39 protein-coding genes and 1 pseudogene are annotated in these 46,443 nt (G+C 70.9%); 25 read left to right on the top strand and 15 right to left on the bottom strand.

Going from position 1 to position 46,443, the window contains the following annotated elements:
• The 4 genes and pseudogenes from ABZ707_RS31855 to ABZ707_RS31840 all read left to right on the top strand — a co-directional run.
• A pseudogene (locus ABZ707_RS31855) lies at positions 1-171 on the top strand (4-hydroxy-3-methylbut-2-en-1-yl diphosphate synthase); the annotation flags it as partial.
• A gap of 164 nt (positions 172-335) precedes the next feature.
• Positions 336-1,196, top strand: coding sequence for a GNAT family N-acetyltransferase (locus tag ABZ707_RS31850; RefSeq protein WP_360181855.1), 861 nt, complete (start codon positions 336-338; stop codon positions 1,194-1,196).
• Between the two features lie 16 nt (positions 1,197-1,212).
• Positions 1,213-1,782: a GNAT family N-acetyltransferase gene (locus tag ABZ707_RS31845; protein ID WP_360181852.1), complete on the top strand. Its 570-nt coding sequence runs from the start codon at positions 1,213-1,215 to the stop codon at positions 1,780-1,782.
• A gap of 78 nt (positions 1,783-1,860) precedes the next feature.
• Positions 1,861-3,552, top strand: coding sequence for a proline--tRNA ligase (locus ABZ707_RS31840; RefSeq protein WP_360181849.1), 1,692 nt, complete (start codon positions 1,861-1,863; stop codon positions 3,550-3,552).
• Positions 3,553-3,621: 69 nt separating this feature from the next.
• Here ABZ707_RS31840 and ABZ707_RS31835 read toward each other — a convergent pair whose 3' ends face one another.
• The 3 genes from ABZ707_RS31835 to ABZ707_RS31825 are packed head-to-tail and all read right to left on the bottom strand — an operon-like array spanning position 3,622 to position 5,506.
• Positions 3,622-4,515 (bottom strand): aminoglycoside phosphotransferase family protein, encoded by an 894-nt coding sequence (locus tag ABZ707_RS31835; protein WP_360181846.1) that lies wholly within the window; start codon positions 4,513-4,515, stop codon positions 3,622-3,624.
• A gap of 32 nt (positions 4,516-4,547) precedes the next feature.
• Positions 4,548-4,973: a DUF4439 domain-containing protein gene (locus ABZ707_RS31830; RefSeq protein WP_360181843.1), complete on the bottom strand. Its 426-nt coding sequence runs from the start codon at positions 4,971-4,973 to the stop codon at positions 4,548-4,550.
• On the bottom strand, positions 4,970-5,506 hold the full coding sequence (locus ABZ707_RS31825) for a hypothetical protein (RefSeq protein WP_360181840.1): 537 nt from the start codon (positions 5,504-5,506) through the stop codon (positions 4,970-4,972). Before ABZ707_RS31825 ends, ABZ707_RS31830 begins: the two co-directional genes overlap by 4 nt.
• A gap of 151 nt (positions 5,507-5,657) precedes the next feature.
• Here ABZ707_RS31825 and rimP point away from each other — a divergent pair, with 151 nt between their 5' ends.
• From rimP to ABZ707_RS31785, 8 genes are all read left to right on the top strand, one after another.
• Entirely contained in the window at positions 5,658-6,155 is a 498-nt protein-coding gene (gene rimP / locus ABZ707_RS31820) for a ribosome maturation factor RimP (protein WP_360181837.1), read from the top strand.
• Between the two features lie 2 nt (positions 6,156-6,157).
• Positions 6,158-7,228 carry a transcription termination factor NusA gene (gene nusA / locus ABZ707_RS31815; protein WP_360181834.1) on the top strand — a complete coding sequence of 357 codons (1,071 nt, stop codon included), beginning with the start codon at positions 6,158-6,160 and terminating at the stop codon, positions 7,226-7,228.
• 143 nt (positions 7,229-7,371) lie between these two features.
• Entirely contained in the window at positions 7,372-7,662 is a 291-nt protein-coding gene (locus ABZ707_RS31810) for a YlxR family protein (protein WP_360181858.1), read from the top strand.
• A gap of 149 nt (positions 7,663-7,811) precedes the next feature.
• Positions 7,812-10,937: a translation initiation factor IF-2 gene (gene infB, locus ABZ707_RS31805; RefSeq protein WP_360181831.1), complete on the top strand. Its 3,126-nt coding sequence runs from the start codon at positions 7,812-7,814 to the stop codon at positions 10,935-10,937.
• 138 nt (positions 10,938-11,075) lie between these two features.
• Complete coding sequence (locus tag ABZ707_RS31800) at positions 11,076-11,369, top strand: DUF503 domain-containing protein (protein ID WP_360181829.1); 294 nt, start codon at positions 11,076-11,078, stop codon at positions 11,367-11,369.
• A gap of 40 nt (positions 11,370-11,409) precedes the next feature.
• Entirely contained in the window at positions 11,410-11,868 is a 459-nt protein-coding gene (gene rbfA, locus ABZ707_RS31795; RefSeq protein ID WP_360181827.1) for a 30S ribosome-binding factor RbfA, read from the top strand.
• Entirely contained in the window at positions 11,865-12,764 is a 900-nt protein-coding gene (gene truB / locus ABZ707_RS31790) for a tRNA pseudouridine(55) synthase TruB (RefSeq protein ID WP_360181824.1), read from the top strand. The genes rbfA and truB overlap by 4 nt, the downstream gene beginning before the upstream one ends.
• Positions 12,765-13,046: 282 nt before the next feature.
• Positions 13,047-14,000 (top strand): bifunctional riboflavin kinase/FAD synthetase, encoded by a 954-nt coding sequence (locus ABZ707_RS31785; RefSeq protein WP_360181821.1) that lies wholly within the window; start codon positions 13,047-13,049, stop codon positions 13,998-14,000.
• Positions 14,001-14,132: 132 nt separating this feature from the next.
• Here the strand turns inward: ABZ707_RS31785 and ABZ707_RS31780 are convergent, their stop codons facing one another.
• From ABZ707_RS31780 to eccE, 8 genes are all read right to left on the bottom strand, one after another.
• Positions 14,133-15,149 carry an ABC transporter ATP-binding protein gene (locus ABZ707_RS31780; RefSeq protein ID WP_360181819.1) on the bottom strand — a complete coding sequence of 339 codons (1,017 nt, stop codon included), beginning with the start codon at positions 15,147-15,149 and terminating at the stop codon, positions 14,133-14,135.
• 50 nt (positions 15,150-15,199) lie between these two features.
• Positions 15,200-16,213 (bottom strand): ABC transporter ATP-binding protein, encoded by a 1,014-nt coding sequence (locus ABZ707_RS31775; RefSeq protein WP_360181816.1) that lies wholly within the window; start codon positions 16,211-16,213, stop codon positions 15,200-15,202.
• Positions 16,210-17,145, bottom strand: a complete 936-nt coding sequence (locus ABZ707_RS31770; protein ID WP_360181813.1) for an ABC transporter permease — start codon at positions 17,143-17,145, stop codon at positions 16,210-16,212. The genes ABZ707_RS31775 and ABZ707_RS31770 overlap by 4 nt, the downstream gene beginning before the upstream one ends.
• A complete protein-coding gene (locus tag ABZ707_RS31765; RefSeq protein WP_360181810.1) occupies positions 17,142-18,206 on the bottom strand; it encodes an ABC transporter permease in 1,065 nt (354 codons plus the stop codon). Before ABZ707_RS31765 ends, ABZ707_RS31770 begins: the two co-directional genes overlap by 4 nt.
• Before the next feature lie 3 nt (positions 18,207-18,209).
• The gene (locus ABZ707_RS31760) at positions 18,210-20,081 is read right to left on the bottom strand and encodes an ABC transporter substrate-binding protein (RefSeq protein WP_360181807.1); all 1,872 of its coding nucleotides are present in this window, start codon (positions 20,079-20,081) and stop codon (positions 18,210-18,212) included.
• Between the two features lie 193 nt (positions 20,082-20,274).
• A complete protein-coding gene (locus ABZ707_RS31755) occupies positions 20,275-23,121 on the bottom strand; it encodes an SCO5717 family growth-regulating ATPase (protein ID WP_360181804.1) in 2,847 nt (948 codons plus the stop codon).
• 329 nt (positions 23,122-23,450) lie between these two features.
• Positions 23,451-24,287, bottom strand: a complete 837-nt coding sequence (locus tag ABZ707_RS31750) for a hypothetical protein (protein WP_360181801.1) — start codon at positions 24,285-24,287, stop codon at positions 23,451-23,453.
• The gene (gene eccE / locus ABZ707_RS31745; RefSeq protein WP_360181798.1) at positions 24,287-25,570 is read right to left on the bottom strand and encodes a type VII secretion protein EccE; all 1,284 of its coding nucleotides are present in this window, start codon (positions 25,568-25,570) and stop codon (positions 24,287-24,289) included. Before eccE ends, ABZ707_RS31750 begins: the two co-directional genes overlap by 1 nt.
• Positions 25,571-25,773: 203 nt before the next feature.
• Here eccE and eccB point away from each other — a divergent pair, with 203 nt between their 5' ends.
• The 4 genes from eccB (at position 25,774) to ABZ707_RS31725 (ending at position 29,422) form a co-directional block, all read left to right on the top strand.
• Positions 25,774-27,318 carry a type VII secretion protein EccB gene (eccB, locus tag ABZ707_RS31740; protein ID WP_360181795.1) on the top strand — a complete coding sequence of 515 codons (1,545 nt, stop codon included), beginning with the start codon at positions 25,774-25,776 and terminating at the stop codon, positions 27,316-27,318.
• A gap of 9 nt (positions 27,319-27,327) precedes the next feature.
• A complete protein-coding gene (gene mycP, locus ABZ707_RS31735; RefSeq protein WP_360181792.1) occupies positions 27,328-28,593 on the top strand; it encodes a type VII secretion-associated serine protease mycosin in 1,266 nt (421 codons plus the stop codon).
• A gap of 146 nt (positions 28,594-28,739) precedes the next feature.
• A complete protein-coding gene (locus ABZ707_RS31730) occupies positions 28,740-29,078 on the top strand; it encodes a WXG100 family type VII secretion target (RefSeq protein ID WP_319685161.1) in 339 nt (112 codons plus the stop codon).
• Positions 29,079-29,125: 47 nt separating this feature from the next.
• The gene (locus ABZ707_RS31725) at positions 29,126-29,422 is read left to right on the top strand and encodes a WXG100 family type VII secretion target (RefSeq protein WP_360181789.1); all 297 of its coding nucleotides are present in this window, start codon (positions 29,126-29,128) and stop codon (positions 29,420-29,422) included.
• Between the two features lie 105 nt (positions 29,423-29,527).
• Here the strand turns inward: ABZ707_RS31725 and ABZ707_RS31720 are convergent, their stop codons facing one another.
• Both ABZ707_RS31720 and eccCa read right to left on the bottom strand, forming a co-directional pair.
• Positions 29,528-29,773 carry a DUF397 domain-containing protein gene (locus tag ABZ707_RS31720; protein ID WP_360181786.1) on the bottom strand — a complete coding sequence of 82 codons (246 nt, stop codon included), beginning with the start codon at positions 29,771-29,773 and terminating at the stop codon, positions 29,528-29,530.
• A gap of 193 nt (positions 29,774-29,966) precedes the next feature.
• Positions 29,967-33,920: a type VII secretion protein EccCa gene (gene eccCa, locus ABZ707_RS31715; protein ID WP_360181783.1), complete on the bottom strand. Its 3,954-nt coding sequence runs from the start codon at positions 33,918-33,920 to the stop codon at positions 29,967-29,969.
• Positions 33,921-34,081: 161 nt separating this feature from the next.
• Between eccCa and eccD the strand changes: the two genes are divergently transcribed.
• The 6 genes from eccD (at position 34,082) to ABZ707_RS31685 (ending at position 41,263) form a co-directional block, all read left to right on the top strand.
• Positions 34,082-35,566 carry a type VII secretion integral membrane protein EccD gene (eccD, locus tag ABZ707_RS31710; protein ID WP_360181780.1) on the top strand — a complete coding sequence of 495 codons (1,485 nt, stop codon included), beginning with the start codon at positions 34,082-34,084 and terminating at the stop codon, positions 35,564-35,566.
• Positions 35,567-35,801: 235 nt separating this feature from the next.
• Positions 35,802-36,092: a 30S ribosomal protein S15 gene (gene rpsO, locus ABZ707_RS31705; RefSeq protein ID WP_319685150.1), complete on the top strand. Its 291-nt coding sequence runs from the start codon at positions 35,802-35,804 to the stop codon at positions 36,090-36,092.
• 333 nt (positions 36,093-36,425) lie between these two features.
• Positions 36,426-38,642, top strand: a complete 2,217-nt coding sequence (locus ABZ707_RS31700) for a polyribonucleotide nucleotidyltransferase (RefSeq protein WP_360181776.1) — start codon at positions 36,426-36,428, stop codon at positions 38,640-38,642.
• A complete protein-coding gene (locus ABZ707_RS31695; protein WP_360181773.1) occupies positions 38,639-40,018 on the top strand; it encodes a pitrilysin family protein in 1,380 nt (459 codons plus the stop codon). The genes ABZ707_RS31700 and ABZ707_RS31695 overlap by 4 nt, the downstream gene beginning before the upstream one ends.
• 35 nt (positions 40,019-40,053) lie before the next feature.
• Entirely contained in the window at positions 40,054-40,806 is a 753-nt protein-coding gene (gene dapB, locus ABZ707_RS31690; protein ID WP_360181770.1) for a 4-hydroxy-tetrahydrodipicolinate reductase, read from the top strand.
• Positions 40,807-40,810: 4 nt separating this feature from the next.
• Complete coding sequence (locus ABZ707_RS31685; RefSeq protein ID WP_360181767.1) at positions 40,811-41,263, top strand: hypothetical protein; 453 nt, start codon at positions 40,811-40,813, stop codon at positions 41,261-41,263.
• An 84-nt stretch (positions 41,264-41,347) separates the two neighbouring features.
• Here ABZ707_RS31685 and ABZ707_RS31680 read toward each other — a convergent pair whose 3' ends face one another.
• The gene (locus tag ABZ707_RS31680) at positions 41,348-41,896 is read right to left on the bottom strand and encodes a hypothetical protein (RefSeq protein WP_360181764.1); all 549 of its coding nucleotides are present in this window, start codon (positions 41,894-41,896) and stop codon (positions 41,348-41,350) included.
• A 94-nt stretch (positions 41,897-41,990) separates the two neighbouring features.
• Positions 41,991-42,230 carry a hypothetical protein gene (locus tag ABZ707_RS31675; RefSeq protein ID WP_360181761.1) on the bottom strand — a complete coding sequence of 80 codons (240 nt, stop codon included), beginning with the start codon at positions 42,228-42,230 and terminating at the stop codon, positions 41,991-41,993.
• 201 nt (positions 42,231-42,431) lie between these two features.
• Between ABZ707_RS31675 and thyX the strand changes: the two genes are divergently transcribed.
• The 3 genes from thyX (at position 42,432) to ABZ707_RS31660 (ending at position 46,078) form a co-directional block, all read left to right on the top strand.
• The gene (gene thyX / locus ABZ707_RS31670; RefSeq protein ID WP_360181758.1) at positions 42,432-43,169 is read left to right on the top strand and encodes an FAD-dependent thymidylate synthase; all 738 of its coding nucleotides are present in this window, start codon (positions 42,432-42,434) and stop codon (positions 43,167-43,169) included.
• Positions 43,170-43,357: 188 nt separating this feature from the next.
• A complete protein-coding gene (gene dapA, locus ABZ707_RS31665; protein WP_360181755.1) occupies positions 43,358-44,257 on the top strand; it encodes a 4-hydroxy-tetrahydrodipicolinate synthase in 900 nt (299 codons plus the stop codon).
• 135 nt (positions 44,258-44,392) lie between these two features.
• Positions 44,393-46,078 (top strand): ribonuclease J, encoded by a 1,686-nt coding sequence (locus tag ABZ707_RS31660; protein ID WP_360181752.1) that lies wholly within the window; start codon positions 44,393-44,395, stop codon positions 46,076-46,078.
• Positions 46,079-46,443: the final 365 nt, after the last annotated feature.

Here is a 46,443-nt window from a genome sequence, read left to right as displayed (position 1 = left end):
GGGGTCGCGTCGGGCAATGGCAAGGGTCAGATCTTTGTGAAGGGTGAGGTCATCAAGACCGTGCCGGAGTCGAAGATCGTGGAGACCCTGATCGAAGAGGCGTTGAAGATCGCCGAGCAGATGGAGAAGGACGGTGTCTCCTCCGGTGAGCCCGAGGTCTCGGTGAGCTGACCTGCCCCGGACCGGCCCGCGCGGCCGGCACCGGGGTGACGGGTCCCGCGGCCACCGCCCCCAGGGCACCGGCCCGGGACCCGCTGCCTGCGGGCGCCGGGGAGGCCCCTGGGCTCCACAGGGCGCCAAACCGGCAGGTACAGTGCGGAGAATCAACAGACCGCATGATGAGGCCCCTCGTGTTGACGCAGACCACCACCCGGGTCCTCGACCCCGGCGAACTCGGCGCGGCGCTCGCCATTCTGGAGAGCGAGCCGGTCGCCAATGCCTTTGTGACCTCGCGCGTTCAGGCCGCCGGACTCGATCCCTGGCGGCTGGGCGGCGAGATGTGGGGCTGGTACGCGGACGGGCGGCTGCGTTCGCTCTGTTACTCCGGCGCCAATCTCGTCCCCATCTGCGCCACCCCCGAAGCCGTGCGCGCGTTCGCCGACCGCGGCCGCAGGACCGGCCGCCGCTGCTCCTCGATCGTCGGTCCCGCCGAGGCCACCGCCGAGCTGTGGCGGCTGCTGGAGCCCAGTTGGGGCCCGGCCCGCGAGGTCCGCGCCAACCAGCCGCTGATGGTCACCGAGCGGGTCCCCGCCACCGTCGCGCCCGACCCGCTGGTACGCCGGATCCGCAAGGACGAGCTGGAACTGATCATGCCGGCCTGCGTGGCGATGTTCACCGAGGAGGTCGGCATCTCGCCCCTCGCGGGCGACGGCGGACTGCTCTACCAGGCCCGTGTGGCCGAACTGGTCGGCGCGGGCCGCTCGTTCGCCCGGATCGAGGACGGCAGGGTCGTCTTCAAGGCCGAGATCGGCGCGGCCACCGCGCACGCCTGCCAGATCCAGGGCGTCTGGGTCGACCCCGAGTACCGCGGCCGGGGCCTCTCCGAGGCGGGCATGGCGGCCGTCGTCCGGTACGCGCTGGCGGATGTCGCCCCCGTGGTGAGCCTCTACGTCAACGACTACAACACCCCCGCCCGCGCCGCGTACCGCCGTGTCGGCTTCCGCGAGGTGGGCGCCTTTATGAGCGTGCTCTTCTGAAAGTAGGGTTCGGCTCATGCTGAGCATTCCCGGGGACGACCCCCGGACCCCCGGTGTACAGGTAGGGCCGGTCGATCTCGCCGCACGCGTCGACGAGGCGCTCGCGGTGCAGGCCCTCGCCTTCGGGCTCAGCGACGACGAGATCGGGGTGCGCCGCCACATCGTGCTCCGGCACCTCACCTACCCCGGCTGCCGCGCCCTCGGCGCGACCACCGGGGACGGCCGGCTCGTGGGGTTCGTGTACGGCCAGCCGAACGAGCGCGCCCACTGGTGGTCCACGGTCGTCGAACCCCATCTGCGCGCCACCGGCTCCGAGGGCTGGCTCGACGACTCCTTCGTGATCACCGAGCTGCATGTCCATCCCGGATTCCAGGCGCGGGGCATCGGCCGCGCGCTGATCACCTCCATCACGGACACCGCCGCGCAGCCGCGGTCGATCCTGTCCGCGATCGACACGGAGAGCCCGGCCCGGCGGCTGTACCGCGCCCTCGGGTACGAGGACCTGGCCCGCCAGGTCCACTTCCCCAGCGCACCCAAGCCGTACGCCGTGATGGGCGCCCCGCTCCCGCTGCGCCGGCCCCGCTGACACTTACTGATTTCCGCCCGCCGGTGCGGCCCGGCTAACCTCCAGAGCATCAGCCGAGAGAACGCAGGAGTACTCCCCATGTCCCAGGTCCAGCGCATGTCCCGTTTGATGGTCAAGACATTGCGCGACGACCCGGCGGACGCCGAGACCCTCAGCCACAAGCTGCTGGTCCGCGCCGGCTATGTCCGCCGCACGTCGGCCGGTATCTGGAGCTGGCTGCCGCTGGGCAAGAAGGTCCTCGACAACGTCTCGCGGGTCGTCCGCGAGGAGATGGACGCGATCGGCGCGCAGGAGGTGCTGCTGCCTGCGCTGCTGCCCCGGGAGCCGTACGAGGCGAGCGGACGCTGGGAGGAGTACGGCGACCTGCTGTTCCGCCTCAAGGACCGCAAGGGCGCGGACTACCTGCTGGGCCCGACGCACGAGGAGATCTTCACCCAGGTCGTCAAGGACCAGTGCACGTCCTACAAGGACCTGCCGGTGATGCTCTACCAGATCCAGACGAAGTACCGCGACGAGGCCCGGCCGCGCTCCGGCGTGCTGCGCGGGCGCGAGTTCCAGATGAAGGACTCGTACTCCTTCGACACCACGGACGAGGGCCTCGCCGAGTCCTACGCGCTGCACCGGGCGGCGTACCAGAAGATCTTCGCCAGGCTCGGCCTCGACTTCCGGATCGTCTCGGCGGTCTCCGGCGCGATGGGTGGTTCGGCCTCCGAGGAGTTCCTGGCACCGGCCGCGGCGGGCGAGGACACGTTCGTGGACTGCCCGGCGTGCGACTACGCGGCCAACACGGAGGCCGTGACCTTTGTCGCGCCGCCGGTCGAAAAGACCGGGCACGGGCCGGCCGAGGAGCTGGACACCCCCGACACCCCGACCATCGAGACGCTGGCCGCGTACCTCGGCGTGCCCGCCTCGGCCACCCTGAAGAACCTGCTCGTCAAGGTCGACGGCGAGATCACCGCGGTGGGCGTCCCCGGTGACCGGGAGGTCGACCTCGGCAAGCTCGGCGAGCATCTCGCGCCCGCCTTGGTGGAGCTGGTGACGGCCGAGGACTTCGAGGACCGGCCGGATCTCGTACGGGGCTATGTCGGCCCGCAGGGCCTCAAGATCCGCTACATCGCGGACCCCCGGGTGGCGCCCGGCACCGCCTGGATCACCGGGGCCAACAAGCCCGGTACCCACGCGCGCGACGTCGTGGCGGGACGGGACTTCGAGGTCGACGACTACCTGGACGTGGTCGTGGTCGAGGAGGGCGACCCGTGCCCCTCCTGCGGCACGGGCCTCAAGCTCGACCGTGCGATCGAGATCGGCCACATCTTCCAGCTCGGCCGCAAGTACGCCGACACCTTCCAGCTCGACGTGCTGGGCCAGCAGGGCAAGCCGGTGCGGGTGACCATGGGCTCGTACGGCATCGGCGTCTCCCGCGCGGTGGCGGCCCTGGCCGAGCAGACGGCCGACGAGCAGGGCCTGAGCTGGCCCCGTGAGATCGCCCCCGCGGACGTCCATGTGGTGGCCGCAGGCAAGGCGCTCCAGACGGAGCTGGCGCTGGACGTCTCCGAGCAGCTCGCGGCGGCCGGCCTGCGCGTACTGGTGGACGAGCGCCCCGGTGTCTCGCCCGGCGTGAAGTTCACCGACGCCGAACTGATCGGCGTCCCCCACATCCTGGTGGCGGGCCGCCGCTCCGCCGACGGTGTGGTGGAGCTGAAGGACCGCCGTACGGGCGAGCGCGAGGAGCTGACGGTCGCGGAGGCGATCGCCCGCCTCACCGCCTGACGGCTCCGGAGACCCCACGAGGCCCGCGCCACCGGCGCCGGGCCTCGTGGCGCGTCCCCAGACGTGTTCCTACAGCCAGCCGGCGAACTCCAGCAGCAGCTCCGCGGTCTGGCGGCGGCCCGCGGTCAGGGTGCGGACGCCCGCCTCCACCGCGCGGAAGAGGGTCCAGCCGCGCAGCCGCTCGCGGTCGAGGTCCAGGGAGTCGGCGAGTCGGTTGACGCGGCGGCGCGCCGACGAGGCGCCGGAGGACGCGGCCACCAGATCCTCCACCCGGTCGCGGGCCAGCCGGGCCAGATCGTAGGCGCGCTCGCCGACCAGCGGCTCAGGGCCCACGGCCAGCCACGGGGCGCGGTCGCCCGCGAGGACCTTGCCCTGGCGGAAGGCGCCGTGCAGCAGCAGCACCTCGTCGGCGGGTCCGGCGCAGAGTTCCTCGCGCGCCGCGAGAGCCGCGGAGACGAGCGGCGCCAGCGCCTCGTCGGACGTCGTCCGCAGCGCCGACGCCTGACGCGCCGACCTCTCGGCGACCGACTCGAAGCCGTGGTCCACGGGCGGGTCGACCCACAGCCGGCGCACCGTGCCCGCCGCTTCGAGGAGCGCCTTCGCCTCGGGGAGGGAACGCAGCGACACCTCGGGGTGCAGACGTTCCAGCAGCAGCTCGTCCCCGGCGGCATCGAGCAGTTCCACCGCTCCCCAGCCCTTCCAGTGCGCCAGGGCCGCGCGCTCCAGCGAAGGAGCGGCGAACGGCGGGGCGATCTTGAGCGCGGCGGGGGAGCCGTCGGGCCGGCGGCCGAGCACCACCAGACCGCTCCGGCCGCCCGGGGCCACCACCCGCTCGACGTCCAGCTCCCGCCGGCCGACCGCCTCCGCGGCGATCCCGGGCAGCTTTCCGAGCCAGTCGGCGGCGGCGTCCCCGTACGTCTCGCGGAGCGTGCGCACCAGACGCTGCGGCGGTTCGAAAGCCATACCCGCGTTGTTCCCTTTCAGAGCCCAAGGGCTCACGCGCGCTCGGCGAGCCCAGGAAAGGCTACGCCGCTGCTTCCGCGCCAGCGCACGGCGCGTACGGCCGCCTCCCGCAGCGCGCCCGCGGCCTCCCGGCGCAGCGGCCCCTCGGCCGCGCGGACGAGATCGGAGTAGACGTCCGCGATCCGGTCCTCCAGACCCGCGGCGAGCCGCACCGCGGCGGCGGCGTCCGGCACCGGGAACGGCAGGGCGTACGCGGCGGCGGACGCCGCCGGCCTGCCGCCCAGATCCCGCACGGTGCGCGCCAGCGCGTCACGGCGGGCCCGGTGCCCGGCGTGCGCGTCAGCGGCCTCGCGCCGCCGGGCCGCGCCGACGCGCCCGCCGACGACCCCGTATCCGTACACGGCGGCATGCTCCGCGGCGAGTGCGGCCTGCGCGGCGGCCAGCGCACCGGTGCTCACGAGCGGGATCCTTCCGTCAGCAGATAGGCGTGGGCGGCGCTCGCCGCGGCGAGCGAGGCCAGCAGCCGGGCCAGTTCGGGCGGCGCCTCCATCAGCGCGGCGGTGTGCGCGTCGGCGGTACGGCGCTCGGTGGCGGCCAGCGCGCGGAGCGCCTCGGCCGGATCGTCCGCGACAACCGGCGAGCCCTGGGCGGCGGTTCGGGGCGTAACGGGGGAGACGGCGGGTGACGGCCTCCCGGTGCTGGGCTTCGGGGACAGCGCGGACACATGCCGCGCCACGGCCGCGCGCAGCGGTGCGAGCTGCCCGCTCCGGTCCGGATGCCGCTTCAGCACCGCGTCGTACCGGACCAATAACTCCCGGCTGGTCGCGGCGGAACGCAGTCGCAGCGCGACCTCCGCACGGGCGGCGGCGCCCGCCGCGCCCCCGGACGCGCGCCCGTCCGCCGGGTCCGTCGAGCAGGCGGTCAGCAGACCGGCCGTCGCGGCGCTCGCGGCGATGAGCGCGTGTCTTCGTGTCTTCCCCGTGCGCCCCACGCGTCTCTCCTCGGGACTCTTGATGATCTTCGCAGGCGAGCGTACCCGCGGGTCACTCGCGGGTGGACGGCAACACCCCTTGGGACCGGATACCCTTTGATCTGACACACGACGATCCCACAACAGCACACGCGGCCGAGGAGTCACCCGGATGAGCACCACCCAGAGCGAAAGGCTCCGCGGACTGCTGGAACCGCTCGTCGCCGCGAAGGACCTGGATCTGGAAGAGATCGAGGTGTCCCGGGCGGGCAGGCGCCGTGTGCTGAGAGTCGTGGTGGATTCCGACGAGGGTGTGGACCTCGACGAGTGCGCCGAACTGAGCCGCGCCATCTCCGACAAGCTCGACGAGACGGACGCGATGGGCGAGGACGAGTACCAGCTCGAAGTCACCTCCCCGGGAGCCGAGCGCCCGCTGACCGAGCGCCGCCACTATCTGCGCGCCGTCGGCCGGCTGGCGAGGCTCCAACCGCACGAGGGCGGCGAGCTGGTGGCCCGCATCCTCGGTGTGGACGACGAGGGACTCGACCTCGAAGTGCCGGGCGTGAAGGGGCGCAAGCCCACCGCCCGCCGGATCGCCTTCACGGAGATCGCCAGGGCGCGCGTCGAGATCGAGTTCAACCGCAAGGACAAGAAGGAAGAGGAGGCGTAGCCGTGGACATCGATGTGAAGCTCCTGAAGGGCTTGGCACAAGAGAAGGAGATCCCCTTCGATCTGCTGGTCGAGGCGATCGAATCGGCCCTCCTCATCGCCTACCACCGCACGGACGGCAGCCGTCGGCACGCCCGGGTCGTGCTCAGCCGGGACAACGGTCATGTCACGGTGTGGGCCAAGGAGGACCCGGCCGATCTGGACGAGGGGCAGGAGCCCAAGGAGTTCGACGACACCCCGTCCGACTTCGGCCGGATCGCCGCGACCACGGCGCGCCAGGTCATCCAGCAGCGGCTGCGGGACGCGGAGAACGACGTCACCTTCGGTGAGTACGCCCGTCGCGAGGGCGATGTGGTCGCCGGGCTGGTCCAGCAGGGCAAGGACCCCAGGAACGTCCTCGTCCGGCTGGACGACAAGCTGGAGGCCATCCTGCCGGTGCAGGAACAGGTGCCGGGCGAGGAGTACACGCACGGTCTGCGGCTGCGCACCTATGTGGTCCGGGTCGCCAAGGGGGTGCGCGGTCCTTCGGTGACCCTGTCCCGTACCCACCCCAATCTGGTGAAGAAGCTCTTCGCGCTGGAGGTCCCGGAGATCGCGGACGGCTCCGTCGAGATCGCCGCGATCGCCCGTGAGGCCGGCCACCGCACCAAGATCGCCGTACGGTCCACCCGGTCCGGCCTCAACGCCAAGGGCGCCTGCATCGGCCCGATGGGCGGGCGGGTACGCAATGTCATGGCCGAGCTGCTCGGCGAGAAGATCGACATCGTCGACTGGTCGGACGACCCGGCCGAGATGGTGGCCAACGCGCTGTCGCCGGCCAGGGTCAGCAAGGTCGAGGTCGTCGACCTCGGTGCCCGCTCCGCGCGGGTGACCGTGCCGGACTACCAGCTCTCGCTGGCGATCGGCAAGGAAGGGCAGAACGCCCGCCTCGCCGCGCGGCTCACCGGCTGGCGCATCGACATCCGCCCGGACACGGAGCAGGCGGACGACGAGGGCGACCGCGACCGGAGCGGCGACCGCGCGGGTGACCGCGACCGCGGCGCGGCGCGCGGCAGCGACGTCCGTCGCGGCTGACACCGGCCGGAAATGACCGGCAGCGGCCTCCCCGGCACCCCCCGCGGGGGCCTCGCCGGATCCCGGAGCCGATCTTTTTGGCCAGCGAGTGTTCGAATCTTGCCCCGAACGGGTGAGGTCGGCGCGGGGAGGTAGACTTGAGCATGTCTGGCCGGACGAGCGACCGCGCCTGCCCTGAGCGAACCTGCGTGGGCTGCCGGGAGCAAGCGGCCAAGAGCGAACTGCTGCGCATCGTGGTGGTCGATGGACAATGTGTTCCCGATCAACGCGGTACGCTGCCCGGCCGGGGTGCGTATGTGCACCCCGCCTTGGTCTGTTTCGATCTGGCGGTCCGCCGCCGGGCGTTCCCCCGGGCCTTCCGGGTCCAGGGACCGCTCGACAGCGCGGAAGTGCGCCGGGTCGTTCAGGCAATCACAGAGCAGGCCGCACCGTAAGAAGAAGTACGGCACGGGACCCCGTGCGGTTCAGGTACCTCGCGAGTTGGAAGTAGGTCGAGATTGCGATGAGCACTCGATGAGTACGCGATGAGTACGCCCATGAAGTAGCGACGGTCCGGCGGTAACCCGGACCTAAAAGGAGCGAAGTGGCTAAGGTCCGGGTATACGAACTCGCCAAGGAGTTCGGCGTGGAGAGCAAGGTCGTCATGGCCAAGCTCCAAGAACTCGGTGAATTCGTCCGTTCGGCGTCCTCGACGATCGAGGCGCCGGTTGTACGCAAACTGACTGATGCTCTGCAGGGCCCCGGAGGCAATGGCGGCAAGTCCGCCGCCAAGCCCGGCGCCCCCCGCAAGGCGACCCCCGCCAGGCCCGCCGCGCCCTCTCCGGCGCAGGCGGCACGTCCCGCTGCCCCCAAGCCCGGTGTCCCGGCTCCCAAGCCGGCCGCCGCCGAGGCCCCCAAGAGCAGCACCCCCTCCACCGCGCCGAGCCCCGGGCCCCGTCCGGCCCCGGCGGCGCCGAAGCCCCCGGCCGCGCCGAAGCCCGCGCCCGCCGCGCCGTCCGTCCCGGAATTCACCGCGCCTCCGTCGGCCCCGGCCGCCGGTCCCCGGCCCGGTGCGACCCCCGGCCCGCGTCCGTCCAACCGTCCCACGGGCGGCCAGGGCGACCAGCGTCCCGGCGACCAGCGCCAGGGCGAGCAGCGTCAGGGTGACCAGCGCCAGGGCGGCCGCTCCGGCGGCGCGCGTCCCGGCCAGGCCCCGCGTCCCGGTGGCAGGCCCGCGGGCCCGCGTCCGGGCAACAACCCCTTCACCTCGGGTGGTTCCACCGGTATGGCGCGCCCGCAGGCGCCTCGTCCCGGCGGCGCCCCGCGTCCCGGTGGCCCCGGTGCCCCGGGCGGTGCGCGTCCGCAGGGCGCCGGCCAGGGCGGTCCCCGCCCCGGCGCCGGTGCCGGTGGTCCGGGTGGACGTCCCACTCCCGGCGGCATGCCGCGTCCGCAGGCTCCCCGCTCCGCGGGCGGCCCCGGCGGCGGCCCCGGTGGCAACCGTCCGAACCCGGGCATGATGCCGCAGCGTCCCGCGGCCGGTCCGCGTCCCGGTGGCGGCCCCGGCGGTGGCCGCGGTCCCGCGGGCGCCGGTCGTCCCGGTGGCGGCGGTGGCGGTCGTCCGGGTGGCGGCGGCGGCTTCGCTGGTCGTCCCGGTGGCGGTGGCGGCGGTGGCTTCGCCGGTCGTCCCGGTGGCGGCGGTGGCGGTGGCGCCCCCGGCCGTCCCGGTGGTGGCGGCGGCTTCGGTGGCGGCGGTGGCCGTCCCGGCTTCGGCGGACGTCCGGGTGGTCCCGGTGGCCGCGGTGGCACACAGGGCGCGTTCGGCCGTCCCGGCGGGCCCGCCCGTCGTGGCCGCAAGTCGAAGCGGCAGAGGCGCCAGGAGTACGAGGCCATGCAGGCCCCGTCGGTCGGCGGCGTGATGCTGCCTCGCGGCAACGGACAGACCGTCCGCCTGTCGCGCGGTGCGTCCCTCACCGACTTCGCGGAGAAGATCAACGCCAACCCGGCGTCGCTCGTCGCCGTGATGATGAACCTCGGCGAGATGGTCACTGCCACGCAGTCCGTCTCCGACGAGACCCTCCACCTGCTCGCCGGCGAGATGAACTACGTCGTCGAGATCGTCAGCCCGGAGGAGGAGGACCGCGAGCTTCTCGAGTCCTTCGACATCGAGTTCGGCGAGGACGAGGGCGGCGAGGAGTTCCTCGTGTCCCGTCCGCCGGTCGTCACCGTCATGGGTCACGTCGACCACGGTAAGACCAGGCTGCTGGACGCGATCCGCAAGACGAACGTCGTCGCGGGCGAGGCCGGCGGTATCACGCAGCACATCGGTGCGTACCAGGTCGCCACGGACGTCAACGGTGAAGAGCGCAGGATCACCTTCATCGACACCCCGGGTCACGAGGCGTTCACCGCCATGCGTGCCCGTGGTGCCAAGTCCACCGACATCGCGATCCTGGTGGTCGCGGCCAATGACGGTGTGATGCCGCAGACGATCGAGGCGCTCAACCACGCCAAGGCCGCGGACGTCCCGATCGTCGTCGCCGTCAACAAGATCGACGTCGAGGGCGCGGACCCGACCAAGGTGCGCGGTCAGCTCACCGAGTTCGGTCTCGTGGCCGAGGAGTACGGCGGCGACACCATGTTCGTCGACATCTCCGCCAAGCAGGGTCTGAACATCGACAGCCTGCTGGAGGCCGTGGTCCTCACCGCCGACGCCTCGCTCGACCTCCGGGCCAACCCGGAACAGGACGCGCAGGGTATCGCCATCGAGGCACACCTCGACCGCGGTCGCGGCGCCGTCGCCACCGTGCTCGTCCAGCGCGGCACGCTGCGCGTCGGTGACACGATGGTCGCCGGCGACGCGTACGGCCGAGTCCGGGCGATGCTCGACGACAACGGCAACAACGTCGATGTCGCCACCCCGTCGACGCCCGTCCTGGTCCTGGGTCTCACCAACGTCCCCGGTGCCGGCGACAACTTCCTGGTCGTCGACGAGGACCGCACCGCACGGCAGATCGCCGAGAAGCGTGCCGCCCGTGAGCGGAACGCGGCGTTCGCCCGCAGGGGCGTCCGGTTCTCCCTGGAGAATCTGGACGAGGCCCTCAAGGCCGGCCTGGTGCAGGAACTCAACCTCATCATCAAGGGCGACGCGTCCGGTTCGGTGGAGGCTCTCGAGTCCTCGCTGCTCCAGCTCGACGTCGGCGAAGAGGTCGACATCCGGGTCCTGCACCGCGGCGTGGGTGCCGTGACCGAGTCGGACATCGACCTGGCCATGGGCTCCGACGCCATCGTGATCGGCTTCAACGTGCGCGCCGCGGGGCGTGCCGCGCAGATGGCCGAGCGCGAAGGTGTGGACGTCCGGTACTACTCGGTCATCTACCAGGCGATCGAAGAGATCGAGTCGGCCCTCAAGGGCATGCTCAAGCCGGAGTACGAAGAGGTCGAGCTGGGTACGGCGGAGATCCGCGAGGTCTTCCGCTCGTCCAAGCTGGGCAACATCGCGGGTGTTCTCATCCGCTCCGGCGAGGTCAAGCGGAACACCAAGGCCCGGCTCATCCGCGATGGCAAGGTCATCGCGGAGGACCTCAACATCCAGGGTCTGCGCCGCTTCAAGGACGACGTCACCGAGATCCGCGAAGGCTTCGAGGGCGGTATCAACCTCGGAAACTTCAACGACATCAAGATCGACGACGTCATCGCGACCTACGAGATGCGCGAGAAGCCGCGCGGCTGACACGCGTGAACCGGTCCGGGGCCGGTCGACGGGAGATATTTCCGTCGATCGGCCCCGGCCGCTGCGTGTACGGTTCTTGTGTTCCTGCCAAGCGCTGGCAGGCGTCTGAACCCGTACCGGCGGGACATCCGGACACGCATGTATGTGGGGACGCTGTCCTTCGATCTGCTCCTCGGCGACGTACGGTCGTTGAAGGAGAAACGCTCCGTCGTCCGGCCGATCGTCGCCGAGCTCCAGCGTAAATACGCGGTGAGCGTGGCGGAGACCGGCGACCAGGACCTCCATCGCAGGACCGAGATCGGCCTGGCGGTGGTCTCCGGGGACTGGACGCATCTCACGGACGTACTCGACCGCTGCGAGCGCATGGTCGCCGGTCATCCCGAGGTGGAGCTGCTGTCCGTACGCCGACGGCTGTACGGCGACGAAGACTGACCTGCCAGACAAGAAACCCAGAAGGAAGAGTGACGGACCGGTGACCGACAACGCGCGGGCCCGCAAGTTGGCCGATCGCATCCAGGTCGTGGTCGCGGAGACCCTGGACCGCCGTATCAAAGACCCGCGACTGGGCTTTGTGACCATCACGGACGCCCGTGTCACCGGCGACCTGCGGGAGGCCACGGTCTTCTACACGGTCTACGGCGACGAAGAGGAGCGCGCGGCCTCCGCCGCGGCCCTGGAGAGCGCCAAGGGTGTCCTCCGCTCCGAGGTGGGCCGCCAGACCGGCGTCCGCTTCACGCCCTCCCTGGCGTTCGTCCCGGACGCCCTGCCCGACAACGCGCGCACCATAGAGGATCTCCTCGACAGGGCGCGCGCCAAGGACGCGGAGGTACGGGAGGTGTCGACCGGCAAGACGTACGCGGCCGGTGCCGACCCGTACCGCAAGGCCGAGGACGAAGCCGCCGACGACACGGACGGCGCCGCCGCGGAATGACTCAGCAGATCAGGACGCCCGACGGGCTTGTCATCGTGGACAAGCCGTCGGGCTTCACTTCGCACGACGTCGTCGCCAAGATGCGCGGGATCGCCAGGACCCGGCGCGTTGGCCACGCGGGCACACTCGACCCCATGGCGACGGGCGTTCTCGTCCTCGGCGTGGAGCGGGCCACCAAACTCCTCGGGCATCTCGCACTGACCGAGAAGGAGTACCTCGGCACCATCAGGCTCGGCCAGGACACCGTCACCGACGACGCGGAGGGGGAGATCACCTCCTCCACCGACGCGTCTGCGGTGAAGCGGGAGGCCATCGACGCCGGGATCGCCGCGCTGAGCGGCCCCATCATGCAGGTGCCGTCGAAGGTCAGCGCCATCAAGATCGACGGCAAGCGGTCGTACGCGCGGGTACGCGGCGGCGAGGAGTTCGAGATCCCGGCCCGGCCGGTGACCATCTCGTCCTTCCGGCTCTACGACGTCCGCGAGGCCGTCGCGGACGACGGCACCCCGGTCCTCGACCTGGTCGTCTCCGTCGTCTGCTCCTCCGGTACGTACATTCGCGCCCTCGCCCGTGACCTCGGCGCCGGGCTCGGCGTGGGCGGCCATCTCACCGCGCTGCGCAGGACCAGGGTCGGCCCGTACGCGCTGGACGCGGCGCGGACGCTCGACCAGCTCCAGGAGGAGCTGACCGTCATGCCCGTCGCGGACGCGGCGGCCGCGGCGTTCGCACGCTGGGACGTGGACGAGAAGCGGGCCAAGCTGCTGCTCAACGGCGTACGGCTCGACATGCCGTCGTACGACTCGGGGCCGGTCGCCGCGTTCGACCCCGAGGGCCGCTTCCTGGCCCTCGTCGAGGAACAGCACGGGAAGGCCAAGAGCCTCGCCGTCTTCGGCTGAGGCCGGCTCTACCGTGGAGCGGCCGGCCCGGCCCGCCGGACCGGCCGCTCCACGGCCCCCTCCCCCCGGAAAGGTCTGTCCGCCCCGGCCCCGTCATGCACCCCTCCGGGTACGCGCTCAGGGTGCACAGAGGGTGCGATGGGGGGCGCATTCGCCGCTGAGCCCGTTACCGGCCGGTTCGGCGAGCCCGGTGCCGATGCGGGACGAGGACGCCGGGCATGGCAGTCTTAGAGCTGCGTAACCGGCAATGACGTACACAGTTTCGGGCGAGGAGCGGTCACAGTGCAGCGCTGGCGTGGTTTGGAGGACATCCCCCAGGACTGGGGGCGCAGCGTCGTCACCATCGGCTCCTACGACGGGGTGCACCGCGGGCACCAGCTCATCATCGGACGCGCCGTGGAGCGGGCACGGGAGCTGGGCGTCGCGTCGGTCGTCGTGACCTTCGACCCGCACCCCAGCGAGGTCGTACGGCCCGGCAGCCACCCGCCGCTGCTCGCGCCGCACCACCGGCGCGCCGAGCTGATGGCGGACCTGGGTGTGGACGCGCTGCTGATCCTGCCGTTCACCGTCGAGTTCTCGAAGCTGTCACCGGCCGACTTCATTGTGAAGGTGCTGGTCGACAAGTTGCACGCCCGCGCGGTGATCGAGGGCCCGAACTTCCGCTTCGGCCACAGGGCGGCGGGCAATGTCGCGGTCCTGGCCGAGCTGGGCGCGACCTACGACTACGACGTCGAGGTCGTCGACCTCTATGTGACCGGCGAGGCGGGCGGCGGCGAGCCGTTCTCCTCGACACTGACCCGGAGGCTGGTCGCCGAGGGTGATGTCGCGGGCGCCGCCGAGATCCTCGGACGGCCGCACCGCGTCGAGGGCGTGGTGGTGCGCGGCGCCCAGCGCGGACGTGAACTCGGCTACCCGACGGCCAATGTGGAGTGCCTGCCGCACACGGCGATCCCGGCGGACGGCGTGTACGCGGGCTGGCTCACGGCCGGCGGCGAACGCATGCCGGCGGCGATCTCGGTCGGCACGAACCCGCAGTTCGAGGGCACGGAACGGACGGTGGAGGCGTACGCGATCGACCGGGTCGGACTGGACCTGTACGGGCTCCATGTGAGCGTGGACTTCCTGTCGTACGTCCGCGGGCAGCAGAAGTTCGAGTCCATCGAGGCGCTGCTGGAAGCGATCGCTGACGACGTCAAGTGCTCACGGGCACTGACGGAGGAGTACGACGCCCGCTGACGCCTTCGGCGGGGGTCCGCGGGCCCGCGCGGGCGGTCCGGCAATCCAGGGGTGACGCCTGTCGGGCGCCACAAGACACGCTCGACATCCTGAACGCCCCTCACCCCCGGGACCCCCGCCGGACGGCGCCCCTCACCCCCGTCCACCCAATGGCACGCCACCTGCGTCCACCCAATGGCACGCCACTTGCGTCGCGTCGCCTCCCGTCAGCACCGGCAGCGGGGCCGTGCGGCACCGCTCCGCGACCCCCGCTCGCTCCGCCTCGCCCGAGGCCAGGACCTGGCACCGCGCGTGGAAGCGGCAGCCGTCCGGGATGCGGGAGGGGTCCGGGGGCTCGCCCGTGAGGACGACGGGCTCGCCGTGCGACTCCGGGAGGACCGACAACAGCGCCTGGGTGTAGGGGTGCCGGGGGTTCGTCAGCACCTCCTCGACCGGTCCCGTCTCCACCACGCGGCCCAGGTACATCACCGCCACCCGGTCCGCGATGTTCCAGGCGAGACCCAGGTCGTGCGTCACCACCAGCGCGGACAGGCCGAGTTCGTCGCGCAGCGACAGCAGCAGCGCCAGGATCTCGCCCCGTACCGACGCGTCGAGGGACGCCACCGGTTCGTCGGCGACGATCAGTTCGGGCCGCAGGACGAGCGCGCCCGCGATGACGACTCGCTGGCGCTGGCCGCCGGACAGCTCATGCGGGTAGCGCAGGAAGAACCGCTCAGGGGGGCGCAGCCCGGCCCGGGACAGCGCCTCGGCGACGGCCTCGCGTTCGTCGCCCGGGTAGCCGTGGATCCGGAGGCCCTCGGCCACCGCGTCGTACACCGTGTGGCGAGGATTGAGCGAGCCGCTCGGATCCTGGAGCACAAGCTGGACGCGCTTGCGGTACGCCTTGAGGGAGCGCGAGCCGTATCCCAGTGGCCGCCCGGCGAAGGTGACGCCGCCCGCCGTGGGCGGCACCAGGCCGAGCAGGGTGCGCGCCAGCGTGGTCTTGCCGCAGCCGGACTCGCCGACCAGCGCGACGATCTCCCCGGCGCCGATGTCGAGGTCGACGCCGTCGACCGCCCGGGCCGGCGGTGCGCCGCGGCGCCCGGGGAAGGTGACGTTCAGCCCGGTGGCCGAGAGCAGCGGGGCCGAGGGCGAAGGTGTGGTGGTCATGGGTGGCTCCTGGGAGGCGGCCGGAGTACGGGGCGGGACGGCGTCGGCTGTCATGACCGCTCGGCCGCCGACTGCGCCGGGAGCGTGGCGCCCACCCGTACACAGGCCGCCCGCCGGCCGGGCCCCGCGTTCCGCAGCGGCTGGTCCTCGTGCGAGCAGACGTCGAGCGCGACCGGGCAGCGCGGATGGAACGTACAGCCGGACGGCAGTGCCGACGGGTCCGGCGGATCGCCGGGCAGTCCGCGCGGGGCGCGGCGCGACGCGGCGTCCCCGATGCGCGGGAAGGCGGCGGAGAGCGCGCGGCCGTAGGGGTGTTGCGCCGCCTGGTACACCTCGCGCGCCGGGCCCTCCTCGACGATCCGGCCCGCGTACATCACCGCGAGCCGGTCGCAGGTGTCGGAGAGCACCGCGAGGTCGTGGCTGATCATCAGCAGACTGATGTCCTGCTCCGCCACCAACCCCTCGATCAGCCGCAGGATCTGCGCCTGGATCATCACATCCAGCGCGGTGGTCGGCTCGTCGGCGACGATCAGTCGGGGATCACAGGCGAGCGCCATCGCGATCATCACGCGCTGGCGCTGGCCGCCGGAGAGCTCATGCGGATAGGCGTCGGCGCGACCGGCCGGCAGCCCGACCTGTTCCAGCAGTTCGACGGCGCGCCTGCGGGCGGCCGCCGGGGTGGTCCGGCGGTGCAGCAGGACCGGCTCGGCGATCTGGTCGCCGATCCGGTGCACGGCGTTGAGCGAGTGCATCGCGCCCTGGAAGACGATCGACGCCCCGGCCCACCGGACGGCCCTGAGCCGGCCCCACTTCATGGTGAGGACGTCCTCACCGTCGAGCAGGATCTCGCCGGACAGCTTGGCCGTGGGCGGCAGCAGCCGGAGCAGCGCCAGTGCCAGCGTGGACTTGCCGCAGCCCGATTCGCCGGCGACCCCGAGCTTCTGGCCCGATTCGACGGCCAGGCTCACTCCCCGCACGGCGGGGACGGCCGACGCGCCGGAGCCATAGGTCACCTGGAGGTCCTTGATCTCCAGCAGGCTGGATCGTGCTGTCGACGTGGTCAACGGGAGCCCCCCAGCTTCGGGTTGAGCACGGCCTCGATCGCGCGCCCGCAGAGCGTGAAGGCGAGGGCGACCAGCGCGATCGCGATACCGGGCGGTGCCAGGTACCACCAGTGTCCTGAGGAGACCGCGCCGGCCTCACGCGCGTCCTGGAGCATGCCGCCCCAGGAGATGACGGTCGGGTCGCCGAGGCCGAGGAAGGCGAGCGTCGCCTCCGTCAGAATCGCGTTGGAGATGCCGAGTGTTGTCTGCGCGAGCACCAGCGGCATCACATTGGGCAGCACATGGCGGGTCATGATGTGGCCGTGCCCGCCGCCGAGGGCCCGGGCGCGCTCGATGTACGGCCGGGACTCGACGGCGATCGTCTGCGCGCGTACCAGCCGCGCCGTCGTCGGCCAGCTCGTGACGCCGATCGCGAGGATCACGGTCCAGACGGAGCGGGACATGACCGTCGCCAGCACGATGGCGAGCACGAGCGTCGGCATCACCAGGAACCAGTCGGTGATCCGCATGATCACCGTGGCGAACCAGCCTCCGTAGTGGCCGGCGATCACGCCCACCAGGGTGCCGATGGCGACCGACAGCGCGGCGGCCAGCAGCCCCACGGTCAGCGAGATCCGGGAGCCCCAGACCAGCAGGCCCAGCAGCGACCGGCCGAACTGGTCGGTGCCGAGCGGGAAGGCGCCGCTGGGCGAGTCCAGGGCCGTGCCCGGCGCGTTGGTCACGCTCTGCGCGTCGCTGCCGGCGAGCAGCGGGGCGGCGAGGGCGATCAGCCCGATCAGGGTGAGCCCGACGAGGCCGAGGAGGCCGGAACGGTGGGTGCGGTACTGCTTCCAGAAGCGGACCACCGAGCCGCGCCGGCGGGCCCGGGCCAGCGAGGAGGCGGAGGGCGGCGGCCCGGCCGGTGAGGCGGGCGGGGTCTTCGCGAGTGTCATCGGCCCACCCGGGGATCGAGCAGCGGATAGAGCAGGTCGGCGAGGAGGTTCATCAGGATCATCGCGCCGGCGAAGACGACGAACAGCCCCTGGACGAGCGGCAGATCGGGCACGCTCAGCGCCTGGTAGAAGAGTCCGCCGAGCCCGGGCCAGGAGAAGACCGTCTCGACGAGGATCGAACCGGCCGCCACATGGCCCAGATTGATGAAGACCATGGTGACCGTGGGCAGCAGCGCGTTGGGCACGGCGTGGCGGCGGCGTACGAGATCGTCCCGCAGCCCCTTGGCCCGGGCCGTCGTCAGATAGTCGCTGCCCATCTCGTCCAGCAGCGAGGACCGCATGACGAGGAGCGTCTGGGCGTATCCGACCGCGACCAGTGTCACCACCGGCAGCACCATGTGGTGCGCCACGTCGAGGACATACCCGAAGCCGGCCGAGTCGCCCGATTCCATGCCGCCGGTGGGAAACATGCCCGGGACCGGGCCGATGCCCACGGAGAAGACGATGATCAGCAGCAGGCCGAGCCAGAAGGACGGGACGGACCACAGCGTCAGCGCCACGCCGGTGTTGAGCCGGTCGCCGAGGCCGCCGTTGTGCCAGGCGGAACGGGTGCCGAGCCAGAGGCCGAGGGCCGAGTAGATCACCACGGCGACGCCCGTGAGCAGCAGTGTCGCGGGCAGCTTCTCGGCGATCAGCTCGCCGACCGGCGTGCGGAACTGGTACGAGGTGCCGAGGTCGCCGGTCAGCGCGCCGGCGCAGTAGTCGGTGAACTGCTGCCACAGCGGCAGATCCAGGCCGAACTGCTTGCGCAGCGTGGCCAGTTGCTCCGCCGACGTCGGCACTCCGTGGGTCATGGCCTTGACCGGGTCACCGGGGATGATCCGGAAGAGGAAGAAGCTGGTGACGAGGACGGCGAGCAGGGACACGACCGCGCCGCCGAGCTTGCCCGCCACATAGAGCGGATACGCGGTCCTGGTACCGGCCGGGGAGCCGGACGGCCCGGTCCGCACCGGGCCGTCGGCGGCGTCCCGCGTCACACCGGGGGTGCTGGCGGTGCTCATGGTCTATTCACGGTCTTCCGCGGTGGAACGGCGACGCATCATGAGGAAGAGTCCGACGGCGGCGGCGAGCACCACGACGGCCCCGATTCCGATGACCACGCCGGTCGAGGACGAGCTGTCGGAGCCGCCTCCGTCATCCGCCGGAACCGCGGACCACCAGCTCCAGTAGCCGTCCTGGCCCCAGAGGTTGCCGGCGGCCTCCGGCATCGTCGTGATGGACTTGATCTGGTCGGTACGGTACGCCTCGACCGCGTTCGGGTACGCCATGACATTCATGTACCCGGTGTCGTACAGCCGTGATTCCATCTGCTTGACCAGCTCCGCGCGTTTGGCGGGGTCGTACTCCGCCAACTGCTTCGCGTAGAGGTCGTCGTACTGCTTGTCGCAGATGAAGTTGTCCGTGGCGCCGGTGTCCTTCGGGGTGGCGGGCAGCGAACCGCACGTGTGGATGGAGAGGACATAGTCGGGGTCCGGATTGACGGACCAGCCGTCGAAGGCCAGGTCGTAGTCGCCGGCGAGCCAGGGGTCGGAGACATTGTCGAGGCAGTCGACCTTCAGCCCGATGCCGAGCGCGCCCCACCACTCCTGGAGATACTTGCCGATGGCCTTGTCGTTCGGATCCGTGGCATGACAGAGGATGCGGAAGTCGAGCGGCTTGCCGTCCTTCCCGACGCGCTTGCCGCTGCCGTTCTTCCGGTATCCGGCCCGGTCGAGGGTCCGGGCCGCCGCGGCGGGGTCGTACGCGATCCTCTGGCTGTCCGAGGGCTGCCAGAAGTAACTGCCGAAGCGGGGCGGGATATAGCCCTGGCCCTCCACGGCGTGGCCCTGGAAGACCTTGTCGATGACGGTCTTGCGATCGACGGCCTGGAAGAGGGCCTTGCGGACCGCCGGGTCGAGCAGCGCCTGATGGCCGTTGCCGAACTTCTCGCCGTCCTTCGACCGGGCGCCGGGGTTGGTGGCGAGAGCGTAGAAGCGGCGCCCCGGCGCGTCGTTGACCTTTATCCCGTCGGTGCTCTTCAGCGCGGCGGCCTGCGCCGGGGTGAGGTTGGGCACGAAGGACACCTCGCCCTTCCGCAGCGCGGCCACCGCGGCGTCCCCGTCCTTGTAGTACTTGAAGACCAGCTCGTCGAACTTGGGCGCGCCGCGCCAGAAGCCCTTGTTCGGCTTGAGCTTGATGTACTGGTCGACCTTGAAGTCGGTGATGACGAACGGGCCGTTGCCGACGATCGGGAACTGCTTGTCGTTGGTGAATTTGGAGAAGTCGTCCACCTTCTCCCAGATGTGCTTGGGCACGATCGGCACATCGAGCGCCACCATCGTCGCCTGCGGCTTCTTCAGCTCGACGACCAGCGTCCTCGGGTCGGGAGCCGTGACCTTCTTGAAGTTCGACGTGAAACTGCCGTTGGCGGTGGCGGCGTTCTCGTCCGTCATCATCTTGTTGAAGGTCCAGGCCGCGTCCTCCGCGGTGGCCTTCCGGCCGTCGGACCAGGTGGAGTCGTCCCGGATGGTGAAGGTCCAGGTCAGCTTGGACGGGGAGGGCTTCCAGGCGGTGGCGAAGCCCGGGACCGTATGGGCGTCCTTGGGGTCGTAGTTGGTGAGGTACTCGTACGACAGCCGCAGGATGCTGGTACTGACCAATGACTGTGCCAGGAACGGGCTGAGGGAGTCGACGCTCTGACTGACGGCGACGGTGAGGACCTTCTTGCCGTCGTCGGCGGCCTGGGCCTGCTGGGGTGCGGGGAGCAGCGGGCTGAACGGGATCACGGTCCCTGTGACCAGCGCGGCGGAGGCGGCGCCGGAGGCCAGGAGCAGCCGGAGACGGGGGAGTCGCCGGGCGGAGCGGCGTGGTGTGGGTGGGGGAGCGCTTTCGACCATGGGGCGGTGACCTCGTGTCATCAGTGGGACGGAGAAGCCGGGCTGATTCTGGCCAACTGGTGAAGCGAAGGTTTATCAGCGGTGGTCCGGCCCCGTCAACGGCCCCTCAAACCCCGTGTGGTCTGCGGGAATGCGCTGAGGGCCCGCCCCGTGAACACGGTGCGGACCCTCATTGGTCTCAACCTCTGACGCCTTACTGCTGAGGCGCTGGCGGAGGCCCTTGCGGCGGCCATCCGCCCGGTGGGACCGGACCTCTCAGATCGGGCTGGTCCTGCCGCGGATGGGCCGGCGGCTGTCCATGGGGTCCCCGCTGGTCGGCGTGGCCCGGCTGGGCCGGATAGCCCGGCTGACCGGGCGGGAGGGCCGCCGGGGGCTGCGGCGGGGAGGACGGCTGCTGCCAGCCCTGCTGCCCGCCGGCGCCCGGCTGTTGCTGCGGCGGATAGGGATACTGCGGGGGCCCCTGCTGCGGGTACTGCGGATACGGGTACTGCTGGGGCGGGTACGGCTGCCCCTGCGCCGGGTACCCCTGCGGCGGATACCCCTGCGCCTGCTGGCCCTGGCCGCCGGGCATCGGCGGCATGAGATGCGGCGGTGGATTGCCGTCCGCGGTCCACAGCCCCTGCGCCTGCTGGGCCCGCGAGAAGTCCTCGGCGACCAGCGCGGAGAGATGGAAGTACGCCTCACGCGTCTTGGGCCGCATCATGTCGAGGTCGACCTCGGCGCCGGCCGCGAGGTGTTCGTCGAACGGCACCACGACCACTCCGCGGCAGCGTGTCTCGAAGTGCTGCACGATGTCGTCCACCTTGATCATCTTTCCGGTCTCGCGGACCCCGGAGATGACCGTGAGGGACCGCTGCACCAGATCGGCGTACCCGTGTGCGGACAGCCAGTCCAGCGTCGTCGAGGCGCTGCTCGCACCGTCCACGGACGGCGTCGAGATGATGATCAACTGGTCGGCGAGGTCCAGTACTCCGCGCATCGCGCTGTAGAGCAGACCGGTGCCCGAGTCCGTGAGGATGATCGGATACTGCTTGCCCAGGACGTCGATCGCCCGCCGGTAGTCCTCGTCGTTGAACGACGTGGAGACCGCCGGGTCCACATCATTGGCGATGATCTCCAGCCCGGACGGCGCCTGCGAGGTGAACCGGCGGATGTCCATATAGCTGTTGAGATACGGGATCGCCTGGACCAGGTCCCGGATGGTCGCCCCGGTCTCCCGCCGCACCCGGCGCCCGAGCGTGCCCGCGTCCGGGTTGGCGTCGATCGCCAGGATCTTGTCCTGCCGTTCGGTGGCCAGGGTGGAGCCCAGCGCGGTGGTCGTCGTGGTCTTGCCGACACCGCCCTTGAGACTGATGACCGCGATCCGGTAGCAGGAGAGCACCGGCGTGCGGATCAGATCGAGCTTGCGCCGGCGCTCGGCCTCGGCGGCCTTCCCGCCGATCTTGAAGCGCGAGTTGCCGGACGGATTGCGGCTGCTCCTCGGCTTCTGCTTGTTGTTGCGCAGCAGGCGGTCGGAGGACAGTTCCACGGCGGCCGTGTAGCCGAGCGGCGCGCCCGGTACGGAGCGCTCGCGGTGGTCGTGCGCGACGGGCGAGGGCCAGGCGGCGCCGGTACGCGGGTCCACCGGCGGCGCGGCGGCCTCGGGCTGTGGCTGCGCCTGCTGGGCGGGGAGGTTGGGCGTGCCGGGCAAGGGCGGATACGGCACCTGCGGAGGCAGCGCCGCGGGCACGTCGGCGCCCGGCCGGCCGTACTGCCCCTGCTGCGGGAAGCCGTAACCGCCGCCCGGCGCGGGATGACCGGGCTGGACGGCCGGGGGCTGCGGCGCGGGCGGGTACGGGTGTCCCCCCTGCTGGGGAAAGCCGTAACCCGGCGGCGGGGGAGGGGTGTTCGGCCCCGGGACGGCGGGCGGGAGCGGCGCGCCGGGACCGGGCTGCCCCGGGTGTCCCGGCTGCTCCGGCCGGCCTCCCTGCTGCGGGAAGCCGTAGCCGCTTCCGGGCGGTTGCGCCGGGCGGACGTCCGGCAGCGGCGGAGGGCTCCCCGGCCCCGGCTGCTGCGGGGCGGGGGCCTCGGCGGCCCGCGACGGTACGGGCCACTGGGGCGCGGCCGGCTGGAAGGCGGGCGGCAGCGGCGGCAGCGCGGAGTCCTGCGGCGCGGGGGCTCCCGGAGACCAGGGCGCGGGGGCCGGGGGAGCGTCCCCCGGTGCGTCGGCGGGCGCGGCGTCCGTGAGCGCGCCCACGGCTCCGGAGCCCGCCGGATTGCCGGGGCCGGGCTCCGCGCTCTCCCGTCCGTCCTCGGGGGCCGGGTCGGGGCCGGAGGCGGCCTCGGGGGCGTCGTGGTCGGTCTCGTGGTCCGTGTCGGTCTCGGGGTCGGTGTCCTCGGCGGTGTCGGCCCGCTCGGGGACAGCGGCCTCCGGTGCGTCCGGCGCCCCTGCGGCGTCCGTACGGTCGCCGGACCCGGCGCCGCCGGCGTCCTCGGCGGGCCGGGGCAAAGCGGAAGCGCTCGCGTCGGCCGCTCCCTCGGGGCCGGCGGGCCGCACGGTCTCCGGGTCCTTCGCCGCCTCGCGCTCCGCGATCTCCCGCTTGAGCGCCGCCGGGGAGAAGCGCATCGTCGCGCCGCTCTCCAGATCGCCGCCGCCGAACGGCTCACCGGACCTGGGGCCGGCGGCGCCGACAACCGGCGGAGCCGCGTCCGGAGTCGGCGCGGGCGCGGGATCGTCGTCAGCGGCGGGACGGGGCGCGGGCGCAGCGGCCTCCGTCCGCGGTGACGGCTGCCCCGGCGCCCAGTGGGGCTCGAAACCGCTGCCCGCGGCCAGCCCCGGTACGGCGACGGGCGCGCCGTCGGGCGGCGGCGGGGAGTTCGTGAAGGGGGGTGCGGCCGACGCACCTCCACCGGACGCGTCCCCCGGCGCGTTCTGCGTGTACCAGGCGGGCGGGGTGTAGTCGATGGTGAACTCACCCGTCAGCTCGGGTTCCGCGTCGGACTGATCGTCCACGGGCGGCCGGCTCCAGCCCCCGCGGATCTCGTCCCGATCGCCGTTCACTTTGCCTCCTGGTGTGGTCGAGCACCCTTGTGCCGTGGTGGGTGGGGGCGACCGGAGCTCTGCGCCCGGTCCGCCCGGCTCTCCCCTTACGACGCGGCCGGCCTGCCGGCAGGTTCTGCCCCCGCGCCCGCACCCACCCTAAACGCCAACAGCGCCTGTACGGCAGGGCGGACGGCTCGTCAATGGCCGTCCCCACCGCCGCGTTCCGCTCCCCAGTGAACCGGCCCGGCCGGGGTGTGCGCGCGCCGAGCGGTCAAATCGGCATATCTCCATACGAGATCCTGGCACAATCCACACAGGCCGGGCGTGGCGGACGGCCCGCGCCGCTCTCAGTCCATCCGGCGCGCGCTGCCCAACAATCCGGTCTCGGCGTCCGTCCCCTGTGTCATCACGAACTGCCGGTCCCGGGCCGTGCACCACAGGGTGACCCCGTCCGCCAGCGTGGACAGCGCCTCGGTCTCGGCCTGGGGCAGGCTCATGATCCGGCCGATCTGGGTGGCCTCGTCCGGCGACACCCGCTGGATGCCGACCAGCCCCGACTTCTCCATCAGCCGGGGGGCCACCGGGCTCAGATACGGCAGCAGTGTCATCACCGACTGCCAGGGTGCCGAGACCACACGGCCGCGCGGCGGACGCATCCCGCAGTCCCGCACCACGACCACGGGACTGCCGGCCGAGGCGCCCTGCGGCGGCACCCGGCCCACATCGTGCAGGGTGACGCACGGCTGTCCGCCGCCCGCCGCCTGCGCGAGCGCGGTCCAGGCCGGCGCCCGGCCCGTCTCGACCGCGATCCGCGCTCCGGTCGCGGCCGCGCGCAGGACCAGCACCTGCGCCGTCCACAGGCCGCCGATCAGCGTGATGTCGTACGGCGTCGGGCGGTTGACGCCGAGGACGGCGGGTCTGTTGCCCGCGTCGACACCGATCACCACGCCGTCGTCGCCGACCGGCAGCGCGAGCGCCTCCAGTTGGTCCACCGACAGCGAGTGACGTTCACGGCGCGGCCCGAGCAGCCCGAAACCGGTCCGCGGCCTGGCGCCGCCGCGGCCCCGCGCGGGCGCCGGGGCGGAAGAACCGGAAGAACCGGAAGAAGCCGAAGAAGCCGAAGAAGCCGAAGAACCGAAAGAAGCCGAAGAAGCCGAAGAAGCGGAAGAAGTCGGCACGGACATCAGCGAGTACCCCCGAGTGGCAGCGTGGCGAGCATCCCGGGCAACTGTTCGCGGTCCAGTCGCACCAGCGCGGTCTTCACCCCACGGGCCGCGCGCTCCAGTTCATGGCGTGAGGCCACGAGCTCCTCGTCGCTGCGGCCGGTGATCCGCACATGCCCGCTGACCGTCACGCCGCCCCGCTCACCGCGCCCCAGGGTGAGACTGAACGTCGAGGCCAGCGCCGGGATCGAGGTCAGCAGCGCGACCAGTTGCGGCATGGCCGCCCCGCCGCCGCCCAACTGCGGCCAGCGGGCGACCCAGTACGTCGTGTGCCTGCGGTCGTCGCAGCGCCAGGTCCGCGAGGTCTCCTGGGTGCGCCGGCCCGGCGTCTCCGTCCGGCCCGCCTGGGCGATGGCCAGCGGATTGGCGCAGGACGATGTCGCGACGGCGGCTATCAGCTCCTGCTCGGTCAGCACGGTCGTACGGAATCCGGCGCCCGTGAGCCTGCTCGCGAGCTGGTCCGCCGCACGCACCAGACACTTCTGGGCGCCCGTCAGGCCGCCGCCGCGGGCCGCCACCGCCTCACGGCACAGCTCGGGATCGAGCTTGAGCGCGACCCAGGTGATCCGGAGCGCGGGCGCGCCGGTCTGGGCCTGGAGCGGCGCGTAGTTGCGCGCGGCCACCGACTGCTCCGGCAGATGCGGGGCCGGCGCGGGCTGGGTGTGCTGCACGATCTGCGCCGACTCCAGCCGGATGCCGTCGACATCGAGCACGTCCCGTACGAGCGAGACCGGCAGCGGCCGGGCGGAACGGTCGGGCCGCAGCGCGGTGGCGTCCGACTCGATCTGCACCACCGCCGTCAGGAACGTACCGTCACCGATCATGCCGACCGGGCGCCGGTCACGGTCGCTGTACGAGTAGGTGCGCAGCGCCGGATCGCACTCGACCGCGGGCGCGAGACCCGGCTCCGTGCCGGCCGGAAGCACCAGCGAGGCGGCCCTGCGCCGGCGCGCCCGCAGCGCGAGGACGGTCGAGAGCCACTCGGGCAGCGAGCGCCGGTGCCTGCGCACCACCGCCAGCGGCACCAGCAGCGCGGCGACCGCGCCGGCCGGGAACAGCATCAGCGGATCGATCACCCACGCCACCAGCAGCAGGGCCGCGGCGATCTCGATCAGCACGAGTTGTTGCATCCGGAACGGTCCGAAGTGTCCCGGGCGTGCCCTCAGCCCGGGGGCCGCCGGATTCCGGGAGGCAGCGGAGGACGGCGCGGCCGCGGCGGGCCGCGTCCGCATCGCGGAAGCCATGATGGAGAAACCCCCCAATTCGTGCCGATCACCTTGGCCGGCACGGGTGTTGGCAGCGCGATCACCCTACCCGCCACACAGGCGCACCCGGCCTGAGGGCATAGTAGGGGGCCGGTCCGACAGTCAGGCAGGGCCCGGGGGCGGCCACACTGACTTGCCCTGCCCCTGGGGGAAGACCGCGCCTTTTTCACCGATGGGGACTCATGGCATCACGGCGGGACGAGCTCAACGCGTACACCTTCGCGAAGAAGCGCACGGTGGCCGCATTTCTCCAACCATCGCCCACGGGTACGGAGGAGGGCGCGCCCAGGCCGCTGCGCGCCGTTGTGCCGAGTCTGATCGTCGGCGCGCTCGTCCTGGCCGGCTTCGGCGCCTGGGGCATGTTCAAGCCCAACGCCCCCAAGGACTGGGCCGCCCCGGGCACCAAGGTGATCGTCGGCAAGGAGTCCACCACCCGCTATGTCGTGCTGACCACCGGCAAGGGCAAGGACAAGGAGACCCTTCTCCACCCCGTGCTGAACCTCGCCTCCGCCCGGCTGCTGCTGACCCCGCAGCAGTTCGCGGTCATCCAGGTCAGCGACAGCATCCTGGATTCCGGCAAGCCTCCGCGCGGACCGATCCTCGGCATTCCGTACGCCCCGGACCGGCTGCCCACCGACCAGGAGGCCGCCAAGGCGAAGCGCTGGGCCGTCTGCGAGCAGCCCGGCGGCGGCAAGGGCAGCAGCGTCCAGAAGGCCGCCTTCGTCCTCGCCGACCGCGACTTCGCCAGGACGGAGGGAAGGCAGCGGCTGACCGGGGGCCAGGTGCTGTACGTCAAGGGGCAGAACGGCACCCGCCATCTCGTCGACGCGGGCGGCACCACGTACGAACTGAGCGGCGCGCCGGGCGACAACCTCACCCGGGCGCTGATCGGGCTCAACAGGGAGCCGCAGGCCGTCACCGACGACTGGCTCGCCACCCTGCACACGGGCAGCCCCGTCGACTTCCCCGAGATCCCCGGCGAGGTGGGCGCCCGCGCGAACGCCGGCGGCGGCCTCACCGAGGCCCAGGACCGGGTCGGCATGGTGCTGCTCGCCCAGACGGGCTCCGGGCCGCAGCACTACGTCGTCCTGCCCGGCAAGGTCCAGCCGGTCTCGGACTTCACCGCCTGGCTGCTGATCAACTCTCCGCAGACCGACATGCTGAACATGGCGGGCCGGGCGGCCACCGTGGACGCGGCGTCGTTCGCACCGGAGTCCGGCTTCTTCGGCGCCGAATTCCGCTGGCCCGCGCGGAAGGCAGTCCAGGTCAACACGGCCGGGGGCGCCGCCGCCCGCGACACCGTGTGCAGCGTGCTGCGCAAGGTCGACGACAAGGGCGGCACGACGCTGTCCACCTGGGCGGGCCCGGCCTATCCGGCGGAGATCACCGCCGGTGGCACCAGCACCTATGTCACCCCGGGCAGTGGTCTTCTCTACACCCAGGTCCAGGGCGAGCAGACCCGCCCCGACGGATCGCTCTTCCTGGTGACCGACACCGGACTGCGGTACGCGGTCCAGTCCAACGGCGACAGCGACGCGGCCCGTTCGGACATCGGCACCGGCGACCAGCAGAAGCAGCAGGACGGCCGCCCCGAGCCCAGCCAGGCGCAGATCCGGCTCGGCTACGAGAAGGTCACCCCCGCCCTGGTCCCGATCGCCTGGTCGGAGTTTCTGTCCAAGGGCCCGAGGCTCGACACCAACAGCGCCCGTCAGCCGCAGGGTTCGTAGGGGAGCGCGATGATGCCGAACCGAGAGAGCGCCCGGCACCTGAAGGCGGCACTGTTGGTGTGCGCCACGGCCCTGGCCGGTCCGAGCGCCCTGGCGCCGGTCGCGTACGCCGTCCCCGCGCCGCCCGCGGCCCCCCGGATCGACGGCAGCGGCGAATGCGTCTTCCCGATGAAGAAGCAGATCGAGGGCACGCCGTGGGCGCTCCAGCGCGTGCTGCTGGACGAGTTGTGGCAGGACACCAAGGGCAAGGGCGTACGGGTCGCCGTCATCGACACCGGTGTCGACAACACCAACCCACAGCTCAGGCCGGCGGTCGACGCGTCCGCCGGCACCGATCTCCTCGCCGGCGGCAAGAGCGACGGAACGGTCGACGAGGTCGGCCATGGCACCAAGGTCGCCGGGATCATCGCCGCGCGCCCTCGGGCGGGCACCGGATTCGTCGGCCTCGCCCCCGAGGCCACGATCATCCCGATCCGCCAGAACGACGAGAAGAGCAGCGGCAAGGACACCACGATGGCCAGGGCGATAGACCATGCCATCGCCGAGCGCGCCCAGGTCATCAACATCTCCCAGGACACCACCAAGCCCCTGACGGCCGACTCCGCCCTGGGGCAGGCCGTACGGCGCGCGCTCGACAAGGAGATCGTCGTCGTCGCCTCCGCGGGCAACGACGGTATCGACGGCAAGCTGAAGAACACCTATCCGGCCGCCTTCGACGGGGTGCTCGCCGTCGCCTCCTCCGACCGCAACAACGAACGGGCCGCCTTCTCCCAGTCCGGTGAGTTCGTGGGGGTCGCCGCGCCGGGCGTGGACATCGTCTCGACGGTCCCCGGCAACGGCCAGTGCGTGGACAACGGCACCAGCTTCTCCGCCCCGTACGTCGCCGGGGTCGCCGCGCTGCTGCGCGCCAAGCATCCCGGCTGGAAGGCGCACCAGATCGTCGCGCAGATCGAGCAGACCGCGGAACGCAGCGTCAACGGCCGGGACAGCTTTGTCGGCTGGGGCGTGATCGACCCGGTCCGCGCCCTGACCGAGGACGACCGCGCGCCGGAGTCCCCGCGTCCCGACCCGGGCCCGCCCCGGCCGCCCGCTCCCGAGCCGGCCCGGCTCGCCCTGTCCGAGACGCCGCAGGAGCGCACGGAACGCCTCGCGACCTACGCCCTCGGTATCGCCGGTGTGCTCGTCGCGGTGGTCGCGGGCACGGCCACCGTCGTCCGGGACAGCCGCAGGAAAGCGGCCCGCCGGACCGCTGACGAATCAACTGCCCATAACTGACTTTGCAGTTGGTACTGCCGTACCGAGTGGTTAAAGTGACAACGGGGCCATGCCAGTGGCGCCACACGGGGGCGGCATCGAGATGCTTCCCGTCCAAGCGCACCTCTCCGGAGTGCGTCCGCAGAAAGACAGGGAGAAGGGGCAAGATGTCGAAGGATCTGAATGTAACCAGCGAGGAACAGATCTCCCTCGCCAATAAGATCCAGGGTTTCCACGACGAGCTGCAGAGCCGTATCACCTCCCTCAACGGCGTTGTGGACCGTATCCAGGCGGGCTGGCAGGGCGCTGCCAGCAAGGAGTACGACCGGGTCCAGAACGACCTGAACCTCCGCCTGAAGAACATGCGCGTCGAGCTGGTCAAGCTCGAAGAGATCATGCGTATGAGCGCCGACGGCTTCACCCAGCAGGAAGAGGACCGCATCGCGTCCTTCCGCAGGATGGACGACAGCACCCAGGGCCAGAGCGCCATCCTCGGCATGGCCTGAGCCGCTGTCCGCCACCTCCCGCTGAATTCCGTCTTGAGGAGCATCACATGACCACTGCCGTCAATTACGACACCGTGACCCAGGCGGCCGGTGACGTCCGGCTGACCGCCACCCAGCTCAACCAGGGGCTCGAAGACCTGATGGCCAAGGTCAAGGCCGTCGCCGAGAACTGGGAAGGTGAAGCCAAGATCGCCTACCGCGAGAGCCAGGACCGGCTCACCAGGGACATGGCCGGAATGAACCAGGACCTGGCCCGGATCGCGACGCTGCTGGACCAGTCGGTCGTCGGCTACCAGGACACCGACCGGGGCAACGCGGCCCGCTTCCGCATGCAGATGGGCTGAACACGGGCCGGGTGACCGGCCAGGTGCGTAGAGAGTGCGTACGGAAGGGGGTGCCCGCGGTCGCGGGCACCCCCTTCCTCGTCGTCATGTCCGCGCGTTCGCGGGCTACTTCAGGTCGAACTCGCCGTCCCGCGCGCCCAGTACGAACGCGTCCCACTCCGCCTTCGTGTAGCGCAGCACCGTCTCCGTGTCCATGGACGACCGCATCGCGACGCCGCCGCCCGGCAGATAGGCGATCTCGACCCGCTCCTCGTCCCCGGTGGTCCCCGGCGCGCCGAGCCATTCGACCCCGGAGATGTCGAGGGCGTACAGCTCTTCCTTCTGGCGTTCCTTGTCCGTCGCGTCGGCCATCGGCGCTGTCCCTCCCGGGGAGTCTCGCGAACCAGCTACATGGCTCAGACTACTGGCGCGGCGGTGCGGAGGCGGGGCGGTTCAGCGGTAACGGATCATTCGGAGGCCGTGTGGCGCCACCTCGTGGAGTTCCGTGACCGGATCGGCCCCGCCGTCGATCACAACTGATCCCTGTTGTCCATGTGGTCCATTCCTACCGGTCCGCCAGCCAGCCGAGCTGCACCAGCGGCGCACCGCGCTTGCGCGAGACGAACGTGCCCCGGCCCGGCGGCATCGGACGGGCCCGGACGCCGCCGAGGATGTCCCCCTCGCCCGGGTCGCCGGAGAGGATGACACCCTGCGCGCCGAGCTCCTTCATCCGCTGCATGAACGGCTCGTACATCGCGCGCGACGCGCCCGCCGCGTTGCGCGCCACGATGAAGCGGATGCCGACGTCGCGGGCGAACGGCAGGTTCTCCACCAGCGCGGCCAGCGGGTTGGCCGAGTTGGTGGCGACCAGCTCGTAGTCGTCGATGATCACGAAGAGCTGGGGCCCGTTCCACCAGCTGCGGTCGCGCAACTGCTGCGGAGTGATGTCCGGCTTGGGCGCCCGCTTGTTCATGACCGTACCGATGGCGTCCATGTGCATCTGCATGGCCGACGCCATCGGCGCGTACTCCAGCAGATGCGAGGACGCGACGGCCTCCAGCATCGTGCGCCGGTAGTCACCGACCACGATCCGCGCCTGCTCCGGGGTGTAGCGCTCGGAGATCTGCTTGGCGATGAGCCGCAGCAGCGCGGTCTTGCCCGCCTCGCTCTCACCGAAGACCATGAAGAACGGGTCGGTCTCGAAGTCGACGAAGACCGGCTCCAGATTGGTCTCGTCGATACCGATCGCGATGCCGTGCTGCGGGAACTCGAAGCCCTTGGGCAACTGCTCGGCGGGCAGCTTGCGCGGCAGCAGCCGTACGGACGGAGCCGGCGGGCCCGCCCAGCTCTCCTTCGCCGCCCGGACGAACGCCGCGGTGCCGTCGGAGAGATCCGCCGCGTCACTGACGCCGTCGACGCGCGGCAGCGCCCCCATGAAGTGCAGTTTCTCGGGCACCTGGCCACGGCCGGGCACACCCGTCGGGACATTCGCCGCGACCTTGCGGTCGAACTCGGAGTCCATCACATCGCCGAGGCGCAGTTCGAGCCGGCCGAGCATCTGGTCCTTGAGCGCCGCCCGCACCTCCATGTAGCGGGCGGCGGTGACGACGACATGGACGCCGTATCCGAGACCGCGCGCGGCGATGTCGGAGATGACCGGCTCCAGCATGTCGTAGTCGTTCTTGAAACCGCCCCAGCCGTCGATGACCAGGAAGACGTCGCCCCAGGCCTCGCCGGGCAGTTCACCGGCGGCGCGCCTGCGGCGGTAGGTGGCGACGGAGTCGATGCCGTTCGCGCGGAAGAACTCCTCGCGGCGGTTGAGCACCCCCAGGACCTCCGCGACCGCGCGCCGTACCCGCTCGGGATCGAGCCGCGACGCCACCCCGCCGACATGCGGCAGATCGGCCAGTGAGGCAAGACCGCCGCCGCCGAAGTCCAGCGCGTAGAACTGCACTTCGTGCGGAGTGTGGGTGAGGGCGAACGATGAGATCAGCGTCCGCATCAGGGTCGACTTGCCGGACTGCGGGCCACCCACGACGAGCATGTGGCCGGCCGCGCCGGAGAAGTCCCGGTAGAGCACCTCGCGGCGCTGCTCGAACGGCTTGTCGATCAGGCCGAGCGGGACGGCGAGACCACCGGGCCGGCTGTATTCGGCCGCGTTCAGACCCCGGTCGGCGGTCGCCGCGATGCCGGGCAGCAACTGGTCCAGCGTCGGCGCCTCGTCCAGCGGCGGCAGCCACACCTGGTGCGCGGGCACCCCCTGTCCGTCGAGGCGCCGCACGATGACATCGAGCACGGTGTCCGCGAGCGCGTCGTCCTCCGAGGTGGCCGGAGCGTGCGAGCGGGACGGGTCGGGAGCCGCGTACACCACCGGCACCGGCGCGGCGGTGAAGAGCGCGGGGCGCCGCTCGATGTGCAGTTGTCCCACCGACAGGTCCGGGCCCCCGGTGCGGTAGGTGCCGGAGACGTACGCCGCCTTGAAACGGGTCATCTCGTCGGTGCCGAACTTGAGATAGCCGGAGCCGGGCACCGACGGCAGGTGGTACGCGTCGGGCACGCCCAGCGCCGTACGCGACTCGGCCGCCGAGAAGGTGCGCAGACCGATCCGGTACGAGAGGTAGGTGTCGAGCCCGCGCAGCTTGCCCTCCTCCAGGCGCTGCGAGGCGAGCAGCAGATGCACACCCAGCGATCGGCCGATCCGGCCGATCTGGATGAACATGTCGATGAAGTCGGGCTTGGCGGTGAGGAGTTCGGAGAACTCGTCGATGACCAGGACGAGCGAGGCGAGCGGTTCGAGCGCCGCGCCGGCCGCCCGCGCCTTCTCGTAGTCATGGATGTTGGCGTAGTTGCCGGCCGAGCGCAGCAGCTCCTGGCGGCGCTGGAGCTCACCGCGGATCGCGTCGCCCATGCGGTCGACCAGGGTCAGATCGTCCGAGAGGTTGGTGATGACGGCCGCGACATGCGGCATCTGTGACATCCCGGCGAAGGTCGCGCCGCCCTTGAAGTCCGCGAGGACGAAGTTCAGCGTCTCCGAGGAGTGGGTGACGGCGAGGCCGAGCACCAGCGTCCGCAGCAGTTCCGACTTGCCGGAGCCGGTGGCGCCGACGCACAGCCCGTGCGGGCCCATGCCCTCCTGCGCGGCCTCCTTGAGGTCCAGCATCACCGGCTGGCCGTCCTCGCCGACCCCGATCGGCACGCGCAGCCGTTCCGCCGTCGACCGGGGCCGCCAGGTGCGGGCGACATCGACGGCCGCCGCGTCGCCGAGATTGAGCAGATCGGTGAAGTCGAGGTTGGCCAGCAGCGGTTCGTCCTCGTCACCTCCGCCGGTCCGCAGCGGCGCGAGCTGCCGCGCGAGCGCCTCGGCCACGGGCAGCGAGATGCCGTCCGGCACGCCCTCGTAGGCGACGCCCCCGCCGGACTCCAGCCGCAGCCTGCCGGGCCGTACCACCACGGAGAGGCCGCCCCGCGGCTCGTCCAGCTCGCCCGGCACGACCTCCACGATCGTGACGCCCTGGAGACCCTCGGCCGCGGCGAACAGCGAATCGGGCGGCACCATCCCGCCGTCGAGCACCACGACGATGTGCGGCTGGTCCAGCACCGGCTGGCTGTCCCGGCCGAATCTCGGGCGGCCGTCCAGCCTGCTCCGCAGAAGCTGTTCCAGCTCCCCGAGGTCGTCGCCGAACAGCCGCTTCGTACCGGCCCCGTCGATCTGCCCGGGGACCTGTGTGTGCGGCAGCCACTTCGCCCAGTCCCACCGCGCGGCGGCGGCCGGGGCCACCACCACCGCGACCATCAGGTCCTCGGGCGAGTGCAGCGTCACCAGTTGCGCGACCAGCGCCCGCGCCGCGGACTGCGCGGACTCCGGCTCACCGGACACCGTCACATGGTAGAAAGCGCGCATCGACACGGCCATCGGCAGCCCGTCCAGCGAGCCGTGCACCGCCAGGAACCGCTGCATCGCACCGGCGCACAGCGGCTCCAGCTCGTCCACCGGCGCGGTGTCGGGAGCGATCAGCGGAGTCGAGAGCTGCTGCGCGCCCAGCCCGATCCGCACCTGCCCGAAGTCCCCGTCGCCGACGCGGCGTTCCCACACCCGCGAACCCTCGGCCACCACCGACCAGAGCTGCTCCGGCGAGGGGTGCAGGTAGAGCTGCGCGTCGCGCTGCGCACGGGCCGTCCTGCGCACCGTACGACGCGACTGCGCCAGGTACTTCAGATAGTCGCGCCGGACATCGGCAATTTGCCCCTGCGTACCGCGGCGGTATCTGACGATCTGTGCGACGAGCATCCCGACCGTCGAGACCAGCATCAGGACGCCCATGATGCGCATGAAAGGAGGAGCCTGCGGAGAGAAGAAGAAGACCACGGAGGAGCCCATGCCCAGGACCGGCAGGACCTGCATGAGCATGCCCTCCTGCTGACCACGCGGCAGTTCGGGCGGGGCTTCCAACGTCAGCGCGTCCGCGGGCACTTCGGGTGGAAGGGACCGTGGCGGGCGTTTGACGACGATCTGGCTCACGGGCGCATCAATCCCTCAATACGGACGGGCAATTCCGTACCGGCGCCCCCGTGGCGACGGTCTCCCTCCGCGCGACGGCGATCCTACTTGCAGCCGTGCTCCGCGCGCCCCGGTAGGGTGGCGCGCGCATCGTGCGCAACCGCGAATCAGGGGGTCAAGACGTGAGTACGACCGCAGCGACGGGCTTCTGCCGCGTCACTGTCGTGGCGCCGGACAGCAGGATCGATGTCGCGCTCCCGGAGGACATCGCCGTCGCCGACGTCCACCCGGAGATCCTCCGGCTCACCGGCCAGACCCAGCCGGCGGGCGCGCCCACCGGCTATCACCTGGTCAGGCGCGACGGCACCGTGCTCGACGGGTCCCGCACCCTCGCCGCCCAGCAGGTGCTCGACGGCGAGGTGCTCAGCCTCCGCCCGTTCGCCGAGTCACTGCCGCCCGCCGTCTTCGACGACGTCTCGGACGCCGTCGCCGCCGCGGTCCGGCGCGACCGCCACCTGTGGAGCGACGACCTGCTGCGCGGCGCCGGACTCGTCGGCGGTGTCATGCTGCTGGTCCTCATGGGCTTCGTCCTCTGGTTCGCCGACCCCGTCCGGCACGACATGCACAGCCTGCCCGGCGTGATCGCGGGCGCGGCCGGCCTGCTGCTGACGGCCTTCGCCGGCGTACGGGCCCGGGTGTACGCGGACCGCGCCACCGCCGTGGCCCTCGGGCTCGGCGCGCTGCCGCTGCTGCTGATCGGCGGCTCCGGGATCATCGGCCCTGACGCCGGCCAGGGGCCGGGACGGCTCCAGTTCCTGCTCGGCTGCGTCACCGTACTGATCGCCTCGGTCGCTCTTGTCGCCCTGACCCCGAGCGGTGACGCGCCCTTCGTCGCCACCACCTTCCTGGCCACCGTCGGCACCCTCGCGACCTTCGTGGCGATCCTCACCGAGGCGTCCGCCACCGAGACCGCGGCCGTCTGCGCCCCGGTCGCCATCGGGATCGTCGCCTTCCTGCCCGGCCTCTCCGCCCGCTTCGCCCGGCTGCCCATCGGCTACGCCGCGCCGCGCAGCGCCGCGGGCGGCGGCTACGGCGACGACGCCTTCGCCGACCCGGACGCCACCGCCGAGGCGGAGCCCGTCGACGCCGAGCGCATCGCCGCGCAGGCCCGCCGCGGCCACGAGATGCTGCTCGGCCTGGTCGGCGGCTGCTCCGCGGTCGTCGTCGGCTCCGCGGCGGTCCTCGGCTTCTCGCACACGGTCTGGGGCCAGCTCCTCGCCCTCGCCGCCGGGCTGGCGATGCTGCTGCGCGCGCGGCTCTTCCGCTACACCTCGCAGGTCGCCTGCGCACTGGTCGCCGGCATCTCCGCCATCGCGCTGCTGATCCTCGGCCTGTCGCTGAACCCGCCCGCCGACCTGGTCAGGGAACTCCTGATGTACGGCGACCGGGGTTCCCTGGACATCCGTACGATCTGGCTCACCGCGAGCGTCGCCGCGGGCGCCGCACTGATCACCGCGACCGGCCTGATCGTGCCGCGCAAGGGCCTCTCGCCCTTCTGGGGCCGACTCCTTGATCTCGCCGAGGGCGCGCTGCTGCTCTCCCTGGTGCCGCTCTGCCTCGCCGTTCTCGACGTCTTCACCGCGGCCCGCGCGCTGACCAGCGGCTGAACGCCGTCCGGGGACCGCTTTCCGGGCTTCCGAGGGGCCGGCGGGCCCGGCCGACCGCGCGGTCGGCCGGACCCCTACGGGCTGGTACCCTGGGCGACGGCCGTTTGTGTACGTGATCCCGGAGTCATCGGCTCCGCGATCGGCGCGCAGCGGATCCCGCCTCCCGAGTTACGGAAGCTCCCCAGAGTATGAGACCTGGGGCACTCGGTGGCCACGAAACCCACGAGGAGTACGCGTGTCGCTCGACGCCGCTACGAAGAAGCAGATCATGACCGAGTTCGGCACCAAGGAAGGTGACACCGGCTCCCCCGAGGTCCAGGTCGCCATGTTGTCGCGCCGGATCTCGGACCTGACCGAGCACCTCAAGCTCCACAAGCACGACCACCACTCCCGCCGTGGTCTGCTGATCCTGGTCGGTCAGCGCCGCCGGCTGCTGCAGTACCTGGCCAAGAAGGACATCCAGCGCTTCCGTGCGCTGGTCGACCGCCTGGGCATCCGCCGCGGTGCGGCCGGCGGTGCCAAGTAAGCACGCCGTGAAGGGAGCGGTTCCCACTTCACTGGGAACCGCTCCCTTGGCGTATGTCCGGACCCCGGGCCACCACGGCCCCGGACCGGGCGCGCCGCCCCGGACGGCCGGAATGCCGTCCCGAGGCGAAGCTCAGTAATCTGGACGAGAAGCACAACTGAAGAGGAGGAGCGACCTCCGCCGCCGCCGGTCCTCGGTAGTGGCGCTCGGAACGGCGCGGCCCATGCCGCCGCCCCGGGTGCTTCGATCGAAGACCGGCCCGCACACAGGAGCGCTTCTCCGCCACCGTCCCCTGCCACACGGGCACCGGACGAAGACGAGGAGAAATCACTAGTGGAGAACGAGACCCACTACGCCGAGGCCGTTATCGACAACGGAACCTTCGGCACCCGCACCATCCGCTTCGAGACGGGCCGGCTGGCCCGTCAGGCCGCCGGCTCCGCCGTCGCCTACCTGGACGACGACACCATGGTGCTGTCGGCCACCACCGCTTCGAAGAAGCCCAAGGACCAGCTCGACTTCTTCCCCCTCACGGTGGACGTCGAGGAGCGGATGTACGCCGCCGGCAAGATCCCCGGCTCTTTCTTCCGCCGCGAGGGCCGGCCCTCCGAGGACGCGATCCTCACCTGCCGCCTGATCGACCGCCCGCTGCGCCCGTCCTTCAAGAAGGGCCTGCGCAACGAGATCCAGGTCGTCGAGACGATCATGGCGCTCAACCCCGACCACCTCTACGACGTGGTCGCGATCAACGCCGCTTCCTGCTCCACGCAGCTCGCCGGCCTGCCCTTCTCCGGTCCGATCGGCGGCACCCGCGTGGCCCTGATCAAGGGCCAGTGGGTCGCCTTCCCGACGCACACCGAGCTTGAGGACGCCGTCTTCGACATGGTCGTCGCCGGCCGCGTCCTGGACGACGGCGATGTCGCGATCATGATGGTCGAGGCCGAGGCCACCGAGAAGACCATCCAGCTCGTCAAGGACGGCGCCGAGGCCCCCACGGAGGAGGTCGTCGCCGCCGGCCTCGAAGCCGCGAAGCCCTTCATCAAGGTCCTGTGCAAGGCGCAGTCGGACCTCGCCGCCAAGGCCGCCAAGCCCACCGGCGAGTTCCCGGTCTTCCTCGACTACGAGGACGACGTCCTGGAGGCGCTCACCTCGGCCGTCAGGTCCGAGCTCGCCCAGGCGCTCACCATCGCCGGCAAGCAGGACCGCGAGGCCGAGCTGGACCGCGTCAAGGCGCTCGCGGGCGAGAAGCTGCTCCCGCAGTTCGAGGGCCGCGAGAAGGAGATCTCCGCCGCGTACCGCTCGCTGACGAAGTCCCTCGTCCGTGAGCGCGTCATCAAGGACAAGGTCCGTATCGACGGCCGCGGCGTCACGGACATCCGTACGCTCGCCGCCGAGGTCGAGGCCATCCCGCGGGTGCACGGCTCCGCGCTGTTCGAGCGTGGCGAGACCCAGATCCTGGGCGTCACCACCCTCAACATGCTCCGCATGGAGCAGCAGCTCGACACCCTCTCCCCGGTGACGCGCAAGCGCTACATGCACAACTACAACTTCCCGCCGTACTCCACCGGTGAGACCGGCCGCGTCGGTTCGCCGAAGCGCCGCGAGATCGGCCACGGCGCCCTGGCCGAGCGCGCGCTCGTGCCGGTGCTGCCGACGCGCGAGGAGTTCCCGTACGCCATCCGCCAGGTCTCCGAGGCGCTCAGCTCCAACGGCTCGACGTCGATGGGCTCGGTCTGCGCCTCCACCATGTCGCTGCTGAACGCCGGTGTGCCGCTCAAGGCCCCCGTCGCCGGTATCGCCATGGGCCTGATCTCGCAGGAGATCGACGGCGAGACGCACTACGTCACCCTCACCGACATCCTCGGTGCGGAGGACGCCTTCGGCGACATGGACTTCAAGGTCGCCGGTACGAAGACCTTCGTCACCGCGCTCCAGCTCGACACCAAGCTCGACGGCATCCCCGCCTCGGTCCTGGCCGCCGCGCTGAAGCAGGCCCGCGACGCACGCCTCCACATCCTCGATGTGATGAACGAGGCCATCGACGTCCCGGACGAGATGTCCCCGAACGCCCCGCGGATCATCACCGTCAAGATCCCGGTGGACAAGATCGGTGAGGTCATCGGCCCCAAGGGCAAGATGATCAACCAGATCCAGGAGGACACCGGCGCCGACATCACGATCGAGGACGACGGCACCATCTACATCGGTGCCGCCGACGGACCGGCCGCCGAGGCCGCCCGCGCCACGATCAACAGCATCGCCAACCCGACCATGCCGGAGGTCGGCGAGCGCTACCTGGGCACGGTCGTCAAGACCACCACCTTCGGCGCGTTCGTGTCGCTGCTCCCGGGCAAGGACGGTCTGCTGCACATCTCGCAGATCCGCAAGCTCTCCGGCGGCAAGCGCGTGGAGAACGTCGAAGACGTGCTCGGCGTGGGCCAGAAGGTCCAGGTCGAGATCGCCGAGATCGACCAGCGCGGCAAGCTCTCCCTCATCCCCGTGATCGAGGGTGAAGAGACAGACGAGAAGAAGGACGACTCCGCCCAGTGACGCGTAGTCCCCGGACGACGGCCCGCCCCTCCTCGGAGGCGCGGGCCGTCGCCCGTACCCAAACACTGCTCAAGGGCGAGAACGGCATTGGCACCGTCCGCCGTACGACCCTCCCCGGCGGCCTGCGCGTCGTCACCGAATCCCTGCCGTCGGTGCGCTCCGCCACCTTCGGCATCTGGGTGCAGGTCGGCTCCCGGGACGAGACACCGGCCCTCAACGGCGCCACCCACTATCTGGAACACCTCCTCTTCAAGGGCACGAACAGGCGCAGCGCCCTCGACATCTCCTCCGCCATCGACGCGGTCGGCGGAGAGATGAACGCCTTCACGGCGAAGGAGTACACCTGCTACTACGCACGGGTGCTCGACACCGATCTGCCGCTGGCCATCGATGTCGTCTGCGACATGCTGACCGGCTCGCTCATCGAGGCCGCGGACGTCGACGCGGAACGCGGCGTCATCCTCGAAGAGATCGCCATGACCGAGGACGACCCCGGCGACTGCGTGCACGACCTGTTCGCGGAGACGATGTTCGGTGACAGCCCCCTGGGCCGCCCCGTCCTCGGCACCGTCGACACCATCAACGCGCTGGACCGCGACCGGATCGCCCGCTTCTACCGCAAGCACTACGACCCGACGCGCCTCGTTGTCGCGGCCGCGGGCAATGTCGACCATGCCACGGTGGTGCGCCAGGTACGCCGCGCGTTCGACAAGGCCGGAGCCCTGTCCCGTGCGGACGCCATACCCGTGGCGCCCCGCGACGGCAGCCGCTCCCTGCGCACCGCGGGCCGCGTCGACGTACTGAACCGCAAGACCGAGCAGGCCCATGTCGTCCTCGGCATGCCCGGCCTCTCCCGCACCGACGAGCGCCGCTGGGCCCTCGGTGTCCTGAACACCGCGCTCGGCGGCGGTATGAGCTCCCGGCTCTTCCAGGAGGTACGGGAGAAGCGCGGACTCGCCTACAGCGTCTACTCCTACACCTCGGGCTTCGCCGACTGCGGGCTCTTCGGGGTCTACGCGGGCTGCCGCCCCAGCCAGGTCCATGACGTACTGAAGATCTGCCGCGACGAACTCGACCGCGCCGCAGCCGAAGGGCTCAGCGACGAGGAGATCGGCCGTGCCGTCGGCCAGCTCTCCGGCTCCACCGTCCTCGGCCTGGAGGACACCGGCGCGCTGATGAACCGGATCGGCAAGAGCGAGCTGTGCTGGGGGACCCAGATGTCCGTCGACGACATGCTGGCGCGGATAGCGGCCGTCACCCCGGACGACGTGCGCGCGGTCGCCCGCGATGTACTGGGACAGCGCCCCTCGCTGTCGGTCATCGGACCGCTCAAGGACAAGCAGGCGGCCCGTCTGGACGAAGCGGTCTCCCGCTGACCGGGCCGCACCCCGAAGCTGAAGGAAGCAGAGCAATGAGCAAGCTGCGCGTGGCCGTTCTCGGAGCCGGGGGCCGTATCGGCTCCGAGGCCGTCAGGGCCGTCGAGGCTGCCGACGACCTCGAACTGGTCGCCGCCCTCGGCCGGGGCGACAAGCTGGAGACCCTGGTGGAGACCGGCACCCAGGTCGCGGTGGAACTGACCACTCCGGCCTCGGTGATGGGCAACCTCGACTTCTGCGTGCGCCACGGTGTCCACGCGGTCGTCGGCACCACCGGCTGGACCGACGAGCGGCTCGCGCAGCTCAACACCTCGCTGGCCGCGTCGCCGGAGACAGGTGTGCTGATCGCGCCGAACTTCTCCATCGGCGCGGTCCTCACCATGAAGTTCTCCCAGACCGCGGCCCGCTACTTCGAGTCGGTCGAGATCATCGAGCTGCACCACCCGGACAAGGCCGACGCCCCGTCCGGCACCGCCACCCGCACGGCCCAGCTCATCGCCGCGGCGCGCGCGGAGGCGGACCTCGGCGACCAGCCCGACGCCACGGTCACCGCGCTGGACGGAGCACGCGGCGCGGACGTCGACGGGGTGCCGGTCCACTCGGTACGCCTCCGGGGCCTCCTGGCCCACCAGGAAGTCATCCTCGGCGGTGAGGGCGAGACCCTCACCGTCCGCCACGACTCCCTGCACCACAGCAGCTTTATGCCGGGCATCCTGCTCGGCGTGCGCCGCGTGGTCTCCACCCCGGGCCTCACATTCGGCCTGGAACACTTCCTCGACCTGAGCTGATCCCATGCGCGCGAAGATCACCTACTGTGTCACCGCCGCTGTGCTGGTCCTGTACTTCCTCCTGGCCGGCAGCCGCGGTGTGCTGCTGATCCAGCAGGGCACGGCGCTCACCGTCGCCTTCGGGGTCGCGGTGCTGATCCTGCCGGCCATCGGCATCTGGTTCCTCTGGAAGAACACCCAGTTCGTCAGCCGCGCCAACCGGCTCGCGGCGGAGCTGGACGCCGAAGGCGGCCTGCCGGTCGACGAGTTGGTCCGTACGCCGGGCGGCCGTATCGACCGGGACTCCGCGGACGCCGTCTTCGCCGAGCGCCGCGCGGAGACGGAGGACTCACCGGACGACTGGCGCTGCTGGTTCCGGCTCGCGGTCGCCTACCACGACGCCAGGGACACCCCGCGCGCCCGCAAGGCGATGCAGCGGGCCATCGCGCTCCACGACGGCAGGCCCGTGCGGGTCTGACCCGGCACGGCCCCGGACGAGCCCGTCCTACGCAGAGCGGGGCCCGGCCTGCACAGGCCGGGCCCCGCTCTGTTGTGGACGATGTCAGGCCGGACGGTATTCGTCGTTCCACGCCTCGACCGCGTCCGCCGACCGGTCGAAGGCCACGGCGCGCGACAGGAAGTCCGCGTTGTGGTCGGTGAGCAGCGGCAGCGGCTCGCCCCTGCGGCGTACGAGCAGGAGCGCCTGCCCCTGCACGGTGCGCGGCATCCCGAGCCACCGCACGGGCTGCTGGACGGTGCGGACCGCCGTGACCTGGTTCCACGGCACCGTCGTGGTCGTCAGCAGGCTCACCCGGCGCACTCCGTGCCGGCTCACCCACGCGCCCATGCGCAGCATCCGCAACGCGACGGCGATTCCCACCAGCGCGAGGCCGAGACAGAACACCGCGCCCGGCATCGCGCCCGCGGCGGCGGTGATCACCGCCGCGAGGAGTACGAACGAGGCGAGCAGCAGAAGCAGCGCGGCCGCCGCCACCCGCCAGGGGCCTGGGCGGTACGGACGCCGCCAATGGTCATGATCGTCGAACGGCAGCGCGACATCCTCGGTGGTCGCGTCAAAAGCACGGTCGGCCGTCAGGAAGGGCAGGGGCACGACTGATCCTCACTCACAAGCACGCTCGATTGCTGTGCCCGGTGAGGCTATCGATCACGCCCCGGGCCGGACCACCCGAGGGGGGCCGGACGAGTCAGCGGCCCTGGGACGCCTCGGAGCGCTGTGAGTGACCGGGGGCCTGGTCCGGCTGAAGGGCGGGCAGCCCGAAGAGCAGCGAGCCCGCGAATCCGGCCGCCACCGCCAGTCCGACCAGAGCCCGGCTGACCTGCTGCGACCTGCTCGCGCGCGGCCTGGGGGGCGGAGTGACGTTACTGCGGAAGCGGTCGGCCTCGGCGACGAATGCGAATGGGACGGCCTCACGCCGGCGAAACATGGGTGACTCTCCTTGCGATCTCGTAACGGGACACCACGGATGTGTCAGCCGCTGCTCATGGAGACGAACAACGGCACCATTCGGTGCCCGGATTCCCCGCTTTGTCGAGTCAACGCCAGAAGGGGCCGTCGAGCCTCCACTGTCGGTGGGGCGCCGTAGAGTGGACGCCGCCCACGTGATGTGACTGGAAGGACCCCGCTGGTGAGCGACACCCCCGCCGAGACCAAACCGAGCTTCCGCAGCGATGTCACCGTCGAGCTGGTGAAGCACAGCGCGGGTGACTCCGATGTGCTGTGGGCCGCTCGGGTGTCCACCGCGGGCGAGCAGTCCCTGGACGAGCTGTCGAAGGACCCCGAGCGGTCGAAGGGGCTCATCAATTTCCTGATGCGGGACCGGCACGGCAGCCCCTTCGAGCACAACTCGATGACCTTCTTCATCAACGCCCCGATCTTCGTCTTCCGCGAATTCATGCGCCACCGCGTCGGCTGGTCGTACAACGAGGAGTCCGGTCGCTACCGCGAGCTGCAGCCGGTCTTCTACGTCCCGGGCCCCTCCCGCAAGCTTGTCCAGGAAGGCCGCCCGGGGAAGTACGTGTTCGCCGACGGCACCCCGGAGCAGCAGGAGCTGGCCTCCCGCGCGATGGAGACCTCGTACCTCCAGGCTTACGAGGCGTACCAGGAGATGCTGGCCGGCGGCATCGCCCGCGAGGTGGCCCGCGCGGTCCTCCCGGTCGGCCTCTTCTCGTCGATGTACGCCACCTGCAACGCCCGCTCGCTGATGCACTTCCTCGGCCTGCGCACCCAGCACGAACAGGCGAAGGTCCCGTCTTTCCCACAACGTGAGATCGAGATGGTCGGAGAGCGGATGGAAGAGCACTGGGCGAAGCTCATGCCGCTCACTCATGCGGCCTTCAACGGCAACGGCCGGGTCGCTCCATGACGGCTGCCCCGGGCACTGATGTACGGTCGGCCGAGTGAAGCGTCCGGATTGCGGCGTTTCGAGAAGTTCATCTACGCTGATCAAACGGACCCGGCACTGCTTGAACCCCCGAGCAGGCAGTGCCGGGCTCCTCTTGTCCCGTCCCCCAAAGGGACACGGCGAGCTGAGCAGCGAGTAGCGTGTTACCCATGGCTCCGATCTCCACTCCGCAGACCCCCTTCGGGCGGGTCCTCACCGCGATGGTCACGCCCTTCACAGCGGACGGCGCACTCGACCTCGACGGTGCCCAGCGGCTCGCCGCCCATCTGGTGGACGCAGGCAACGACGGCCTGATCCTGAATGGCACCACCGGCGAGTCGCCCACCACCAGCGACGCGGAGAAAGATCAGCTCGTACGGGCCGTCCTGGAGGCCGTGGGAGACCGCGCCCATGTCGTGGCGGGCGTCGGCACCAATGACACCCACCACAGCCTGGAGCTGGCCCGCGCCGCCGAGCGCGCCGGGGCGCACGGCCTGCTCGCTGTGACGCCGTACTACAACAAGCCGCCGCAGGAGGGCCTGTTCCGGCACTTCTCCGCCATCGCCGACGCGACCGGCCTGCCGGTGATGCTGTACGACATCCCCGGCCGCAGCGGAGTCCCCATCGACACCGAGACGATCGTCCGTCTCGCGCGTCACCCGCGCATCGTCGCCAACAAGGACGCCAAGGGCGACCTCGGCCGGGCGAGCTGGGCCATCGCACAGTCCGGTCTGGCCTGGTACTCGGGTGACGACATGCTCAACCTCCCGCTGCTCTCGGTCGGCGCGGTCGGCTTTGTCTCCGTCGTCGGCCATGTGGTCACTCCGGAGCTGCGCGCCCTTCTCGACGCCCATCTCACCGGCGATGTCCAGAAGGCCACCGAGATCCACCAGAAGCTGCTCCCGGTCTTCACCGGCATGTTCCGCACCCAGGGTGTGATCACCACCAAGGCCGCGCTCACGCTGCAGAAGCTGCCGGCCGGACCCCTGCGCCTCCCGCTCGTCGAGCTGTCCGACCATGAAACGGCCCAGCTCAAGATCGATCTTGCGGCCGGCGGGGTACAGCTCTAACCACAGACTTCACAACTGAATACGCGACGACAGAGGTACCCGGACAACCGGTCCACACAGACAACAGCAAGTGCACGAATGTCATGCGCGCCACGTGCCTCAACGGCACGTGGCGTGCGTGGTGAGGAGAGTCTTTTGAGTCATCCGCATCCCGAACTCGGCGCCCCGCCGAAGCTGCCCAAGAACGGCCTGCGCGTCACCCCGCTCGGCGGCCTGGGCGAGATCGGCCGCAATATGACGGTCTTCGAGTACAACGGCCGTCTGCTCATCGTCGACTGCGGCGTCCTCTTCCCCGAGGAGGAGCAGCCCGGCATCGACCTGATCCTGCCGGACTTCACCACCATCAGGGACCGCCTCGACGACATCGACGGCATCGTGCTCACGCACGGCCACGAGGACCACATCGGGGGCGTCCCCTATCTGCTCCGGCTGAAGGCGGACATCCCGCTGATCGGCTCCAAGCTGACGCTCGCGCTGATCGAGGCGAAGCTCCAGGAGCACCGCATCCGGCCGTACACCCTTGAGGTCACCGAGGGCCATCGCGAGCGCATCGGCCCGTTCGACTGCGAATTCGTCGCGGTGAACCACTCGATCCCGGACGCTCTGGCCGTCGCCATCCGCACTCCCGCGGGCATGGTGGTCCACACCGGCGACTTCAAGATGGACCAGCTCCCGCTGGACCGCAGGCTGACCGACCTGCCGACCTTCGCCAAGCTCGGCGAGGAGGGCATCGACCTGCTGCTGGCGGACTCCACCAACGCGGAGGTCCCGGGCTTCGTCCCGCCCGAGCGGGACATCTCGAATGTCCTGCGGCAGGTCTTCGGCAGCGCCCAGAAGCGCATCATCGTGGCCAGTTTCGCCAGCCATGTGCACCGTATCCAGCAGATCCTCGACGCCGCCCACGAGTACGGCCGCAGGGTCGCCTTCGTCGGCCGTTCGATGGTCCGCAACATGGGTATCGCTCGCGACCTGGGGTATCTGCGCGTCCCGGCGGGTCTGGTCGTCGATGTCAAAACGCTCGACGACCTTCCGGACCACGACATCGTCCTCGTGTGCACCGGCTCCCAGGGCGAACCGATGGCCGCGCTCTCACGCATGGCCAACCGCGATCACCAGATCCGGATCGTCCAGGGCGACACGGTGATCCTGGCGTCGTCGCTCATCCCGGGCAATGAGAACGCGGTCTACCGCGTCATCAACGGCCTGAGCAGATGGGGCGCGAACGTCGTCCACAAGGGCAACGCCAAGGTCCATGTCTCGGGCCATGCCTCGGCCGGCGAGCTGCTGTACTTCTACAACATCTGCAAGCCCAAGAACCTGATGCCGGTCCACGGTGAATGGCGTCATCTGCGCGCCAACGCGGAACTGGGCGCGCTGACGGGCGTTCCCAAGGACCACATCGTCATCGCGGAGGACGGCGTCGTCGTCGACCTCGTCGACGGCAAGGCCAGGATCGTGGGCAAGGTCCAGGCCGGCTATGTCTACGTCGACGGACTCTCGGTGGGCGATGTCACCGAGACCTCCCTCAAGGACCGCCGCATCCTCGGTGACGAGGGAATCATCTCGGTCTTCGTGGTGGTCGACTCCACGACGGGCAAGGTCGTCGGAGGCCCCCACTTCCATGCCCGGGGCTCCGGCATCGAGGACTCGGCGTTCGCGGCCGTGCTGCCCAAGGTCGAAGAAGCCATCGCCAGGTCGGCCCTGGACGGGGTCGCGGAACCGCACCAGATCCAGCAGCTCGTCCGCCGCTCGGTGGGCAAGTGGGTCTCGGACACTTACCGCAGGCGCCCGATGATCCTTCCCGTCGTCGTCGAGGTCTGACGCCGCAACTGCCGCCCGGCGGCCGGTGTCTGACCCCGGGCCCGGAGCGGAGGGCCTCGATTTGCGTCGATGCCCTCCGCTCCAGTACGTTTACGGCTCCACCTGGACGGGAACCCGGTACAAATCATGTGCCGGACACCCTCTCGGACAGAGGGAAATCCGACTCGGATAACTCTGATAAAGTCGGAGCAGCCGAAAGGCAAAAGGCCAGTCCAAAGGCCACCGGAATTCAAGAGGCAAGAACAGCCAAATGAATCTGGTAAGGTTGGAAACACGAAGTACAGAATGAAATGAAGTACCGGAGGGAAGCGCCCGGAGGGCCCGGAGACGGGGCTGAAGGAAGCGTTCGTTCCTTGAGAACTCAA

Source organism: Streptomyces sp. NPDC006923, assembly GCF_040635655.1.
GTDB lineage: Bacteria > Actinomycetota > Actinomycetes > Streptomycetales > Streptomycetaceae > Streptomyces.
The sequence above is the reverse complement of the archived record's forward strand: the minus strand, read 5'-3'. Positions and strand labels throughout refer to the sequence as shown.

What these genes read in the sequence shown, in the direction of transcription:
- ABZ707_RS31850 (WP_360181855.1), top strand. Translation starts at nt 336, where the DNA reads ATGATGAGGCCCCTCGTGTTGACGCAGACCACCACCCGGGTCCTCGAC.
- ABZ707_RS31845 (WP_360181852.1), top strand. Translation starts at nt 1,213, where the DNA reads ATGCTGAGCATTCCCGGGGACGACCCCCGGACCCCCGGTGTACAGGTA.
- ABZ707_RS31840 (WP_360181849.1), top strand. Translation starts at nt 1,861, where the DNA reads ATGTCCCAGGTCCAGCGCATGTCCCGTTTGATGGTCAAGACATTGCGC.
- ABZ707_RS31835 (WP_360181846.1), bottom strand. Translation starts at nt 4,515, where the DNA reads ATGGCTTTCGAACCGCCGCAGCGTCTGGTGCGCACGCTCCGCGAGACG.
- rimP (WP_360181837.1), top strand. Translation starts at nt 5,658, where the DNA reads ATGAGCACCACCCAGAGCGAAAGGCTCCGCGGACTGCTGGAACCGCTC.
- ABZ707_RS31810 (WP_360181858.1), top strand. Translation starts at nt 7,372, where the DNA reads ATGTCTGGCCGGACGAGCGACCGCGCCTGCCCTGAGCGAACCTGCGTG.
- ABZ707_RS31800 (WP_360181829.1), top strand. Translation starts at nt 11,076, where the DNA reads ATGTATGTGGGGACGCTGTCCTTCGATCTGCTCCTCGGCGACGTACGG.
- truB (WP_360181824.1), top strand. Translation starts at nt 11,865, where the DNA reads ATGACTCAGCAGATCAGGACGCCCGACGGGCTTGTCATCGTGGACAAG.
- ABZ707_RS31780 (WP_360181819.1), bottom strand. Translation starts at nt 15,149, where the DNA reads ATGACCACCACACCTTCGCCCTCGGCCCCGCTGCTCTCGGCCACCGGG.
- ABZ707_RS31770 (WP_360181813.1), bottom strand. Translation starts at nt 17,145, where the DNA reads ATGACACTCGCGAAGACCCCGCCCGCCTCACCGGCCGGGCCGCCGCCC.
- ABZ707_RS31765 (WP_360181810.1), bottom strand. Translation starts at nt 18,206, where the DNA reads ATGAGCACCGCCAGCACCCCCGGTGTGACGCGGGACGCCGCCGACGGC.
- ABZ707_RS31760 (WP_360181807.1), bottom strand. Translation starts at nt 20,081, where the DNA reads ATGGTCGAAAGCGCTCCCCCACCCACACCACGCCGCTCCGCCCGGCGA.
- ABZ707_RS31750 (WP_360181801.1), bottom strand. Translation starts at nt 24,287, where the DNA reads ATGTCCGTGCCGACTTCTTCCGCTTCTTCGGCTTCTTCGGCTTCTTTC.
- eccE (WP_360181798.1), bottom strand. Translation starts at nt 25,570, where the DNA reads ATGGCTTCCGCGATGCGGACGCGGCCCGCCGCGGCCGCGCCGTCCTCC.
- eccB (WP_360181795.1), top strand. Translation starts at nt 25,774, where the DNA reads ATGGCATCACGGCGGGACGAGCTCAACGCGTACACCTTCGCGAAGAAG.
- mycP (WP_360181792.1), top strand. Translation starts at nt 27,328, where the DNA reads ATGATGCCGAACCGAGAGAGCGCCCGGCACCTGAAGGCGGCACTGTTG.
- ABZ707_RS31730 (WP_319685161.1), top strand. Translation starts at nt 28,740, where the DNA reads ATGTCGAAGGATCTGAATGTAACCAGCGAGGAACAGATCTCCCTCGCC.
- ABZ707_RS31725 (WP_360181789.1), top strand. Translation starts at nt 29,126, where the DNA reads ATGACCACTGCCGTCAATTACGACACCGTGACCCAGGCGGCCGGTGAC.
- ABZ707_RS31720 (WP_360181786.1), bottom strand. Translation starts at nt 29,773, where the DNA reads ATGGCCGACGCGACGGACAAGGAACGCCAGAAGGAAGAGCTGTACGCC.
- dapB (WP_360181770.1), top strand. Translation starts at nt 40,054, where the DNA reads ATGAGCAAGCTGCGCGTGGCCGTTCTCGGAGCCGGGGGCCGTATCGGC.
- ABZ707_RS31685 (WP_360181767.1), top strand. Translation starts at nt 40,811, where the DNA reads ATGCGCGCGAAGATCACCTACTGTGTCACCGCCGCTGTGCTGGTCCTG.
- ABZ707_RS31675 (WP_360181761.1), bottom strand. Translation starts at nt 42,230, where the DNA reads ATGTTTCGCCGGCGTGAGGCCGTCCCATTCGCATTCGTCGCCGAGGCC.
- dapA (WP_360181755.1), top strand. Translation starts at nt 43,358, where the DNA reads ATGGCTCCGATCTCCACTCCGCAGACCCCCTTCGGGCGGGTCCTCACC.